The organism is Streptomyces sp. MNU76, assembly GCF_020982545.1.
Taxonomy (GTDB): domain Bacteria; phylum Actinomycetota; class Actinomycetes; order Streptomycetales; family Streptomycetaceae; genus Streptomyces.
Genome location: NZ_JAJKLK010000030.1, coordinates 171,470 through 226,729, shown reverse-complemented (window position 1 = coordinate 226,729; position 55,260 = coordinate 171,470). Strand labels below are relative to the sequence as shown.

General features: G+C 69.2%; 60 protein-coding genes and 4 pseudogenes (1 of these 64 running past the window's edge). 27 read left to right on the top strand and 37 right to left on the bottom strand.

Annotated features, from left to right (window positions below; all coding sequences use genetic code 11):
* The first annotated feature begins 81 nt into the window (after positions 1–81).
* Positions 82–714 carry a hypothetical protein gene (locus E4N62_RS44735; RefSeq protein WP_230224022.1) on the top strand — a complete coding sequence of 211 codons (633 nt, stop codon included), beginning with the start codon at positions 82–84 and terminating at the stop codon, positions 712–714.
* 353 nt (positions 715–1,067) lie between these two features.
* On the top strand, positions 1,068–1,313 hold the full coding sequence (locus E4N62_RS44730; protein WP_230224020.1) for a hypothetical protein: 246 nt from the start codon (positions 1,068–1,070) through the stop codon (positions 1,311–1,313).
* On the opposite strand, the gene E4N62_RS44725 is transcribed toward E4N62_RS44730, so the two are convergent.
* From E4N62_RS44725 to E4N62_RS44705, 5 genes are all read right to left on the bottom strand, one after another.
* Positions 1,314–2,135 (bottom strand): Ku protein, encoded by an 822-nt coding sequence (locus tag E4N62_RS44725; protein ID WP_230224019.1) that lies wholly within the window; start codon positions 2,133–2,135, stop codon positions 1,314–1,316.
* Between the two features lie 80 nt (positions 2,136–2,215).
* On the bottom strand, positions 2,216–3,049 hold the full coding sequence (locus E4N62_RS44720; protein ID WP_230224017.1) for a hypothetical protein: 834 nt from the start codon (positions 3,047–3,049) through the stop codon (positions 2,216–2,218).
* Positions 3,030–3,944, bottom strand: a complete 915-nt coding sequence (locus tag E4N62_RS44715) for an aldo/keto reductase (protein WP_230224015.1) — start codon at positions 3,942–3,944, stop codon at positions 3,030–3,032. The genes E4N62_RS44720 and E4N62_RS44715 overlap by 20 nt, the downstream gene beginning before the upstream one ends.
* A complete protein-coding gene (locus E4N62_RS44710) occupies positions 3,941–5,113 on the bottom strand; it encodes a cupin domain-containing protein (RefSeq protein WP_230224014.1) in 1,173 nt (390 codons plus the stop codon). Before E4N62_RS44710 ends, E4N62_RS44715 begins: the two co-directional genes overlap by 4 nt.
* Positions 5,114–5,134: 21 nt before the next feature.
* A complete protein-coding gene (locus tag E4N62_RS44705) occupies positions 5,135–5,284 on the bottom strand; it encodes a hypothetical protein (protein ID WP_167358666.1) in 150 nt (49 codons plus the stop codon).
* A 194-nt stretch (positions 5,285–5,478) separates the two neighbouring features.
* On the opposite strand from E4N62_RS44705, the gene E4N62_RS44700 reads away from it, so the two are divergent.
* Complete coding sequence (locus E4N62_RS44700; protein ID WP_230224013.1) at positions 5,479–6,777, top strand: hypothetical protein; 1,299 nt, start codon at positions 5,479–5,481, stop codon at positions 6,775–6,777.
* Here E4N62_RS44700 and E4N62_RS44695 read toward each other — a convergent pair.
* The 4 genes from E4N62_RS44695 to E4N62_RS44680 all read right to left on the bottom strand — a co-directional run bounded on the left by E4N62_RS44695 (position 6,754) and on the right by E4N62_RS44680 (position 9,014).
* Positions 6,754–7,146: a hypothetical protein gene (locus E4N62_RS44695; RefSeq protein WP_230224012.1), complete on the bottom strand. Its 393-nt coding sequence runs from the start codon at positions 7,144–7,146 to the stop codon at positions 6,754–6,756. The genes E4N62_RS44700 and E4N62_RS44695 overlap by 24 nt on opposite strands.
* 58 nt (positions 7,147–7,204) lie before the next feature.
* Positions 7,205–7,633, bottom strand: a complete 429-nt coding sequence (locus E4N62_RS44690; protein ID WP_230224011.1) for a hypothetical protein — start codon at positions 7,631–7,633, stop codon at positions 7,205–7,207.
* 239 nt (positions 7,634–7,872) lie between these two features.
* A complete protein-coding gene (locus tag E4N62_RS44685; protein ID WP_230213530.1) occupies positions 7,873–8,655 on the bottom strand; it encodes an IS630 family transposase in 783 nt (260 codons plus the stop codon).
* Positions 8,544–9,014, bottom strand: a complete 471-nt coding sequence (locus tag E4N62_RS44680; protein WP_230211441.1) for a helix-turn-helix domain-containing protein — start codon at positions 9,012–9,014, stop codon at positions 8,544–8,546. The genes E4N62_RS44685 and E4N62_RS44680 overlap by 112 nt, the downstream gene beginning before the upstream one ends.
* Positions 9,015–9,455: 441 nt before the next feature.
* On the opposite strand from E4N62_RS44680, the gene E4N62_RS44675 reads away from it, so the two are divergent.
* Both E4N62_RS44675 and E4N62_RS44670 read left to right on the top strand, forming a co-directional pair.
* Complete coding sequence (locus E4N62_RS44675; RefSeq protein ID WP_230224010.1) at positions 9,456–9,911, top strand: hypothetical protein; 456 nt, start codon at positions 9,456–9,458, stop codon at positions 9,909–9,911.
* A 55-nt stretch (positions 9,912–9,966) separates the two neighbouring features.
* Positions 9,967–10,341 carry a hypothetical protein gene (locus E4N62_RS44670; protein WP_230224009.1) on the top strand — a complete coding sequence of 125 codons (375 nt, stop codon included), beginning with the start codon at positions 9,967–9,969 and terminating at the stop codon, positions 10,339–10,341.
* Between the two features lie 402 nt (positions 10,342–10,743).
* Here the strand turns inward: E4N62_RS44670 and E4N62_RS44665 are convergent, their stop codons facing one another.
* Positions 10,744–11,535, bottom strand: coding sequence for a replication-relaxation family protein (locus E4N62_RS44665; RefSeq protein ID WP_268270541.1), 792 nt, complete (start codon positions 11,533–11,535; stop codon positions 10,744–10,746).
* Between the two features lie 127 nt (positions 11,536–11,662).
* Here E4N62_RS44665 and E4N62_RS44660 point away from each other — a divergent pair, with 127 nt between their 5' ends.
* From E4N62_RS44660 to E4N62_RS44645, 4 genes are all read left to right on the top strand, one after another.
* A complete protein-coding gene (locus E4N62_RS44660; protein ID WP_230224005.1) occupies positions 11,663–11,884 on the top strand; it encodes a hypothetical protein in 222 nt (73 codons plus the stop codon).
* 227 nt (positions 11,885–12,111) lie between these two features.
* On the top strand, positions 12,112–12,261 hold the full coding sequence (locus E4N62_RS44655; RefSeq protein ID WP_230224003.1) for a hypothetical protein: 150 nt from the start codon (positions 12,112–12,114) through the stop codon (positions 12,259–12,261).
* Positions 12,262–12,270: 9 nt separating this feature from the next.
* Positions 12,271–12,720 (top strand): hypothetical protein, encoded by a 450-nt coding sequence (locus tag E4N62_RS44650; RefSeq protein ID WP_230224001.1) that lies wholly within the window; start codon positions 12,271–12,273, stop codon positions 12,718–12,720.
* Between the two features lie 472 nt (positions 12,721–13,192).
* Positions 13,193–14,155 carry a CehA/McbA family metallohydrolase gene (locus tag E4N62_RS44645; RefSeq protein ID WP_230223999.1) on the top strand — a complete coding sequence of 321 codons (963 nt, stop codon included), beginning with the start codon at positions 13,193–13,195 and terminating at the stop codon, positions 14,153–14,155.
* Position 14,156: 1 nt separating this feature from the next.
* On the opposite strand, the pseudogene E4N62_RS44640 reads toward E4N62_RS44645, so the two are convergent.
* A pseudogene (locus E4N62_RS44640) lies at positions 14,157–15,400 on the bottom strand (IS110 family transposase).
* Between the two features lie 904 nt (positions 15,401–16,304).
* Here E4N62_RS44640 and E4N62_RS44635 point away from each other — a divergent pair.
* The gene (locus E4N62_RS44635) at positions 16,305–16,529 is read left to right on the top strand and encodes a BON domain-containing protein (protein ID WP_230224227.1); all 225 of its coding nucleotides are present in this window, start codon (positions 16,305–16,307) and stop codon (positions 16,527–16,529) included.
* Between the two features lie 71 nt (positions 16,530–16,600).
* Here E4N62_RS44635 and E4N62_RS44630 read toward each other — a convergent pair whose 3' ends face one another.
* The 5 genes and pseudogenes from E4N62_RS44630 to E4N62_RS49990 form a co-directional block, all read right to left on the bottom strand.
* Entirely contained in the window at positions 16,601–16,936 is a 336-nt protein-coding gene (locus E4N62_RS44630) for a hypothetical protein (protein ID WP_230223998.1), read from the bottom strand.
* Positions 16,937–17,087: 151 nt separating this feature from the next.
* Entirely contained in the window at positions 17,088–17,807 is a 720-nt protein-coding gene (locus E4N62_RS44625) for an IS6 family transposase (RefSeq protein WP_230223996.1), read from the bottom strand.
* A gap of 143 nt (positions 17,808–17,950) precedes the next feature.
* Positions 17,951–19,804 carry a glycoside hydrolase family 15 protein gene (locus E4N62_RS44620; protein ID WP_230223994.1) on the bottom strand — a complete coding sequence of 618 codons (1,854 nt, stop codon included), beginning with the start codon at positions 19,802–19,804 and terminating at the stop codon, positions 17,951–17,953.
* A 124-nt stretch (positions 19,805–19,928) separates the two neighbouring features.
* Positions 19,929–20,138, bottom strand: a pseudogene (locus tag E4N62_RS49995) (universal stress protein); the annotation flags it as partial.
* A 478-nt stretch (positions 20,139–20,616) separates the two neighbouring features.
* A pseudogene (locus E4N62_RS49990) lies at positions 20,617–20,748 on the bottom strand (universal stress protein); the annotation flags it as partial.
* A 296-nt stretch (positions 20,749–21,044) separates the two neighbouring features.
* Here E4N62_RS49990 and E4N62_RS49130 point away from each other — a divergent pair.
* The 3 genes from E4N62_RS49130 to E4N62_RS49120 all read left to right on the top strand — a co-directional run bounded on the left by E4N62_RS49130 (position 21,045) and on the right by E4N62_RS49120 (position 23,220).
* Complete coding sequence (locus E4N62_RS49130) at positions 21,045–21,365, top strand: hypothetical protein (protein WP_308186333.1); 321 nt, start codon at positions 21,045–21,047, stop codon at positions 21,363–21,365.
* Complete coding sequence (locus tag E4N62_RS49125) at positions 21,338–22,537, top strand: hypothetical protein (RefSeq protein WP_308186331.1); 1,200 nt, start codon at positions 21,338–21,340, stop codon at positions 22,535–22,537. Before E4N62_RS49130 ends, E4N62_RS49125 begins: the two co-directional genes overlap by 28 nt.
* 122 nt (positions 22,538–22,659) lie before the next feature.
* A complete protein-coding gene (locus E4N62_RS49120) occupies positions 22,660–23,220 on the top strand; it encodes a hypothetical protein (protein WP_308186329.1) in 561 nt (186 codons plus the stop codon).
* Positions 23,221–23,308: 88 nt separating this feature from the next.
* Here E4N62_RS49120 and E4N62_RS44600 read toward each other — a convergent pair whose 3' ends face one another.
* From E4N62_RS44600 to E4N62_RS44585, 4 genes are all read right to left on the bottom strand, one after another.
* Complete coding sequence (locus E4N62_RS44600; protein WP_230223992.1) at positions 23,309–24,331, bottom strand: TerC family protein; 1,023 nt, start codon at positions 24,329–24,331, stop codon at positions 23,309–23,311.
* A gap of 11 nt (positions 24,332–24,342) precedes the next feature.
* Positions 24,343–25,560, bottom strand: a complete 1,218-nt coding sequence (gene nhaA, locus E4N62_RS44595) for a Na+/H+ antiporter NhaA (protein ID WP_230223990.1) — start codon at positions 25,558–25,560, stop codon at positions 24,343–24,345.
* 372 nt (positions 25,561–25,932) lie between these two features.
* Complete coding sequence (locus E4N62_RS44590) at positions 25,933–26,229, bottom strand: hypothetical protein (protein WP_230223989.1); 297 nt, start codon at positions 26,227–26,229, stop codon at positions 25,933–25,935.
* A 12-nt stretch (positions 26,230–26,241) separates the two neighbouring features.
* Complete coding sequence (locus tag E4N62_RS44585; protein ID WP_230223988.1) at positions 26,242–26,565, bottom strand: TraR/DksA C4-type zinc finger protein; 324 nt, start codon at positions 26,563–26,565, stop codon at positions 26,242–26,244.
* 466 nt (positions 26,566–27,031) lie between these two features.
* Here E4N62_RS44585 and E4N62_RS49115 point away from each other — a divergent pair, with 466 nt between their 5' ends.
* Positions 27,032–27,307 (top strand): hypothetical protein, encoded by a 276-nt coding sequence (locus E4N62_RS49115; protein WP_308186327.1) that lies wholly within the window; start codon positions 27,032–27,034, stop codon positions 27,305–27,307.
* Positions 27,308–27,323: 16 nt separating this feature from the next.
* On the opposite strand, the gene E4N62_RS44570 is transcribed toward E4N62_RS49115, so the two are convergent.
* The 6 genes and pseudogenes from E4N62_RS44570 to E4N62_RS44545 form a co-directional block, all read right to left on the bottom strand.
* A complete protein-coding gene (locus tag E4N62_RS44570) occupies positions 27,324–28,451 on the bottom strand; it encodes a site-2 protease family protein (RefSeq protein ID WP_230223986.1) in 1,128 nt (375 codons plus the stop codon).
* A complete protein-coding gene (gene nhaA / locus E4N62_RS44565) occupies positions 28,448–29,839 on the bottom strand; it encodes a Na+/H+ antiporter NhaA (protein WP_230223985.1) in 1,392 nt (463 codons plus the stop codon). Before nhaA (E4N62_RS44565) ends, E4N62_RS44570 begins: the two co-directional genes overlap by 4 nt.
* 59 nt (positions 29,840–29,898) lie before the next feature.
* Complete coding sequence (locus E4N62_RS44560) at positions 29,899–30,357, bottom strand: CBS domain-containing protein (protein ID WP_230223984.1); 459 nt, start codon at positions 30,355–30,357, stop codon at positions 29,899–29,901.
* A complete protein-coding gene (locus E4N62_RS44555) occupies positions 30,344–30,757 on the bottom strand; it encodes a DUF3040 domain-containing protein (RefSeq protein ID WP_230223983.1) in 414 nt (137 codons plus the stop codon). Before E4N62_RS44555 ends, E4N62_RS44560 begins: the two co-directional genes overlap by 14 nt.
* Positions 30,758–30,883: 126 nt before the next feature.
* Positions 30,884–31,543, bottom strand: a complete 660-nt coding sequence (locus E4N62_RS44550; RefSeq protein ID WP_230223981.1) for a response regulator transcription factor — start codon at positions 31,541–31,543, stop codon at positions 30,884–30,886.
* Positions 31,464–32,495 (bottom strand): annotated as a pseudogene (locus E4N62_RS44545) (histidine kinase); the annotation flags it as partial. The pseudogene E4N62_RS44545 and the gene E4N62_RS44550, both read right to left, overlap by 80 nt.
* Before the next feature lie 388 nt (positions 32,496–32,883).
* On the opposite strand from E4N62_RS44545, the gene E4N62_RS44540 reads away from it, so the two are divergent.
* The 6 genes from E4N62_RS44540 to E4N62_RS44515 all read left to right on the top strand — a co-directional run bounded on the left by E4N62_RS44540 (position 32,884) and on the right by E4N62_RS44515 (position 38,180).
* Positions 32,884–33,045, top strand: coding sequence for a hypothetical protein (locus tag E4N62_RS44540; RefSeq protein ID WP_230223979.1), 162 nt, complete (start codon positions 32,884–32,886; stop codon positions 33,043–33,045).
* Between the two features lie 413 nt (positions 33,046–33,458).
* Positions 33,459–33,749 carry a DUF3040 domain-containing protein gene (locus tag E4N62_RS44535; protein WP_230223977.1) on the top strand — a complete coding sequence of 97 codons (291 nt, stop codon included), beginning with the start codon at positions 33,459–33,461 and terminating at the stop codon, positions 33,747–33,749.
* 45 nt (positions 33,750–33,794) lie between these two features.
* Positions 33,795–35,324, top strand: a complete 1,530-nt coding sequence (locus tag E4N62_RS44530) for a potassium/proton antiporter (protein ID WP_230223976.1) — start codon at positions 33,795–33,797, stop codon at positions 35,322–35,324.
* Positions 35,325–35,710: 386 nt separating this feature from the next.
* On the top strand, positions 35,711–36,148 hold the full coding sequence (locus tag E4N62_RS44525; RefSeq protein ID WP_230223975.1) for an NfeD family protein: 438 nt from the start codon (positions 35,711–35,713) through the stop codon (positions 36,146–36,148).
* Positions 36,149–36,175: 27 nt separating this feature from the next.
* Positions 36,176–37,273: an SPFH domain-containing protein gene (locus E4N62_RS44520; protein WP_230223974.1), complete on the top strand. Its 1,098-nt coding sequence runs from the start codon at positions 36,176–36,178 to the stop codon at positions 37,271–37,273.
* 187 nt (positions 37,274–37,460) lie between these two features.
* Entirely contained in the window at positions 37,461–38,180 is a 720-nt protein-coding gene (locus tag E4N62_RS44515; protein ID WP_230223973.1) for an IS6 family transposase, read from the top strand.
* A 41-nt stretch (positions 38,181–38,221) separates the two neighbouring features.
* Here E4N62_RS44515 and E4N62_RS44510 read toward each other — a convergent pair whose 3' ends face one another.
* From E4N62_RS44510 to E4N62_RS44465, 11 genes are all read right to left on the bottom strand, one after another.
* Entirely contained in the window at positions 38,222–38,467 is a 246-nt protein-coding gene (locus E4N62_RS44510) for a hypothetical protein (protein ID WP_230223972.1), read from the bottom strand.
* Between the two features lie 206 nt (positions 38,468–38,673).
* Positions 38,674–39,174: a transposase family protein gene (locus E4N62_RS44505; protein WP_230223970.1), complete on the bottom strand. Its 501-nt coding sequence runs from the start codon at positions 39,172–39,174 to the stop codon at positions 38,674–38,676.
* On the bottom strand, positions 39,150–39,506 hold the full coding sequence (locus E4N62_RS44500; protein WP_230223968.1) for a transposase family protein: 357 nt from the start codon (positions 39,504–39,506) through the stop codon (positions 39,150–39,152). Before E4N62_RS44500 ends, E4N62_RS44505 begins: the two co-directional genes overlap by 25 nt.
* Positions 39,507–39,579: 73 nt before the next feature.
* Entirely contained in the window at positions 39,580–40,068 is a 489-nt protein-coding gene (locus E4N62_RS44495) for a hypothetical protein (protein ID WP_230223966.1), read from the bottom strand.
* Between the two features lie 130 nt (positions 40,069–40,198).
* On the bottom strand, positions 40,199–40,864 hold the full coding sequence (locus E4N62_RS44490) for a restriction endonuclease (protein WP_230223965.1): 666 nt from the start codon (positions 40,862–40,864) through the stop codon (positions 40,199–40,201).
* Positions 40,864–41,073, bottom strand: a complete 210-nt coding sequence (locus tag E4N62_RS44485; protein WP_230223964.1) for a hypothetical protein — start codon at positions 41,071–41,073, stop codon at positions 40,864–40,866. Before E4N62_RS44485 ends, E4N62_RS44490 begins: the two co-directional genes overlap by 1 nt.
* A gap of 356 nt (positions 41,074–41,429) precedes the next feature.
* Positions 41,430–41,855, bottom strand: coding sequence for a phosphopantetheine-binding protein (locus E4N62_RS49985; protein ID WP_374117250.1), 426 nt, complete (start codon positions 41,853–41,855; stop codon positions 41,430–41,432).
* Entirely contained in the window at positions 41,856–42,569 is a 714-nt protein-coding gene (locus E4N62_RS44480) for a helix-turn-helix domain containing protein (RefSeq protein WP_230223963.1), read from the bottom strand. It lies immediately after the preceding gene.
* On the bottom strand, positions 42,569–44,644 hold the full coding sequence (locus E4N62_RS44475) for a hypothetical protein (protein ID WP_230223962.1): 2,076 nt from the start codon (positions 44,642–44,644) through the stop codon (positions 42,569–42,571). Before E4N62_RS44475 ends, E4N62_RS44480 begins: the two co-directional genes overlap by 1 nt.
* A 25-nt stretch (positions 44,645–44,669) precedes the next feature.
* Entirely contained in the window at positions 44,670–45,269 is a 600-nt protein-coding gene (locus tag E4N62_RS44470) for a helix-turn-helix domain-containing protein (protein ID WP_230223961.1), read from the bottom strand.
* Between the two features lie 71 nt (positions 45,270–45,340).
* Positions 45,341–46,162 carry a RodZ family helix-turn-helix domain-containing protein gene (locus E4N62_RS44465; protein ID WP_230223960.1) on the bottom strand — a complete coding sequence of 274 codons (822 nt, stop codon included), beginning with the start codon at positions 46,160–46,162 and terminating at the stop codon, positions 45,341–45,343.
* A 1,040-nt stretch (positions 46,163–47,202) separates the two neighbouring features.
* Here E4N62_RS44465 and E4N62_RS44460 point away from each other — a divergent pair.
* The 7 genes from E4N62_RS44460 to E4N62_RS44430 form a co-directional block, all read left to right on the top strand.
* A complete protein-coding gene (locus tag E4N62_RS44460; RefSeq protein ID WP_230223958.1) occupies positions 47,203–47,709 on the top strand; it encodes a hypothetical protein in 507 nt (168 codons plus the stop codon).
* 142 nt (positions 47,710–47,851) lie between these two features.
* Positions 47,852–48,658, top strand: a complete 807-nt coding sequence (locus E4N62_RS44455) for a hypothetical protein (protein WP_230223956.1) — start codon at positions 47,852–47,854, stop codon at positions 48,656–48,658.
* A 410-nt stretch (positions 48,659–49,068) separates the two neighbouring features.
* Positions 49,069–49,782, top strand: coding sequence for a TnsA-like heteromeric transposase endonuclease subunit (locus E4N62_RS44450; RefSeq protein WP_230223953.1), 714 nt, complete (start codon positions 49,069–49,071; stop codon positions 49,780–49,782).
* A complete protein-coding gene (locus E4N62_RS44445; protein WP_230223952.1) occupies positions 49,779–51,917 on the top strand; it encodes a Mu transposase C-terminal domain-containing protein in 2,139 nt (712 codons plus the stop codon). Before E4N62_RS44450 ends, E4N62_RS44445 begins: the two co-directional genes overlap by 4 nt.
* On the top strand, positions 51,905–52,936 hold the full coding sequence (locus E4N62_RS44440; protein WP_230223951.1) for an ATP-binding protein: 1,032 nt from the start codon (positions 51,905–51,907) through the stop codon (positions 52,934–52,936). The genes E4N62_RS44445 and E4N62_RS44440 overlap by 13 nt, the downstream gene beginning before the upstream one ends.
* 168 nt (positions 52,937–53,104) lie before the next feature.
* Positions 53,105–54,223 carry a TniQ family protein gene (locus E4N62_RS44435; protein WP_230223950.1) on the top strand — a complete coding sequence of 373 codons (1,119 nt, stop codon included), beginning with the start codon at positions 53,105–53,107 and terminating at the stop codon, positions 54,221–54,223.
* A gap of 228 nt (positions 54,224–54,451) precedes the next feature.
* Positions 54,452–55,260, top strand: the 5' portion of a protein-coding gene (locus E4N62_RS44430) for an endonuclease domain-containing protein (RefSeq protein ID WP_230223949.1). Its footprint extends 286 nt past the window's final position; the window shows 809 of its 1,095 coding nt (coding positions 1–809); the start codon lies at positions 54,452–54,454; the stop codon falls past the right edge of the window.

Sequence of the window (55,260 nt, the reverse complement as noted above, 5' to 3'; positions counted from 1 at the left end):
GCCCAGCGCCTTCACTCCGATCATCCCGGCGGGCCGTAAGCGCTCGTATCCCAGACCCGGGCGCAGCGGGACACTGGAGGCGTGTCAAGAGGACTCGGGCGAGTGCAGCGGGCCGTGCTGGCGTACGTGCGCAGCGAGCCCGGCGGCCTCAGTGCCGTCGACGGGACCCCGCTGGCCGCCTCGGTCACCGGCCTCGCCCGCGTCGTCTACGGAGTCGAGCAGCCGACCGACGCCCAGCGTGCCGCCGTACGGCGAGCGGTGCGCCGCCTTGAGGCCAGCGGCCACGTCGAAGTCCATCGTCGGCCCGTCGGCAGCACCTACACGCAGCAGCGTGCCCATCCCCGCTTCCGGCCGCCGCGCTATGACCGGCGCCTGGTGGTGTGCACGGGCAAGGACGACTGCCTGGGATGCACGGCGGGCGACAGGCCGTCGATGTACTTCACCGCGGACGTCGTGGCGATGTTCATCGAGCACTACGGCAGCCTCGCCGAAGGCGACCGGCAGCTGTGGCGGGCGACCTTGTACGGCTGGCACCTGTACCCCGTCCCGCTGTCCCGGCCCGAGGACGACTACCGCACGTACGAAGTCGAGATCACTGAACTGTGCGTACGGCGGGCCCTGACCGACGAAGAGCATGCCCAGGCCGAACAGCGGGCTCAGGCATTCCTCCAGCCCCACGTCGACGCCGTCCTGGCCGCGCTCCGGGGCCGTTGATCACGACGGTGACCACGTGCGGGCACCAGCCCTGCGCGGGACCATGAACAGAGAGGTGGTCACCATGGGCAAGGCGAGGGAAGGCGGTCGGGCGCCGACGCCGATGACGTCGAAGGCAGCTTCGCGGATACAGTCCTCAGCTGCAAAGAAGCCGTCTGGCAAGTCAGCGACCTCCGGGTTCCCTCCCCGCGCGCAGTCGGCTGCCGCGAAGTCTCCCCGCCCCGGAAAGCGTCGCAGCGCGCAGTAGGCCCCGCCGCGCTCCCGACTCTGATCCGGGTTATCCACAGGCCCAAACGCGATCAGCGGTTCCCTCCTACGCTGCTGCCCGAGTCGATCACACGGGGGTGTGCGGGATGCGGTACGGCGTGGTGGTGGAGGAGCTCGCGGTGGAGGTCATGGCGCAGCTGCCGGACGACCGGGCCCGGCGGGAGGTGATGGCGCTGGTGGAGGTCGCGCGGATGGATCCGCGGGCCTGGCCCGATGTGCGCGACGTCGGCTCGGTGGAGGAGATCCGGGAGGCGTTCGGACGGCGGTGCTGGATCCAGTACCTGCCGCACGCCGGAGCGATCGAGGTCCGTGACATCGGGTGGGCGGGCTGATCACTTCCCCTGCCGGTCGGCCTTGGAGGGTCGCTTCGTGGGGTGCCGGGCGGCTCGTGCCTCATCGACGCTCTGCTGCAGCGCGGTCATGAGATCGACGGCAGGCTCGGGCTGAGGAGGCGGTTCGGCCGGCTCGTCTCCCGAGGCGACGGCGTCGACCAGCTGCTCCAGGGCGTGGGCGTACCCGTCGTGGTCCACGCTGTCGTCGACGCCGATCATCTCCTGCACCAGCACTTCGGCGAGCCGTCGCTCACGGTCGCTGAGCGGGACGGCGGGGACCAGGTGGGCGAGGTCGCCGGGGTCGCGGATCTCATCGCTCCAGCGCAGGGTCTGCAACAGCAGCAGTCCGCGGTACGGCCGGAGTACCGCCTTGCGTTCGCGGCTGCGGATCGCGACCTTGGCCATCGCCACGAGCCCGGTCCGGGAGAGGACCTCCACAAGGAGCGCGTACGGGCGCTCTGCGAGCGGCGCTGCGGGAGCGACGTAGTACGGCCGGTCGTAGCTGATCGGGATCACGCCCTTCGGGTCGATGAACCCCACGACCGTGATCGTGCACTTGGTCGGCAGCGGCAGGCGGGCGAGGTCGTCCTCGGAGAGCGGCAGCATGCGGCCGTCCGGAAGGGCGACGCCCCTCCCGACCTCGGAATAGCTGATCTCCCGCCCCTCCGCCGTACAGAAGCGGCGGTGCTGGACACGGCTGCCGTCGGCGGTGTGGATCTCATGGAGCCGCACGGTGTGCTCTTCGGTAGCCGCGTAGAGCTGGACAGGAATCGCGACTATCCCGAAGGAGATGGTGCCCGACCAGGTAGCGGTGGCCCTCATGGTTCCAGCGTCGGCGGCCGTGGCACCCCTCGCATCCGGGAGGGGAAGCCACGGCCGCGTGAGGGCACCGGGGAGCTCGGTCAGCGGTGGCGGAGTTCCTCAGCCCAGTTACGGAGCCGATCCTCGAGGACCAGGTTGTCGCCGCGGGCCACGGTCTGGAGCAGCTGGGCGCACACGGTCGCTTCGGCGGCGAGGCCGGCCGGGCTGCCGAGCACGGGGAAGGCATCGCGGACGCGGGCGGCGGCGTCGGGCTGGAGCAGCGTGTAGGCGTAGAGCGTGGCGCCGTCGAACCCCTCTGGGGCTTGCCCCCAGCCCTCCCAGTCCAACACCTTCAGCGGCGCGGTGACGTTCGCCCAGTGCAGGTCAGCGTGGGCGGAGGTCCAGCGGGTCACGGCCGGGGCCGGGATCCCGAGGAACTGGGGGATGGCGCGGTCCATGTACTGCTGCCGTACGGCGACGCGCTCGGTGGCGACCGCCGACACCTTCTCCAGCGCCCCGGTGAGGTCCTGCCACCAGGAGTCCGGCAGCTGGAGGCCGTGGCGGAGGATCGGGTCGTCGGACAGGACCGGCTGGCCGACGCGGGCCGACAGCTCCGCCCGGTAGGCGGTGGTGTCGTCGAAGGCGTCGTGCACGCCCAGGAGTGCGGGCCGGTGCCCGTCCAGGTCTCCGAAGGCGTGCTGTGCGTCGAGGGCGCCGTCCCACAACTTCCCCGACGCCTTGTCCTCCGGCGCGGACACCAGGCGCAGCCACGCCGGGGCGCCGGCGGCAGTGCGGGCCGGGGCTCCCAGGGTGCGCCCGGCCCAACCCCAGAACTCCGAGCCCGGCTCGGTCTGCACGTCCAGGGCCTTCGCGGCGCGGGCGTGGTGGGCGCGCATGCGCTGTTCGGTGTCCGGGTCAGGGGGAGGCGAGTACACCAGTGATCTCCCGCAACTTGGCGGCGGTCAGGGAGGGTTGAGCAACGGCGTCGGCCGCCTGGCTCCAGTGTGGCGCACCGGAGGCGGCCAGAAGGACGTCTGTCACTCCTGGGCATGACGCGACGCTGAGGACGCACGCCTGTGCGGGGGTCAGGCCCGGCCGGATGAGGTCGGCTAGCTCCTGGTCGACCATGCCGGGCAGTTCGCCGCCGTGCAGCGGAGCGGAGGCCATCACCCGCAGGCCCGCGCCGGCGGCGGCCGGGAGCGGGCCCCGGCCGTGCAGGGCCTGGACGATCGGCGTCATCATCACCAGGCTGACCGGCATCTGGACCGCGACCAGGTGGTGGTACTGCTGTCCCCCGGCGACTTCACCGGCCAGGGCGAGGAGTTCCTCCACCGTGAACGCTTCCTCTTCCAGGCCCGCCCACGTGGCGATGCCGTACCCGGCCACGTGCCCGGCCGCCGCGGCTTCCTCCAGGACGGCGAAGGCGTCCCGGATCGCGCGGTGCAGAGCGGGGCGGTCGCCGGGGTGGGCGCGCTCGGGGTTGTGCAGCAGGACCAGGTCCAGCCGCTCCCGCCCGAGCTGGGCGCGGTTGCGGCCCATCTGCCAGCGCACGTACTGCGGGGCGAGGCTGTGCCCGGCAACGGCCTGGTCCTCGGTCAGGACACCGTCGTTCACGGCGTCGGCACCGGTGGCCGCGGTGAAGTAGCCGGCCTTCGTCGCGATCCGCAGGGACGGACGGGCGGCCAGGGCCGGAGCCAACAACTCCTGGGCGCGGCCGGTGGCGTAGTTGGGGGCGGTGTCGATCCACTGCGCGCCGGAGGCGGCCGCACGGACGGCCGCCTCCGGGATCGCCCGGCACCGGTAGGTGCCCAGAGCGAGCTCCGCTGTCACAGAAGGCTCCCCACCGTCGCGGCCTGCCCGGCAACGAGCTCCTGGACCAGCCCGACGACGTCCTCCAGGGCGAGGCCGGCCTCGTCGGCGAGCGCCGCCAGGTCCACGGTGCGGCCGTCGACCAGCGGGCGCAGCACCGCCTCCGCCGCAGGCGCGAACTCGAACGTGCTCCCGGCGGCGGACAGCGTCACCGCGCCCTCGCCGACCTCCAGCACCGCGCGGGCGGTCGTCAGCCGCACCCGCAGACCACCGTCGACGGGAACGCCGTCGATGTACGGCAGGCTCGGCACCATCCGGCCGACGGCCTGCCCGTCCATCGCGGCCCGGTAGCGGGCGAGCAGCGTCGGGTCGTCCAGCAGTTCGGCGAGCCGCTTGCGCATCCCGTCCACGGCGTCGGCCTGGACGTCCGGCGCGGCGAGCAGCGGCAGATCGCGCCGCCAGTCCTCGTGTCCGAGCAGCTGCTCGGACACCCACGCCATCAGGTCCGTCGCCGTATGGGTCTGCAGGCCGCAGGTGACGTGCAGGGAACGGGTGCCCTGGTCGGCGGAGACCGCATGCCACACGCCACGCGGCACGTACAGCACGTCGCCCGGCCACAGGACCAGGTCGGCGACCGGCTCGGTGGGTGCCTCGCCCGGGTCCTCGATGTCGCGGTACAGCGGGTACGGGCGGGTGGCGCCGTAGATCCGCCACCGCTTCGCGCCGTCCAGCTGGACGATGACGGTGTCGTGGTCGTCCCAGTGGACCCCGAAGCCCTCGGTGGCGCTCCAGGAGGCGTAGAGGTTCGCCTGCACGCGGGTGCGCAGACGACGCTCGATCGCTTCGGCGAGCCGGGCGATCGGCGGGTGGAGTTCGTCGACGCTGTCGAGGGCGAGCGAGGCGCCCTCCTGGAGGCGGGCGTGCAGTTCGGCCGGGTGGAGGCGGTGCCACACGGTGTGGCGGCGCGTGGCAACCGGCGTGGTGTACCCGCCGACCAGCAGCGTCTCGCCGTCGCGGGACAGCCGCATGCGCGGCGGTTCCAGGCGGTGTGCGGCCAGGATCTGGTTGAGGTCGTCCCAGGTCATAATCCCGGCGACATCGAGGGCGCCGGGTACGTGGCGGTGTTCGCGGTGCAGTGCCTGGGCGAGGAAGTCCTCGCCCAGGCACGCCGCGATGGACGTGTGCGTCATCGCGTCAGGGCTCCCGGTCCGTCAGTCGTTGCCGTCGCTCTTGCCGGTGCCGCCGCCGTCCGAGGGGATGGCGTTGCGGCCCCGGGCGGCGACGATCGCCCGGCGGGAGCGGACCAGGCCGCCGGTCGACGGCCCGGACGTGGCGGGCGGGGGCGTGGCGGGACTCTGCATGGAATCCTCCTGCGGGGCTGGTGGCCGGGCCTGGATAGCCGCGGCCTCGAACACCGTCAGTACAGCCGCGAACCACGCGGGCGATAACCCCGTGATGGGGCCCCCACGGTGGGTATGGTCGTTGGGCTGACGCACTGTCATTCCACGAGAGTTCTGGGGGACTTGTGGACGACTTACCGCCGTCACCCGCCCAAGTGCCGCACCGTCTTCTGGCCGACCCCGCGTTCGTCCGGGCGCTGCGTGAGCGGGACTTCACCACGGTGTTCGCCATGGCCCACGACGTGGGGATCTCCTTCAACCGGATCGCCGAAGCGTGCGCGCTCAAAGCCGAGCGGGTCAGCCAGATCGCCCGGGGCACCACAGCTGTCACCGCCCTCACGACTGTCGAGCGAATCGCCGGCGGACTGCGCATTCCCGGTGCCCTACTGGGGCTCGCTGCGCAACCCTGGGAGGACACCGCCGTTCTCAGCACGGAGCCCGACCATGGAGACGATCCGATGAAGCGCCGCAACCTGCTGCGTGGCGCGCTGGCCGCCGGCCTCACCGCTCCGGCCCTCGCCGCACTCACCGCCGCCCGGACCGACGTCGACCAGACCCTCTCCCCCGACACTCCCCAGGACCTGGCCGACCTCGAGGCCGCAGCCGAGAGCTACGGGTACGGCTACCACGGCCAGGCACCCACCCGCGTCCTGGCCGACCTGGTCACCGACTTCACGGCCCTGCGCCCTCTGCTCGCCGTCCCGCAGCCCGCACCGGTCCGGGCGCGGCTGTGCCGGACGGCCGGGCAGATGGCCGGGATGACGGCGATCGTCTTACACGACCTGGGCAGCCGCCGCGAAAGCCGCTCATGGTTCGCCACCGCCGCCCGGGCCGCCGCCGAATCCGGCGACGACCAGCTACACGCGTGGGTGCTGGCCCGGGAGGCGATGGTGCCGCTCAACTACGGCGCCCCGAAAGCCGCCGCCGGGCTCGCCGACCAGGCCCGGCACGCTGCCGGAACCCGGCCGACCGCCGCCGCGGTGCTCGCGGCCGCCGTCGCCGCCCGCGCCTACGCCCTCAACCACCAGAGCGAGCAGGCCCGCGCCGCGCTCGAGGCCGCCGACGCCCTCATGGGCCGACTCCCCGAGTCCGAGCGGTCGGACACCTGGCTGACGTACGGCGAGCAGAAGCACCACGTCCACCTCAGCCACGCCTTCACCACCCTCGGGGACACCCGCCGCGCGAACGAGAGCCAGCAGCGCGCCCTGGAGCTGTCCGCACCGACCAGCACCATGACGCGCACCCTGCTGAACATCGACGCGGCGGCGTGCTCCCATCACGACGGCGACACCGAGCAGGCGTGCCGTCGTACGGTCGACGCGCTCACCGGGCTGCCGGACGGCTACCGCACCGGCCTGGTCCGCCGCCGCGCCCTGGACCTGTACGAAGCGATCCCCGCGCAGCACCATCGCGAGCGTGCCGTACGGGAACTACGCGACGTCGTGGCCAGCTGACAGCGACCGCTCCGACAGGTGATCGCGGATCTCCAGGTCGACCACCCGGAGGGCGGGCAGGATCTGCCGGTTGAGCACGTGACGCGCCTGGCGTTCCGGCACCTCGAAGTGGGCGGCCACCCTGGCGAGGTGTTCGTCGACCTCACCAGGAACGTGCGCGGCAATGTACGGGGTGGCACGGCCGGTCGCGGCCAGCGTGGTGACGCTGTTGCGCCGGCCGTTGTTCTTGGCCAGCGCGCAGGCTTCGACCAGGAGGGCGTTGGCGTCGAGGATGGGCAGCAGCATCGGCCGGTCCAGCGCCATCGGGTTGATCGCGGATCCGGAGGGGATCAGCAGCGGTGGTGCCGCGTCGGCACGATCGAGCGTCATGGATCAAGTGTGGCCGCCGCCACTGACATTGAGGCAGATTTTTCGGGCCGGGTGAGGGCTACGAGGCCCAGCCGGGCAGTGCCCCACGGGCGCGTGCGTCCTCTTTGGCGACGCGGACGCGGGCGGTGGCCCACTGATCGGCGCCGCGCTCAACGTCCTGCCGGTAGGTGGCGCGGGCCCCGACAGAAGCGGCTCCGGGTTCGTTGATGCCGCACCCCCAGCAGATGACCCGATCGGCGTCTGCCGGGCAGGCGGTGCGGGTTCCGCAGCGGGAGCAGGCATGCTCGGTGTCGCGGTCCAGGATGTCGCTGTCGGTGATCTGGGTGTGTGTACGGCAGAAGCCGCAGCCCACGGTCACCGGCCGGGTCCAGTCGACGTGTCCTCGGTCGCCGGTGAGGGCGTAGTCCGCGGAATCCGGCTCCCCGATCAGCCCGCACGCGGTGCACGCGAAGTACGGGCAGCGTTCCTCTTGGGGGACCTCGGTCACCAGAATCTCCTTCAGAACAGCCGAGTCACAGGTCGCCTGGTGGTGCAGCTGCGCGGCCTCGCGAATCGCCCACGGGGTCTGTGGTTCTGTAGGTGGGAGCGAGCAACGTTTGTCGACCGTTTTGGGCAGCACTTAGCGATCACAGGGCTCGGAAATGTCGATGAGAACTAGCAACGCTTTCGGCGCGCACGACGGCTGGAAGTAGGCTGCCCCGGGCTCGGCCTAGTAGACTGTCGCGGCTAGTTTTTGGGATAGAGGTGGCGCAGTTTGATGCGTGCGTCGTGGGTGGTGAACTGCCAGTTCACCTGACGCTGGTCGGTGTTGGTGGCGTTCTGCCAGGCTGAGAGTTCGGTGTTGAGGGTGTCGAGGTCGCTGATCCGGCGGTCGAGGCATTGCCGGGTCAGTGCGGAGAGTTCGATCTCGGCGATGTTGAGCCATGACCCGTGCTTGGGCGTGTGGTGGATCTCGAGGCGTTGGGCCAGGGCGAATGCCTCTTCGGGTTCGAACGCCTCGTACAACGAGGCGATGTTGTGGGTGTTGAGGTTGTCCATCACCAGCACCACGGTCTCGGCGTCGGGGTAGTCCACGCTCAGTAACTGTTTGACCTGGCCGGCCCAGTCGATCCGGGTCCGCCGGGACAGTGCCTGAACGCGACGCCACCCGCGCAGGGGTTCGACCCACACGAAGATCGAGGACGTGCCGCAGCGGATGTACTCGCTGTCCTGGCGGGCGTCGTGACCAGGGCGGGCCGGGAGTGGGTCGCGGGCATCGCCGAGGAGCTGGTAGGGCTTCTCGTCCATGCACACCACCGGACGTGCCGGGTCGTAGGGCCGGGCATAGACGGCCAGCACGTCTTCCATCCGGGCCGCGAACTCCGCGTTCGCCCGGGGTGGGATGGTCCAGCACTTTCTCAGGTGAGGGCGCAGTTCCGTTTTTTTAAGACCCGCCCGATGGTGGAGTGGTCCAGATCGGGGATGTCCTCGGCCAGCGCGACATGTTTCTCCAGCAGCCGCAGCGACCACCGGGTATGGCCCTGGGGTGGCTGTGAGCACGCCATCGCGATCAGCCGGGCTTCGACCTCGCCGGTCACCGGCGAGGGCACCGGTGGGAGGTCGCGCTTCTTCCGCGCGATCGTGGCGTGCACATCGCCACCGGTCTCGGCGAAACGCTTGGCGACCAGCCGTAACGTCTCACCGGAGACGCCGAGCCGGGCCGCGATCACCGCCTTGGGATCCACGTCTCCCACCGAGGTGTCCAGTGCTAGCAGTACACGCGCACGCATGATCATCGAGGCCCCACGAACACCCGTGGTGGTCACCCGGACCAACTCCTCACGATCCTGCGGTGTCAACCTGACCGGCCGCTTCTTCTGTGAACCCATGACGACAGTCCTGTCCGGCAAAAGGGAAGGAGGAACCCACCAGACACCAGCCTCCCAACCAGACACGCCACAACTAAGCAGCGACGCACTACTAGTCACAGGGACAGGTCCGCCTGGGGGTGGCGGGGCTGCAGCGGGTGGGTGAAGGGCTCGCCAGGCGCGGCGAGGTGATGCCGATGTGCCCGATCCGTCCGCTACTCGTATCCCATGACGGCCGCGCTCTCTTGCGGTTCCGGGCACTGAGCATCGCGCTGGCCGCGACCATTCTCACGCCCGCACCCATGGCCGCATCTATGTCGTCTGCGCCGTCACCAGCCAGTAATAGGGCATTTCTGATGGCTCTTGGATGAGCGGTTGCCGGTAGCCATCTGCGGTGGTCGGGGTCGGAGCCGGTCCGAAAACCCGGTCGTGCCCGTCTTCTTCGTCGGGCACGATCAAGTCATGGAGAAAGCGCACCTGCCGACCACCGAGGCCGCTGTCGTCGCGATACGCGAGATCGCGAAGGAATTCGCATTGTCAATGTCGGTCACCGACGGCATCGGCGCGGACCAGACGTCGCGCCGTACGTCAGCCGAACTCTTCACGGTGCTCGACTCCGACGGCTCGCTGCCGCACGAGGCGTTCGTGGAGCTGGGGGGATCGCCGTCGGTGAGTGTCCAGTTCTTCCCCGAGGATGACGCGAAGATCACCGTCGACGGTGTGGAGTTCCATGACGTCCCCCGCGACTCCGTTCCTGCGTTCCTCGGGTCCGTCTACGGCGGACTCGCCTCTACGAAGGGCCGGCTGTTCCCCCCCGGCCAGTGGCTCATCGTGCCGCTGCCCGGCGATGAGACATACAAGGAGCTGATCCTGGACTTCAACCTGACGCCCTGGCTGGCCCGCAGTGCACGCGGCTAACGGTGTAATGCAAGGTCAGTCTGCCGGATCAGAACAGGTTGGGGAGGAGCACGAGATGAGCGCGGATGGTCTGGAGTCGGCCTCGAACCGAACCGTTTGCGGCCAGTTTCCGGAGCTCCCCGAGGATCGTCGCATCGCGGTCGAGCGGTTCCTCGCCAAGCGGCCCGAGCTCGTGCCGTATGCCAGCAACCTCCTGCAACGGCCCGACGTCGCGCCGCTCGCGGTCGATATGTTGCTGAAGTTCGAGGAGTTTGAGTCGGAGGAGCGGACACGGCACGAAACCGCTCCCAAGGCCCCAGGGGCTGCCGGCACTGACAGGCGTAATGCATGGCTGGACCATGTCGCTGCGTTGTCAAGCGGCGGTCTGCGACGCCTCGCTGTCGAACTGGACAGTGGGGTCGGCCAGCACCGTGACGTCGCAGATCAGTGACCGTTGGCTGTTGGAAGGCGAGCTGGCCAGAGCGACGGTTGCCGCCGCGTACAAGTCGACCTTGGACTTCGGTGGCGCCATCGCAGCCTCATCCCGCAGAGCACGTCCCAGCTCCCACCGCAACCTCCCACGCGTTGCCAGAACTCACAGACATCGCCCTCCGGCGAAACAAGGCGTTCTCGCCCCTGAGCGACAGGTGGTGTCGGATCCCGTCGACAAAACCAGGGTCTGCGGCGTTGGAAACCCTATCGGCCCCCGGGCCGGCTGTGGTGGGGACTCCGGGCCAACCGGGCCGGGCCCGCGCCGCCGTCAGGCTTCGGCTGAAAAGGCCGCAGGACGACGCTCCCCCACGGCTGCTGGGTGAGGGAGCGTCGTCGTCTCTGGCGGGCCTGCTCCGCCCCCTCAGCGGCCTACCGGCTCCGGGTAGCGCTCGCGGCGCCGGTCCGGGTCGTCGACGCCGATCTCGTACCAGGGCTCGCCGCGCTGCAGCCGGGGCAAGGTGTTCACCCACACCGCGATGGCGATGCCCTTCACGTCGGCGGTGAGCGCCTGGCGGCGGTTGTCGAGCAGATGCTCCTCCTTACCCGCCAGGACGACATGCAGCCGCGGGAAGCGTTCGGAGCGGGTGTAGCGGTGGCGCTGCCAGAACGGGAACGTGCGGCCGATGGTGCCGCGGGCTCCCTCCCAGACGCGGTGCCCGGCGTAGCGCTCGTAGTCCCAGACCTCACGTGCGAGGCGGGCCTGGGACATGGTGCCGTTGTCGAGCTCGAAGAGGCGGACCTCGCTGGTCGCGGTGGGCTGGGCGAGGACTGCGTCGGTGTTGAAGCTCAGGCCGATCTCCTTGATGGCGTGGTTCACCTCCACTTGCCAATCGGTCAGGGAGCGCCGGCTGCCGCAGGCGAGGATCGTGTCGGTCACCGCGACGCCGTGCGGGCCGAACCCGGCGCGAACGGCCTTCGCTCCGGTGCCGGCCTTCGGGCGGGACGGCAGCTCGTTGCCGTCGGCCAGAGCCTTCTGCCCCGCCGGAGTCAGGTTCCAGATCGGGTGCTTGCCGTCCTTGCCGTTCGTCTCCGCCAATCCGAGCTCCGCCAGTTTCGACATCGCCCTGCGCACGTACGACCGGCCCTCCTTGTCCTCTGCCGTGATCACCTGAGCCATCTGCTGCACCGTGGCTATCCGCACGCACCCCAGCATCCGCAGCGCGTCAGCCCGAACCTTCACGGCCGTGGGAGTGGACTTCCCCTTCGCTGACTCTCCAGGGGAAGGGAGAGAGGTGTCAGCGTGCCGGTGGAGACCCTGGCGGGCGGTGTGAGCTGCAGTGATGGGAACGACGTTGGAATCGTTCGCGGCACTGGACGCGGCACTGCTTCCCGCGCCGCCCAACGGGTGCTCAGCACCCCTTGTCGAGGTGGGGCGCGGCTCCGGTTCGGGCTGCCGGGCGCTGCTGGTGTACGTCACGGTGGAGCTCCTCATCAGGTGCGCGGCTCTCCCGACAGAGATCCGCTGTCACCTCATAAAGGTCCGGATGATCATGCTCGTGTGACATTCCATCGGACGCCTTTACCCAGCCGTGATCATCAGGCGGGCGCGGTACAGAGCTCGGTGACGATCGTGAACGAGGTGGTCACCATCGGCACCGCCATGGCCGGGGGCATCACCGCGTGCGTGGTCTGGCCGTGTGCCATGCCGTTGCGGATCTGGGAGCGGCTTTTCCCCGGCCCTCGCGCAGCGTGCCGGGACGGAGATTTCTCCCCCATCAAAATGGGCGGTATGTCGCACGTAGCGGACCAGGTCAAGGAGAAGCGCGGCGCGACAGCCACAAGGTGGCGCTCACCGACGGTGCGCGGACTCTGTCCACAGGGCCGCGATCAGAGCATCGGTTCCAAGGTCGCCGCGATCAGCGGGGCGGCCCGTACCTGAGGAGCTGTCATGCCCGAGAACACCGTCACCACGCCGCTCGCTCCGATGGCACCGGACGACATCGCCAGCGCCTTCGCCTACATCCGGGCGATGCAGGCCGGGGACATCGACACCGCCTGCGCAGTCATCGAGGACACGGGCATAGAGATGCGCCGGCTGCTCCTGGACGTAGCCGCGCGCATCTTCATCCCGATCACCGCCGTGGACGACCGTGATGAGGAGCCGTGTGCGCACTCCTTCCTGGCAGCGGCGCTCGGGCGACTGCTCCTGGAGGTCCTGTGCCACGGCGACGGCGCCTGCCTGGCTTTCCCGCCGGGCATCGCCCAGACCATCGTCCGCTTCACCGAGAACATCCTCACCGAGGAGCACGGCGACGTCGCCGACGTGCTCCGCCAGTTGGAGGCCGTCGGGATGGAGCAGGCGATGGAAGCGCACCCGGTGCGCCGGACCACCGCGTAGAGCGCATCCGGGACGGCGGTGGTGCGCGCATGATGTGCCCCACCGCCGGGCGGCGCGGCACACCATGCGCACCGTGCGCCGCGCCGCGCGCATCGGGTGCGCGCCACTCCCAGGTGGTGCGCCGCACCGTGCGCACCGGGTGCATCCTTTGCGCGCATCACGGGCTGGTGGTGCGCACCGGTGCGGCTCATGGTGCGCATCGTCCGCACCGCACTCGCGCACCAGCCTCACCGTGCACCGCACCTGGTGCGCACCGGAACCCGGCCGGGTGCCTATATCACACACCCCCTTGTCCGTGACCCTTTCGGCGGCTGTGGCGGGAGCTGCCAAGACATCTCAGGGGGCCAAGAAGTCAAGCTGCCCTCTCGGCAGTCGTCGCCAGGGTGTCCACCGGGAGAACTAGGCTGCTGGAATGGCTATGGGTGACGCTGTGGGAAGAGATCTCCCTGTGTCTCGGTTCCCGCCCACGCAGGTGGCCGGTCAGGGGCGTGGCTGGTACCGGGGCGACTGCCATGTGCATTCGGTGTGCTCGAACGGCGGTGAGCTGACGCCGGCGCAGCTGGTGGCAGGTGCTCGTGCGGCGGGGCTCGATTTTCTCGCGACCACCGAGCACAACACTGCCGAGACGCACGGTGCCTGGAGTCGGCATGTCGGCAACGATCTGCTGGTGATCCTGGGCCAGGAGGTCGCCACGCGGACCGGGCACTGGCTCGCGCTGGGAATTCGCCCAGGTCAGGTGCTCGACTGGCGCTATGGCGTCAGGGATGACGCGGTCGACCAGTACCTGGACGACGTCCACCGAGTCGGCGGGCTTTGTGCGGCGGCTCATCCGCATGCTCCGTATGCCTCGGGCACGTTCATGTACCCGTATCAGGGCTTCGACGTGGTCGAAGTGTGGAACGGGCAGTGGAGTTCGGATGTGCCATGGCAGGCGGACAACGAGGCCGCCCTGGCCGAATGGGGACGCAGTCTGGCTGCGGACATCCACCAGGGCCGGTGGCGGCCCGCGGTAGGGAACAGTGACACCCACCTGGCTGGCCAGATCGGCCGCCCGCACACCGTCGTGCTGGCTGACGAGCTGAGTGTCGACGCAGTCCTCGCCGGTATCCGCGCTGGCCAGAGCTGGATCGCCGCATCGGACACCATCGAGCTGTCCTTCACTGTCTCTGCCGGTGATCACAGTGCTGGGATCGGTGAGTGGTTGAAGATCGGCGATGAGCCTGCCGAGGTGCGGGTTGACGTACAGGGCGTCCCCCGCGGCACCGTCAGCTTCCACACCGAGCAGGGAAAGGTGTACGGCCAGTCATTGCCCGGCGCAGGATCGGGCACTGTGACGTGGCGCACCAGCACTCAGGAGTCGGTTTTCATTCGCACTGAAGTCCGCGATGTGGAAGGCCGCATGGCAGCACTCAGTAACCCGATCATCTTGGGCTGAATCATGCTGGTGCTGAAGGGAGTGGCGCGAAGGCACGTTGTTCGTCGAACGGCTGCTGGGTCTGGAGGCAGTGGTGGAGCTGGCCGAGGAAGCGGTTGAGCAGGTGGCGCTGGGCGGCGTTGTGCCAGTCTCCGTGCTCGCGTCGGCGCCGGTAGTGGGTGTTGGCGCCGGGTGAGGCCTGGAGGGCTGAGAAGGCCCAGAGGAAGCTGGCGTGCATGAGCCGGTTGTTCTTGACGAAGCGGCGGCCGACGAAGCGTTTCTTGCCGGAGGCGCGGGTGATGGGGGCGGAGCCGGCGTAGGACTTAAGTGCTCTGGCGTCGGCGAAGCGGGTCCGATCGTCGCCGATCTCGGCGAGGACGCGGGCTGCGAGCTGGGGACCGAGGCCGGGGAAACTGAGCAGGATCTCGCTGTCGGCGTGCTGATGGAAGGCAGCTTCGGTGGCCGTGGCGAGGTCGTCTGCGGCCTGGCAGGTGGCGTCCAGCTGCTTGAGCAGGGCCAGCAGTTGCTGGCCGAAGGCGTTCTCGACGGCTGGGAGGTGGTGGGCGTACTCGGCACGGAAGACGCTGCGCAGGCGTTCGGCCTCGGTGTCGAAGGACCGGGTGCGTCCGCTGCGTTTGAGGGCGGCCCGGAGCTGGGCGAGGGTCAGCCGGGCAGCCTTCGCCGGGGTCGGGGCCAGAGTGAGGATCACTCGGGCGTCTGCCCTGGTCAGGCCGCCTTCCTTGCCCTGGAAGGCGTGCAGGGCGGCGGGGATTACTCGCGCAGGAGGGAGCGGACCTGGTTGGCGACCTGCTGGCGGCTCCAGACCGCGTCCTGCTGAGCGCGCGCCAGTACCGCGATGGCCTGGGCGAGTTCGCTGTCGGCGGGCAGCGGCCGGTGCGCGTGCCGGTCGGTGCGCAGGATGTTCGCCAGGACGAGGGCGTCGCCGGGGTCGGACTTCTTGCGGCTGACGCCGTGGCGGTCCCGGTAGCGGGAGGCGGCCAGCGGGTTGATCGCGAAGACCTCGCGGCTGCCGGTGCGCAGGACGGCGACGAGCAGGCCGTGGCTGGTCTCGATGGCGATGGGTATCGGGTTCTCTGGGCTGTCGCCGTGTTCGGCCAGGAGGTCCAGGAGCTTGTGGTAGCCGGCTGCGTCGTCGCTGATACGGGCTTTGGCGAGCTGGGTGCCGGTGTCGTCGACGAAGGCGACGTCATGGTGGCGCTCCGCCCAGTCGATGCCGCAGAACACGTTCAAGCTGTCCTCCTGGATCCGATCGTTTGTGCAGGTCACGAGCACATGCGGGTCACGCGGCGCCCTAATCCCAGGACTCACAGGTCCGCCATCTCAGTAGCCGTTCACGACACCAGCGCACCCCAGGGGCTCGGTCTTTCGCAGAGCTCACGGGCTCGTGGATGGAAGCAAGAGGTCGACCCTGGAGCGGGCTCGCGCCGTGACAGTCAACGTCCGGCCGGTCGCCGTGAGTTTCGCGGTGGTCACGGAGACACCGGGCTGTGCCGCTCTTGACAGAGGCCTCGAAGGGCCCGGGGAAACGGAGGCATCAGCCCGGTGCCCGCGTCATCACCGCGAGGCACGGACGGTGGCGGGTTCCGTGGCGATGGCGAAGGCGCCGGGTCTCGCCGCTCTATGCGAAGGCCTCTGGGGCCAGGCTGGCAACAGGCGTTGCCCGACGCCCACGTCACCGCCACGGAACCACCGGGGCGGACAGCGGCACCAGTCTCGGAGCGGGTCTCCAGGACCAAGAGGGCCGAAGGCGTTCCGCCGTCCGTTGAAAGGCCGCCTGTCGGCCCCTTGTGGGGACCAGACCGAACCGCCTACACCCTGGATTAGGAGAAACGTCGCGGTAGCAGAGCCGGACAAGGGGGTGTAGCGGAGCCGGACAAGGGGGTCGCGCGCCCGGCCGCACCCGGATAAAGGGTCGGCCGACGGCGGGCGCACCGGTGCGGTGCGGAGCATGGGTTATCGCTGCAGAGGGCGTGGTCGCCCTGCGTTGTGTCGCACAGGCAGACGCTGCGCGTGCCGAAGGAGAGGCGGGGGACTGTTCACTGCGCCTCTGAGAGGATCATGGATTCAGACGGCCTAGTGACTGAATGCTGTGACATGATCACTTGCCGTAAAGGTTCGTCTGTGCGACGAGGAGTAAGCCGTGACAGAGATGACAGACGTCAGCGACACCTGGATCACGACCAAGGTGAAGGCCGACTTGGTGACCGAACAAGGCATCCCCGGTTCGGACATCAAGGTCGAGACGCACCAGGGTGTGGTCAGCCTCTCCAGCACCACGGTGTTCACGGACGCCCAGAAGGCCACGGCCGTAGCCATCACCCGGAAGATCAAGGGCGTTAGGGCCGTCAGTGCCGATGGACTGCGGTCTGAGTGACGACGTAGGCCGTGGCAGGAGTGTCTCGGTTGGGTGGCCAGTTGAGGTCCGCTCCGGCGGGTGAACGAAGCTCACGGCCGACGCAGGGGAACGACATCGAAGACGTCGTTCCCCTGATGCTGTTCGGGGAGAAGGGCCGGGTTCAGCTGGCGCCGGAGCCGCTGGAACTCGTCGTCCTGGGCTGCCAGCGCGGAGAGGGCGAGCTGGTGCTGCATTCTGCGGACGCGTCCTCCAGCCCATCCGGGGCTCAGTCCGGCCAGACCGTAGCGGAACAGATCGGCGAAGTCGGACTCCAGGTACTGCACCTTCACGTGCGGCTTCGGCCGCCGCAGCCGGGCCCGGTTGTGCCGGGTCTCCACCAGACGGCCCTGCACCATCCGCTTGCCGATGGCCACCGTGAACGGCACCGCCGCGGCCAGGCCCTCGCTCTCGGCCCAGCCAGCCCTCGGCAGAAGAGAAGTGCACCAACACGCGGCGGGACGGCGCTGTCACGTTGTTGGGTGTGTAAGCGTCTGACGGTGCGTCGGGGCGCGGTGGGCTTGCGGTCCAGGCCTATGTTCAGGCCGGAGTGGGCCGGCCGGCAGCACCAGTGATCTGGCTCCAGATCACGAAGCGGACGGCCATCTCTGCTCGATATTCGTAGGCGGTCATCAGATGGCGGCGGGGCAGGAAATGGGGCGAGATACCGCTGAACGCGGAGAGAAACTGCTGGGCTCCACCGGTACTGCGGAAGCCCTTCATCGCGCGTTCACGCTGCCGGGTGGGCTGATGGCTGTTCTCGGCCCGGTTGTTCAGGCCCTTATGGGAACGGTGCTCGACCGAGGGCATGACCTCGCGGTGGGCGGCGTCGTAGGAGCGGAGCTTGTCCGTGACGATCACCCTCGGCACTGCGCTCGTCTTCTTCATCAGACGGCGCAGGAAGCGCCGGGCCGCGGCCTTGTCCCGGCGGTTCTGCACGAGAATGTCGAGCACGTTGCCGTCCTGGTCGACGGCCCGCCACAGGTACTTCCGCTCCCCGTTGACCTTGATGAACACCTCGTCCAGATGCCATTTGTCCCCGGGCTGGGGTCGGCGGCGACGCAGTCCGTCGGCGTAGGCTTGCCCGAACTTCCGGCACCACCGCCGGACCGTCTCATAGGAGACGATCACGCCGCGCTGGAGCATCAGCTCCTCCACCTCACGGAATGACAGCGGGAAACGGAAGTACAGCCACACACAGTGGGAGATCACCTCGACCGGGTAGCGGTGCCCCTTGTACGACGGCGACGTGCTCGCCAAGGACCATCCCCCTCCACCACGATCACGAAGAAGATCATCTCACCCCGTCAGCCAACGTGACAGCGCCCGAGCGCGCCACCCCTGATTCCCTCCCCGCCCCAGCCACATCGCCAATCTCGTCCCTCTCATGAGGCGGGGGCGTGTCAGGAGAACCATGCTTGGGTGGACAGTTCCGGCTGGATCCCACGCTGAACCCTGCCGAGCACGACGGCGCTGGATATGAGCCCGACGTGGCTGAGAGCCTGGGGAAAGTTGCCCAGGAACGCTCCTGTCCCGGGATCCATCTGCTCGGGGAGGAGACCCAAAGGGCTGGTGTATGAGCAGAGCCGTTCGAAGAGGTCTGCGGCTTCGTCGATGCGGCCCTGTCCTGCCAGGTTGTCCACGAGCCAGAAGCTGCACAGGACGAAAGCGCCCTCGGGCTGATCCAGTCCGTCCGGTGACTGCTGGGGAAGGTAACGGTAAAGAAGGCCCCCGCCGGCGTCGAGCCGACTTGCTATCGCGTCCGTGGTGGCGACCATGCGGGGGTGATCCGCGGGTACGACGCGTCGTAGCGGCAGAGCCAGTAGTGAGGCGTCCAGACCGCCGCCGGTGCCCAGGTGCTCGGTGAGTGCGCCGGTGTCCTCGTCCCATGCTTCTCGCAGGATGTGGTCGGTCAGCCGCTGTGCTTCCTTGGCCCAGGCAACAGGGTCACCGGGCAGGTTCAGCCGGTGGGCGAGCCGGGCGGCCCGGTCCAGGGCGACCTGGCACATCGCGGCCGAATAGGTGTACGGGCGGCCTGGGGTGCGTACCTCCCAGATGCCGCGATCGGGGGTGCTCCAGGCTCGACGGGCTTGTTCCACCAGCACCGTAAGGCGCTTCCACAGGCTGTCGTCGAGCCGACCGCCTGTTGCCGCCCACTGGAAGGCGCAGTCAAGTATCTCCCCGTACACGTCATGCTGGATCTGGTCGGCGGCGGCGTTTCCCCAGCGCACTGGAGCCGACTTGCGGTAGCCCTCCAATTCCTTGTCGGCTGTCTCCGGCTGAGGCGGGCGGCCGTCGACGTCGTAAAGAACCCGTGGCCGGTCGCTCCATGGGGCGGTGGCGAGTGCCCAGTGCAGGAAGCCGCCGGCTTCCATGGGCAGTCCGATACGCCGCAGGGCGAAGACGGCGTAGGCGGCGTCTCGTATCCAGGTATAGCGGTAGTCCCAGTTCCTTGAGCCCCCGACGAGCTCGGGCAGGGACGAGGTGGGGGCCGCGACCATGGCGCCGTTTTCGATGTGGTCCAGCAATTTCAGCGTGATCGCTGAGCGTCGCACGAGGTCGGCCTGGGGGACGTCGCGTATCACCTGGGCCGACCAGCGCCGCCATGCACGGGCGGTGTCCTCCAGCGCTCTGCTGACAGCCTCGTCCGAGGACCGAAGAGGTTCGTCCCAGCTCAGGGTCAGTGCCAGCTCCTCCCCCGCGTGCATGGGCGCAGTGCAGTCGAGGGCGGGCAGGGGGCGCGATGATGCAAGGTGGAGAGAGAGCCCCTGCCCGGGGCACATGAGGTGCCAGCCGTCGTCACGCTGCTCGGTGCGGGCATCACCGCGCGGTCGAAGGAGTACGCGCAGGTCGACGCTGCCTGCAACCACACGCACGTGTCGCGCCAAGGCTCCCGCCCCGGCAGGTGTGTCTTCTTCCAGAAGGGAATCCGGCCGAAGCAGGAACGCGTCGGTGACCTCAATCGTCCCTGTGGTGCTCGCCATCTGCGTGACGAGCAGAGCGGTGTCGTCGATGTACCACTGGCGGCTGGCGCGCAGGTCCTGCGGGGCAATCAGGAATCGCCCGCCGCGGTCGGTGTCCAGCAGTCCACAAAAAAGGGGCGGGGAGTCGAAGCGAGGCACGCACATGAACCCGACAGCGCCATCCCGCCCCACCAGGGCTGACCCACGACCGTCCCCGAGCAACCCATGCTCCGCTATCGGAAGGTAGCGATCGCGTTCTTGCACATGCCTCACCCCACTGTTGCCCTGACCCATGCAGCTTCGCCTTCCGGCCGAACGTGATGAGTGGCTTACGGAGTGTCCAGTCGCCATCTCGCCCGGGGACGACGGCCACAGGGCACTCGGCTGTGTGCGGTACCTCGGCGCTGACCGACCCGAGAAGCAGCCTCTTCAGCCCCGATCGGCCACGAGATCCCACCACCAGCAGGGCAGCGTTGCGGGCGGCTTCCGCGAGAATCGCCGCCGGCCTCATGCGTTCCATACGCAGATCCGCCCGCACCGACGGGTACTGCGCACGCCGCTCGGCCAACTCCTTTTCGAGGAAGAACCGCGGCCCTTGCTCCAACACCTCGAAATCCGAAGGCACCATTCCCATCGGGCCGGTAGGGCCCCACCGCCATAGGCTCGGCACTGTAGACCACCGCCAGGTGCGCGCCCAGCAGGTCAGCTTCCCGATACGCGAAATCCAGGGGCTTCAGCACACCATCGGCAGGGTCCACTCCGACCACTACACGGTTGCCCGGGGGGCCACTGGTGTCTCCTGGGCGGATCACATTCACTGGGCAGTCCGCATGCGTGGCGACCTCCCAGCTGACCGAGCCGAGCGGCAGCCGCGGGAACCCACCGCTGCCCCGGTGGCCGATCACGAGCACGTCGGCATCCGCAGAACGCTCGATCAGTACGGCTGCGGCGTGCCCCACAGGAAGCTCGCCCGCCACGGTCAGGCCGGGGAACTCGGAACGCGCGAGGTCTTCATATCGCTCCACGAGCCGTGCCCCCACCTGGACCGCCGCGTCCTTCTCCCGGCTGTCCGTCGCAGAGCCGCCCGGCAGCGGGAAACGGATGGCATGGGCGACGTGGAGTCGACCTGTCCGGAAGGCCGCCTGCCATGCCGCGAAGCGTACGAGCTCCTCTTGGTCCGGGCCGTCGTCGACGCCGACGATGACGGGCCGGTCCTGTACCGGGACGGCATCAGACATGCACCCTCCTGCTTTCCTTTTCGCTCCCACGAAGCACTGCAGCAGCGGGACTCAGCGAGTACCCGGGGCCGGGCGCGCTAAAGACGGCGGCATCCGCTGCTGCTGGCCATACCGTGTCGGACCGGCGAGTCAACCGTGAACGGGCCCGCGACCTGCCTGTTCGACGACTGATCAAGGCCCTTTCGACCCGGACGATCAGAAGACGTCACACCGAAGCCGCCTGGACAAATGGGGCCGGGGCGACGCCTGCGGGCTGCCGGTTGCCGACCTCGCGGAGCGTGATCCACGATGGGGGGATGCGAGGGCCGTTGCGCGGCGCGCGGTGGCTGCATCCGGCGGCCTGGACGGTGGCGGTTCTCTGCTTGGCCGTCCTGGCTTTTGCCGCCATCATGCGGAGCACCGTGCTCAATGCCGGCTTCTACGGCAAGGTCCTCGAGGAGGAACGGGCCTACGAACGTCTGTACGACGAAGTGCTGGTCGCTCCGCAGAGCTCGGCCCTCACCCGTGACCTGCTGGCCCGCTTGCCCGTGCCGGAGTCGGCGGTGACATCCAACCTGAAGACGGTGCTCCCCCGGAGACGCTGCGGGCCATGGCGAACCAGCAGATCACCGAGGTGATCGCCTACCTCGAAGGCGATCGGGACACCTTGCGTCTGACAGTGGACGTCCAGCCGCTCGCGGAGAACGTCGGCAGGCTCGCCCAGACCTATCTCGGTGACGCCGTCGCCTCGATACAGCAGCGGTCCGAGCCCGACTTCCAGGCATTCACCGACCGCCTGGCGGAGACGGCGGCTCAGTTGGTAGAAGGCGAGCGACCGGACGGGCTGCCCACTTTGGCGCTCTCGCCCGACCAGGCGGAGCGTGCCACCTCGGTGCTCCTGGGCTTGGTGCCCAAGGCCGACAGGCGGGCGCTCGAACCCGAGGTCCAGTCCGCTTTGGCAAGCGGAGATGTGGCCTCGGCCCTGGCCGCCGTCGCCCCGGCCGCCGTCTCCGAGCGCACGCGCGCCGCAGCCGCGGCCGTGCTGCGGAACGCCGACGGGAACACGTGGATCATCACCACCGATCTCGGGATGCCGGAAGACGCCCTGGCACCGCTTGACCGCATACAACTCGGTACCCGGCTCATGCAGGGAGTGGTGGTGCCACTCGCCGCCGCAGTCGGCCTCGCCGCTCTGGCGATCGTGTGGTCTTCCGGCCCTCCAGGCACCGCCCGCCGATTGATGCCACTGGGCTGGGCACTCGCCACGACCGGCCTGTTGACCGCGTTGGCGGCGCCCCTCGCCGGCGTCATGATGAGCGGCTCGCTGGACACGCCATCGTCCTGGCCACCGGCAGCGGCCCACCTCGTCAACGCCATTCAGACCACGGCTTTCGAGCGGCTGCTCGGTACTGGCGCCTCGGTCGCCACGCTTCTGGTGGCCGCGGGAGCCGTGCTCGTCACTGTGAGCTGGGCCCGACAGACTCGACCTGCCTTCCCCTCCTTCACGGCGCCCCGCCGCCAGGCATTGCCGGCCGCAGTGGCGGCCGCGGTGACGGTCAGCGTTGCGCTGGCCGCGCAGACGATCCCTCAGTCGGCCCCGCGCATCTGCCAAGGCAGCTCCCATCTCTGCGACATGCGATACGACGAGGTAGCCCACCTCACGTCGCACAACGCGATGGCCACGATGGCGGATCACTTCATCGGCCCTGCCCAGGACCCGGACATCGTCGGACAGTTGAATGCCGGAGTACGCGCCCTACAGATCGACAGCCAATACTGGGAGAGCCGCACGAGGTCGCCGACCGTCTGAGCACCTCGGACTTCTCACCGCGCCTGCGTCACCAACTCACCCAGGCTCTGGAATACGTCAACCCGCCTCGGCAGGGCCTGTGGCTGTGCCACTCGGTCTGCGGAGCCGGCGCGCTGGAACTGGTGCCCACTCTGCGAGAGATCGGTGACTGGCTCCGGACGCATTCCACGGAGATCGTCACGCTGATCATGCAGGACGGGACCAGCCCGGAGGAGACCGAAGCGGCCTTCGAGGAGGCAGGGCTGACAGACCTGCTGTACGAACCCGGCCAGGACCCCACCCACCCGTGGCCGCGGCTGGCTGACATGATCGACACTGATCGGTGTCTGGTCGTCTTCGCCGAGAAGGCAGACGGTCCGGCACCGTGGTACCGCAACTTCTACCGCTACGGCGTGGAGACGCCGTTCGCCTTCCGCAGCCCCGAGGAGATGACCTGCCGACCGAACCGGGGAGGTACTGAGGGGCAGCTCTTCCTGCTCAACCACTTCGTCGCCGCCGGCGGCTCCAGTCGGCTCGACGCCGGCCAGGTCAACTCGCGGGAGCACATCCTTGCGCGGGTGAAGGAATGCGAACGGCAACGCGGACGACCAGTCACCTTCATCGCGGTCGACTATGCGACAGTCGGGGGCGCACGCGAAGCAGTCGACGCTCTGAACACGAAGCGGAACGAACGACGACCGTGACGGCCCACACAGTCCCTCCCAACCGGCACCGGAAGACAGAGATCGCTTGGCAGTCCAGGGCCGAGCTGACTTGCGTCCCTGGCCCAGTTCAGAATGGGCCGGCTTCCTGGCTGGACTCCTTCGCCTTGGGGGGATGCGCACGCAGTGAGCCCGGGTGGGCCTTGGTGGTCGGGTCGCGCCTGGTCTTGACCAGGCTGGCCACGGTGACGACTGCGAGCACGAAGGCGATCACAGCGAGGCTGATCGGGGTGGAGATCTCGGGGACCCCCTCGTTCAGGTCGACATGTGCCCAGTGCAGGATGAGCTTGACGCCGATGAACGCAAGGATCAGCGCGAGCCCGGCGGACAGATACACCAGCCGGTCCAGCAGCCCCTTGACGAGGAAGAACAGGGCGCGCAGGCCGAGCAGGGCGAACGCGTTGGCGGTGAAGACGATGTAGGCCTCCTGGGTGATGCCGAACACCGCGGGGATGGAGTCGAGCGCGAAGAGCAGGTCGATGCTGCCGATGGCGAGCAGGACGATGAACAGCGGGGTGACCATCCGGCGCCCGTCGATGCGGGTGGTGAGTTTGCCGCCGACGTAGTCGGCGGTGATCGGCAGGATGCGGCGGGCCGCTTTGACCATGACGTTGTCCTCGATGTCGGGGTCCTCGTCGCGGTGCCGGAACAGCTGTACGGCCGTGTAGATCAGCAGCAGCCCGAACAGCAGGAACATGAACGAGAACAGCGCCAGCAGGGTGGCTCCGAGCGCGATGAAGATTCCGCGCATGATCAGGGCGAGCATGATGCCGAAGGTGAGGACCTTGTGCTGGTGTTCCGCCGGCACGGCGAAGGTGGTCATGATGATGACGAAGACGAACAGGTTGTCGACCGACAGGCTCTTCTCGACGATGTAGCCGGCGAAGTACTCGGTGCCGAACTCGCCGCCGTATCGCGCGGCGAACCAGAGGCCGAAGGCGACGGCTACAAGGATGTAGAACACCGACCACGCGGTGGCCTCACCGAAGCCGACCCGGTGCGGGCGCACGGCGGCCAAAATCAGGTCGACGGCGAGCAGGATCAGGATCAGGCCGATAGTGACAGTCCAGACGAGTGCGCTGATCTGGAGCACCGGTCCTCCTTTCAGTTTTCGGATCGGTCCTCGTTCGACGCGGATGGCGTGGTGGTGACGCCGGTTCCCGCCGGGGCGGTGAGGAGCAGCACCGCTCCAGCCAGGGCGGCGGCTGCGGAGGCGGTGAGGATGCCGACCTTGGCCTGGCCGATCAGGGCGGCGTCGGTGAAGGCCAGGTCGGTGATGAACAACGAGACGGTGAACCCGATACCCCCCAGCGCGGCAGCGCCGAGGACCTCGCGGTGATGCATGCCCGCGGGCAGAGCACCCCAGTTCAGCCGGCGCACGAGGTAGGTCACCCCGCCGATGCCGATGATCTTGCCGACGACGAGACCGATGATGATCGCCCAGGTCACCGGCTGGCCGAATGCGTCTGCGAGTACGCCGCCGCGCAGGTCAACCCCGGCGTTGGCCAGGGCAAAAACCGGAATCACCAGGAAGGCGCTGACCGGGTGCAAAGAGCGTTCCAGGTCATCCAGAACGTTACGCTCGGCCACGGGCCGGGCCGGGGTGAGCAGACCGAGCGCGACCCCGGCGAGGGTGGCGTGCACGCCGGATTCCAGGGTGGCGAACCAGACGAGCACCCCGACGGGCGCGTACGCCCAGGGCGAGTTCACTCCGAGCCTGCGCATGCCGACGACGACCAGCAGTCCGGCCACCGCGCCGGCCAGCCATCCGAGGCTGAGGCGGTCGGTGTAGAAGACCGCGATGACGCCGATGGCGAGGATGTCGTCGACGATGGCGACGCTGAGCAGGAACAGCTTCGCCCCGGCTGAAGCGCGGCGGCCCAGCAGAGCCAGGACACCTACGGCGAAGGCGATGTCGGTGGCCATCGGAATGCCCCACCCGCGCCCCGCCTCCCCTTCGCCGACGACGGCCAGGTACAGCAGCGCCGGAAGTACGACACCGCCGACGGCTGCCAGCGCGGGCAGCATCGCTGCGCGGCGGTCACGCAGCTCACCGACGACCAGTTCACGTTTGATCTCCAGGCCGATGACGAAGAAGAACAGGACCATCAGCCCGTCGTTGACCCAGTGCCGCAGGTCGTGGGTGACCCTCGCTTGCCCACCGCCGAGGGTGACCTTCTGCTGCCAGAACTGGACGTAGCCGTCTGCCGCCGGGCTGTTCGCCCACACCAGCGCGCTCGCCGCCGCGATGACGAGGACGATCCCGCCCGCGCTCTCCGCGTGCAGGAACGCCCGCAGCGGGGAGGTGACCGCAGCCGCCATGCGTCTGATCGGACCAGCCACGACTTCTGTCACCCTCCCTCGTCCACGAATAGCCATGCATGCGCGGTGGCTATCACTCCTCCGCGTCGACTCTCACAGAGTTCGCCCTGCGGCGCAGCCGCACCCCACTGGACGGCGCGACCTCGCGCCGGTGCCACCAGGCACACACAGACCAGGTGCCATGGCAGCGATGCGCGCGGACATCATGATGCAGCGCTGGCCGACGCCGCCCTCGCACCCGAGAGCGTCACGTAGGCGAGGACCGGAGGTCCTCCACGACCTCCCGAGGTGGACACCAACAAACCGCCCGGCATTTCGATCTCCACCAGTACGCTGCCCAACCGTCCCGTTCTGCGGTGCGCGGCCCCTCCCTCAGGTGGTCCGCTTGACCGGCGCGACCGCAAAGGGCCCTGGCGGGAGGCGGAACCCCTGGCCCCGCCCGTCCGTCTGCTGCCGAACCTCGGCAGCGGACCATGCCGCCCTTTCGTTGCGGCTGGCATGGTCGGTGCCGTCCAGGTCGGGAGTGCGCAAGGCGTGCGTCGCTCGCTCGATGAGACCGGCCAGCCAGTGCAAATGCTGGTAGTCGAAGGTTCCTCCGGTGGTGGCCCACTGGAAGGCGCAGTCCTGGACTTCCCCGTAACGGCTGGCATCTCCCTTGGCAGCAAGCAAACGCAAAGCGCGTCAGCCGGTGCGCTGTTGACAGGTGACGCAGTATCGCGTCAAAGGCCGGATCTCCAGCTGTGCTGCGTGGAAGGGCTGGGCGCAGTTCCGGCACGTGCCGTAGACGCCGTCGTTCAGCCGGGCCAAGGCATTGTCGATGCCGATAAGCGCGCGCCGAACAGTGTTCTTCTGGCTGGCCAACACACCATCGACCGTGGGCTCGGCCTCGTTGAGCGCATCCAACTGGGCTAGGCGAACCTCGCGCTCAAGCTCCAGGCGCCGCCGTGCCTGGTGCACGCCGGTACGTTCCTCAGGCGACCCCACACCGGCGGTGTTCAGTGCCATCGGCGTGATCCTTTCCACACGCACGTTCGGAAGCGGGCCGGGCAGCCGACGCTTCCCGCTGGCTTTCACCCTGACCGATCAGGGGTGGGGGTGGACATCGGTGGCAAACCCCATTTCTGCCCTGGTGTGGCATGTAGGTGTACGCGAAGCGTGGCGCCCTGCCCCGCTGGGGACCGTCCCAGCAGCAGCCCTGATGCGCAGGGCGCGAACTCGTGAGTGCCGCCGCCGAACTCGGTGCGGATCAGGGTTCGGCGTCCGCCCCCAGTGAGCTTGGGCCGTTGGGCCAGTTGCCAGTAGGAGGGCGTCGATATGGTCAGCAGTGTTGATGCCCGCGTTCACGGGCCGCAGCAGACCGGCCACCCGCTCGCCAGGTCCGGTTATACCCGTGGTCGACGAACCCCATCAGCGGATGGTGGCCAATGCTCTTCTTCCAGGTCGCTGCCACGTCGTCCTGCTTTCTCGGGATGTGCGATCACCCACACGCGTCCAGGTCCACGGTTACCAAACTGCGGCGTCCAACGCCGCTGCGCCGGTCAACTGCCAGACGTGTTCACGCACGCTGGCGCGGGCGGTGGGGATCGCCGCCAAGGCCGTGGCCCGCCCGCGGCGAGGGCTGCGCCGGCCCAACGCCGACCGCCTCGCCGACCCGGACGGCCCGCATCCGGGTGAGCAGCGGGAGCGGCACGGCTCCTACCGCTGGGTCGCCGTGATCGCTGCGGGACGCCGCGTCCGCTGCCGGTGAAAGCCGTGTGAGATGGTCACTGGTTCTCCCCGCGGAATGTGCGGCGCTGGACGAGCCGGGAGATGTCGCGTTCGGTGATGACGCCCACCAGTTGTTGCCCGTCGGTGACGACAATGGGCATGCCACTGGCCAGTGAGAGCTTTTCGAGCACGTTCTCCAGCAGGTCGTCCGGTGCGCAGGTGGTGCACCGCGCCCAGGGAATCGCTACATCCCGTATACGCAGGGTCTCCCGCTGCGGCGCGGGGACTTTCGCAAGCCGCGGGAGGTGGAGCAGGCCGCTGGGATGTCCTTGGAAGTCGATCAGGATCACCTTGGAGTGAGGGGTCCGCACGACCACGTCGTCGATGCACCGCTGCACGGTCAGCCAGTCGTGGCACGTCTCGACGGGACTCGACATGGCGTCGGCCGCCCGGACTCCGCGCAGGGCGGGAGCGAGTGTCGCATGCTGGCGCTCCGCGGTCGCAACGATCATGACGAAGAAGCCGATGAGCGCCAGCCATAGCCCACTGAGAGTGCCGCGCAGGACGGCGATCCATCCGACGCCGATCAGAACGATGCCCAGAATCTGCCCGCTGCGTCCGGCCGCGCGCTCGGCGCGGTCCCGGTCTCCGGTACGCCACCACATCAGCGCCTGCACCACCCGTCCTCCGTCGAGCGGTGCGGCCGGCAGCAGATTGAACACGCCGACGACGAGGTTGACCCATCCGAGCCAGAGCAGGACGGCCGCGGGCATTTCCCAGCCGGGCAACGTGTTCAGCCCGATGCCTGCCCCCACTGCGGCGGCACCGATGACAAGGCTGGTGAGCGGCCCCATCACGGCTACCAGAAAGGCCGCGCCGGCCGCCCGCGGCCTGCCCATTTCAGTCATCCCGCCCAGGGCCCACAGGGTGATGCTCTGGACTTGGATGCCCTTGTTTCGGGCTGTGACCGCGTGGGCGGCCTCATGGGCCAGCAGACTCGCAAGGAGCAGCAGGGCGCCAGCCAGGCCGGCGACCGTGTAGATAGAGCTGGGCTGGTCCGGAATGGCGGCCGGGAGTGTCTGACTGGCCAGGCTGTATCCGAAGAGCAGCAGAAGTAGGGGCACGGTCCAGTGGAGGCGCAGCGGCACCCCGAGGACACGTCCCATCCGTACTGAGTTGTTCATCGTCCTCTCCTGGTGATCGGGGCAGGCGGTCCTCCGCTGTCGTCGTGACCAGGGTGGTCTGGCTGCTGAGTGTTCCGGGGGGCGTTCTGCGGCGGGCTTGAGTCGGCGTGTTGGTAGATGTCGGGGATGCCGTCGGCGTTATCGTCGCGGTTCTCTTCCTCGTACAGTCGCCGGTATTTGGTGTTGCGCAGCCGCAGCAGCAGGCAGGCCAGGAGTGCGGAGGCAAGGGAGCCGAGGAGGACGGCGGCTTTGATGTGCTCGAGGTCGGTGGGGTTGGGGTAAGCGAGTTCGCCGATGAGCAGTGAGACGGTGAAGCCGATGCCGGCCAGCATGGCCACGGCGATCACGTCCGCCCAGGCGAGGTCCCGGCTGAGCCGGGCACGGGTGAAGCGGACGGCGAGGTAGGAGCCGCCGAAGATGCCCAGTACCTTGCCGGCGGCCAGGCCCAGGGCCACGCCGAGCGGCTCCGGTTCGCTGACGACATCATTCAGCGTGTCGCCGGTGACGCTGACGCCAGCCGCGAACAGCGCGAACAGGGGTACGGCCACCCCGGCGGAGACCGGGCGGACCAGGTGCGCGATCTGTTCGGCAGGACGTCGACCTCGCTCGCCGTCCTTGGCCACGCGCAGGAGCAGGCCCATGGCGACTCCTGCCACGGTGGCATGGACGCCACTGTTGTACATCAGGCCCCAGATGGCCAGGGCGAGCGGCAGGTACCAGTACCAGCCGTGCACACGCCGTCGGTCGTGCAGGTGGAAGAACAGCACTAGCCCCAGGACGGCGCCGATGAGAGCCGCGAGGTTGATTGTCGAGGTGTAGAAGAGGGCGATCACGATGATGGCGCCGAGGTCGTCGACCACCGCGAGGGTTAGCAGGAAGGCGCGCAGTGCGGACGGCAGGTGGGTATCGATCACCGCGAGCACGCCCAGTGCGAAGGCGATGTCGGTGGCCATGGGGACGGCCCAGCCGTTCCACGTTCCGCCCAGGCTGGTGGCGACAAGACCGTAGAGCAGGGCCGGTACCGCCATGCCGCAGGCAGCCGCGATCACCGGCAGTGCCGCCGTTCCCGGGTGGCGCAGTTCGCCGACCACCAGCTCGCGCTTGAGTTCCGCGCCGGCGACGAAGAAGAAGATCGCCAGCAGTCCGTCCGCCGTCCAGTGGGCCACGGAGAGGTCCAGCCCCAGGGCCTCGATACCGAAGTGGAAGTCCCGTACAGAATCGTATGCATCGCGCAACGGGGTGTTGGCCCACACCAGCGCCACGGCAGCCGCGGCGAGCAACAGCATCCCTCCGACCGTCTCGGTACGCAGCGCGTCCGCCACGAACCTGCGCTCGGGCAGCGGGAGACGGCCGAGGAAAGTCCGGTTGCTACGGCTGCGTCGGCGCATGCGGCTGACCTTTCGATGACGGGGCGCGCCTCCTGGGTCGCTTCGAGGCGAACGGCCGCTCACGCCTGGAGGAGCTGATCCACCAGGCGCGCGGCGGTGATGACGCCGAGAAGGTGGCTTTGGCCTCCTTGTCCCTGATCGACGACCGCGATGAGCGGACTTCGGGTGCGGCCCATCACTTCCGCGATCTTCAGGGCAGGGCAGTCCGGAGTGACTGTGGGCAGGAGCGGTCTGCCCGCAGGCAGGCAGTCGGCGAGCTTGCGGCCCTGGAGCGCGCGGCACAGTTGAATGGCGTGAGGTTCGTCGATCACTTGGGCGGGAAGGGGATCCTCTTGGACATAGCCGGGCAGCAGTGCCCTGCCCACCTCGCAGGCGGGCAGCGCCGCGTACGGCTGCCCGCCGGAGTCGACCACGAGTAGCCCGGGCAGACCGTGTTCGACGAGGGCTCTCAGCGCCTCGACGGCCGAGGTGTCCTGGCTGACGGTGACATAAGACTGCGCGAGATCACGGGCGCGCATCGGGGCCTCCCCCTGGAAGCTCGGTGCTTGGTCGCGGGAGACGAGTCGGCCTTGTTCTGCGGCTCCCCCCGTAACCGGCAGCCCGGCGCTGCGAATGAACGGAGGTTGCTGGGAGCCGGCTGTTCGGCGGTCCCTGCTTGTCATCCGCGGACGGCGGCGTCGCAGTGAGGATGGCCGTGAGGAGGAGACCCAGCACCGCGATGACCGCACAGGCGATACCCGTCTTCCAGCGCCAGTCGAACCGCCTGCCGCTGTCATCGACCCATCCCTCGGAATCCTCGTCCTCGTCCTCGTCCTCGTGGAGGAACTGCTGGTTCAACGCATCGATCAGTGCGGCCAGTTCGGGATCCTCCTGCGAGAGACGCCGCTCCATCTCCGCGAGGATGTGCCGGTCGTCCATCGAGGGGTTCATATCGATCACCTGCGGTGCGTCTGTGGGACGGGGACTCATCCGCGAACGCCACGATCGCTCGCGGGGCTGCTCTCCGCGGTGCCGGCGCCGTTTGGTGCCCCCTTGGTCGTGTGGTCAGGGTTCGATCAGTCCGACGCGGATGGCGTAGCGAGTGAGTTCCAAGCGGTCCTTCAGGCCGAGCTTCTGCAGCAGGTTGGCGCGGTGGCGTTCGACGGTCTTGGGGCTGATGACGAGGATGTCGGCGATCTCCTGTGAGGTGTGGCCTTCCGCGACGAGTTTGAGGATCTCCTCCTCGCGGTCGGTGATGGCCCTGGCAGGCAGGGACTGGCCTTCGCGGACGCGGTCGAGGTAGTTGCGGATGAGGGCGTTGACCGCGCCGGGGTAGAGGAAGGGTTCGTCACGCATAGTGGCGCGGCAGGCTTCGACGAGGTCGCGGTCGGCGACGGACTTGAGGACGTAGCCGGAGGCGCCGGCGGCCAGGGCTTCGAAGAAGTACTGCTCGTTGTCGTACATCGTCAGGATGAGGATGCGCAGCTCCGGCTGGATGCGTGAGAGTTCGCGGGCGGCCTGCAGGCCGGTCAGGCGGGGCATGGCGATGTCGAGGACGGCCAGGTCGGGATGGTGGGCATGGGCGGCCTCGATGGCCTCGGCTCCGTCGCCAGCTTCGGCCACCACAGTGAGGTCGGGTTCGCTGTCGAGGATGAGGCGCACTCCGCGTCGGACCAGGTGGTGGTCGTCGGCCAGCAGGATGCGGGTGGGCGTCGCCTCGGTCATGGTCACTGACTCCGGTGGGGGTGGGGACGGTCAGGCGTACCTCGGTGCCTCCGTCGGGGGCGGGGCCGAGGGTGAGGCCGGCACCGATGAGCAGGGCGCGTTCGCGCATGCCGCGGATGCCCGCCCCTTCGGTGGCCCCCTCGATGCCTCGGCCGTTGTCGCGCACGCGTAGTTCTACGCCGTCCGGGGTCCGCTCCAAGGTGAGGCCGACGCGCGTGGCGTCGGCGTGGCGGGCCGTGTTGGTGAGGCTTTCCTGGGCGACGCGGTAGAGGACGAGTTCGGCGTTCTCGCCCAGCGGCGGCAGGTCGGGCGCGATGTGGTGCCGTACGGACAGGGCGGGGCTGGTGAACTCGGCCGCGAGGGATTTCAGCGAGCTGGTCAGGCCGAGTTCCTCAAGGACGCCGGGGCGCAGGCGGCGGGCGATGCGGCGAATCTCGTCCAGGCTGGCGCGGGTGGTCTCCTGGACCTGGTGCAGTTGCTCACGTACCGGGTCGGGTGCTTGGTCGGCGACGCGTTTGAGGTCGAGCAGGACGGCCGTGAGCGTCTGGCCGATCTCGTCGTGGAGTTCCTGGGCGATGCGGTGGCGTTCGGCTTCCTGCGCGGTCAGGGCGCGGGCGGCGCTGGTGGCGCGTTCGGCTTCCAGCCGGTCGAGCATCGTGTTGAACGTGGTGATCAGTTCGGCAACCTCGCCGTGACCGCCGACAGCCGGGCGGGCACCGGGGCGCAGCAGGTCGGTGCTGGTCATGGCGCGGGCGAGGCGTTGCAGCGGAGCCAGGCCAATGCGCAGCAGGAGCGCATTGGCGATCAGCATCGCGGCCAGCCCGCCGCTGAGGACAGCGGCCTCAGCGAGCAGGACGGGGGCCGACACGGTGACCGGGCCCAGCAGCAGCAGCGCAGTGGCTGCGACCAGCACCACGGCGTTGAGCAGGAAGATCCTCCAGAACAACGGCACCGGATACCGTCTCCTCAAGCTGGTCCTTGCTTCCACTATCGCCTCCCCGGCAGTGGACAGCGGGCCGGCCGGTCACTGAAGGCTGCCTGCCCCCAGGGCGCTCTGCTCCAGAGTCTGCGCCGGGCAAGGCGAACGTCCATCGGGTCTGGCACCCATTTCCGCGTCCCCTCTACAGCTCTGGCCCGCGCGCAATTGGGTGTCGGACCCGATGGCGGCCGCCGCCTGTGGCGAGTGAGGGTGGAGCCAATCCCGCTGTCGGCCCACTGACCGTCGTGCGGAGGCGACCGCTTGCGGCGTCGGCAGACGCGAGCCCAGCTTTCGACAGCCCCCTCTTGACTGGGCGGGAAAAGCCGCAGGTCTTTCGGATCACGAGAGGAGCCCGGCACCGATGTACGCAGCACCACAGCCCACAGGTCACACCGAGTCGGTGTCCGGCCCGGCCCTGCTGGTACTGCGGTTGCGTCGCACGGCGGCTGGATGGGTGCGCCGTATGGCGGGCGTCAGCACGGCCGGAACAGGCAGGCCGGGCATGGGGGAGGAATGGCCGTGAGCGTTACGGCATGGTCGACCGCAACCGTCACAGTGTGCCCTTCGGCGCCACCGACTGCCCGATCTGCGGTGGTCGGCCCACCCGGAAGGGAAGACCAGAGCCCGCGTGCGTCCCGCCGCGGGCGCTCGCACTCGGCGCGGTTCCGGCTGGCAACCCCACAAGGGCCGGCGCCTCCGCCGACCGGAATCGTCGCCCTCCGTGTCGCCGATCGCTCCACCGCCAGATCTCGTTCCGGCACCTCACCCTCTGGCCTGATCGTCACCGCCCTCACCATCGCCGTGTCGGCCGCGTATGTACGGCTGCACTCCCTCCTCCTGGTGTGATCGTGATGCCCCGACCTCCCAAGGAGAGCAGATGGCTCGCACCGTCGACCGCGACGCCTGCCCGCAGTCCCGTGCCCGGAGGTGGGCATCATGCCCAAACCCGATGACAGGCGACTCACTGAGATCGAGGCCCTCCTCAACCGCGAGGATCCCCGGTTCGCCCGCGCTCTTGGGGCCTGCCGCCCCTGCCCGCCGCGTGAGTACCGGCACGCAAGGGCCTGGCTGCTCCTCGCCGTCGCCATGGCCGCGCTGGCCACTGGCCTCGCCCTGGCCCACGGGCTGCTCATCGCCACCGGCCTGGTCCTGGCCGGTATGGCCGCAGAGCTGTTCGACCCCGAGCGTGACGCGCGCAGACACCACACCTCTCCGCCCCGGTCCTGACCTCGGCGACCGTCCAGCGGCTGCGGCTGGCACGAGGGCCCGTCGATGACCCTGTCCGAGCTGTACCTGACGCTGCTGATCGGCGGCGCCGTACTGCTGACCAGCATCGCCGCCGCCCGCGCGGCTCACCGCATCGGCCTGCCCAGCCTGCTGCTGTTCCTCGCGGTCGGCGTCATCGCCGGCGAAGACGGGCTCGGCCTGGAGTTCGACGACGCCCAGCTCGCCCAGGCCATGGGCACCGCAGCCCTGGCCGTCATCCTCGTCGAAGGCGGCCTGACCACCCAGTGGAGCGACGTCCGACGCCTCCTGGCCCCGGCCGGGGTGCTCGCCACGGCAGGCGTGGCCGTCTCCGTCGTGGTGACCGCCGCCGGCGCACACTGGCTCCTGGGCATCGAGTGGCACCTGGCCCTGCTGCTCGGTGCGATCGTCTCCTCCACCGACGCCGCCGCCGTCTTCGCCGTCCTGCGCGCGCTGCCGCTGCCGCAGAAGGTCACCGGGCTGCTGGAGGCCGAGTCCGGCTTCAACGACGCCCCGACCATCATCCTGGTCCTGGTCTTCTCCACCGCCACCACCGACCTGCCCGGGCCCGCTCCCCTCCTGGGCAACCTGCTCTACCAACTCGCGGTCGGCGGCACGCTCGGAGTGCTGATCGGCCGCCTGGGCGCCGCAGCGCTGCGGCACATCGCGCTGCCCGCCACCGGCCTGTACCCGCTGGCCACGGTCGGTTTCGGCATCGTCGCCTTCGCCGCCGCCGGAGCGGTGAACGCCAGCGGCATCATCGCCGCCTACCTGTCGGGACTGGTGCTGGGCAACGCCAAACTGCCCCACCGCGCCGCCACCCGTTCATTCGCCGAGGGCGCCGGCTGGCTGGCGCAGATCGGCCTGTTCGTCATGCTCGGCCTGCTCGTCAATCCCAGCGAACTGCCCGCCGCGATCTTGCCTGCCCTCATCGTCGGACTGGTCCTGCTGCTGGCCGCCCGCCCCGTCTCCGTTCTGGCCTGCCTGCTGCCGTTCCGTATCCCCTGGCGTGAGCAGGCGTTCATCTCCTGGGCCGGCCTGCGCGGCGCGGTCCCCATCGTGCTCGCCACCTTCCCCATCGTCGCCGGGGTCGCCGGCGCCCGCGACGTACTCAACATCGTGTTCGTCCTCGTGGTCCTGTTCACCCTCATCCAGGGCCCCACCCTGCCCGCCGTCGCCGGACGCCTGCGCTTGACCCGCCCCGGGGCGCTACGCGATGTCCAGGTCGAGACCGCCCCCCTCGACGTACTGGACGCCGACCTGCTCACCGTCACCATCCCACCGGGCTCACGGCTGCACGGCGTGGCCGTCTTCGAACTGCGGCTGCCGCCCCCGACCGTCGTCACCCTGATCGTCCGCGACGGCACCACCCTCGTCCCCGACCGCGACACCGTCCTGCGTGCAAGCGACGAGCTTCTACTCATCACCACCCCCCACACCCGGGAAGCCACGGAGCGTCGGCTGCGGGCCGTCGGCCGGCGCGGCAAACTAGCCCGCTGGCTCGGCGAACACGGCGCCCCCGAGTCCGAGCCCGCCACATCGGCGCGGACCGAGTAACTCCTTGCACGCACAGCACTAAACGGACGCTCGAACAGCTACCACGATCAACGCGCCTTTGCTGCCGATATGTACCTGCAGCGGCTGCGTGAGCTGGAGGGACTCATCGTCAGCGCCCAGGTGCCAGCCGGCAGTGGGTGTCGGGTACCAGCGGAATGGGTGTTGGTCCCGATGGCGATGCCGCAAGGCCGCGTGTGACGGTGGAGGGGCATGGACCCTATCCGTCGGTCCCGCAGGAGGAGGAGCCATGACGCAGCCTGGCCCGCATGTAACCCCGCCGGTCAGGGCAAACGATTCAACGATCAAGACCGCGGCTCCCGGGTCGGTTCTGCCGGCGTTACCGAAGGTAGCTTCGTGGAGGAGGCCTCTGTAAGGAGGGCGATCTGATGCCGTGGTTCGTATGGCTGCTCACCGCCGGGGTGCTCGGTGCCGCGGAGTTCTTCACCCTGACACTGGTCTTCGGGTTGCTGGCGGGCGCCGCGCTGGTGGCCGCCGTGGTCGCCGGTGTGGGCATCGGCGTTCTCGGCCAGCTCGTCGCCTTCGGGGTAGCAGCGGCAGCGGGTCTCTTCCTCGTCCGTCCTGTCGCACTGCGGCAGATGGCACAGCAACCCCTCACCCGCGAGGGCAGTGACGCGCTGATCGGCAAGCGGGCCGAGGTCATGCAGGAGGTCACCGCAACCCGCGGCCTGATCAAGCTCTCCGGCGAGGAGTGGTCCGCCCGCGCCCTCGACGAAAGCCTGGTGATCCCGGTGGGAGCGCTGGTGGATGTCATGGAGATCGAAGGCGCCACGGCCATCGTCTACCCCCGCGAACTCCTTCCCTGAGCGGCTGAACACAGCAACGGAGGCACTGTGGACCCCGTCGTCATCCCCATTCTTGTGGCGGCCATCGTCGTCGTCTTCCTCGTGGCCTCCACCGTGCGGATCGTCCCGCAGGCGCGCCGCTACAACATCGAGCGGTTCGGCCGGTATCGCCGGACGCTGCAACCCGGTCTGAACCTGGTGCTGCCGGTGGCGGACCGCGTCAACACGAAACTCGACGTGCGCGAGCAGGTCTATTCCTCCGATCCCCGGCCGGTGATCACCGAGGACAACCTCGTGGTGAACATCGACACTGTGCTCTACTACCAGATCACCGACCCGCGGGCGGCGGCCTACGAGGTCGCCGACTACCTCCAGGCGATCGACCAGCTCACCGTGACCACGCTGCGCAACGTCATCGGCAGCATGGACCTGGAGGAGACACTCACCTCGCGCGAGGAGATCAACTCCCGGCTCCGCGCCGTCCTCGACGACGCCACCGGCAAGTGGGGCATCCGGGTGAACCGCGTCGAGATCAAGGCCATCGATCCACCGCACACCATCAAGGAAGCGATGGAGAAGCAGATGCGGGCCGAGCGGGACAAGCGCGCGGCCATCCTGCACGCCGAAGGGGAGCGGCAAGCCAAGATCCTTACCGCGGAGGGCACGAAGCAGAAGGACATCCTGGAGGCCCAGGGCACGCAACAGGCCATGATCCTGCGGGCGGACGGCGAGGCCAAGGCGGTGGAGCGTGTCTTCCAGGCCGTCCATCGCAACAATGCCGATCCGAAGGTACTTGCCTACAAGTACCTGGAGACGCTTCCGCACCTGGCGAGCAGCGACAGCAACACGTTCTGGGTGATCCCGGGAGAGCTGACCGAGGCAGTTCGGACCGTCACCAGTGCCTTCGGTGACCAGTCGACGGCGGGTCCCCCCGCACCCGAGCAACCCGAGAAAGCAGCCGACGACACGTCCCACGCAAACCGGGTTCCAGAGCTCGATGCAGGCTCGGCGGTTTCGCTCGACGCCGGGGCGGCTGCTGACGAGGCCGCGAAGCAGGCCGCCGCCGCGGTGAGCGACGCCAAGGCGGAGGCTGCGGCCGCGATGTCACCCCAGGTGCCTCGCCGGGGGCAGACATCCGGCGACTGAGCCCACCCTCGGGCTCTCGCCAGGGACCGCTGTGACGCCACTGAGTGGCGGCGACGCCCCGGCCGGCACCGGCCCCATCGACCCGAGCCACCCCTATACCCTGCAGACCGCGGTCATCGGGGCGCTGTCACGTTGGCTGAGCGGGTGGGATGATCTTCTGGTTGATCGTGTTGGAGGGGGCTGTTCCGTGGGGGCCGTGGCTCCGTCGTACAAGGGGCACCGATACCCGGTCGAGGTCATCTCCCGCTGCGTGTGGCTGTACCACCGCTTCCCCCTCAGCTTCCGCGAGGTCGAGGAGCTGATGCTCGAGCGCGGGATCGTCCTCTCCTACGAGACGGTGCGCCGCTGGTGCGCCAAGTTCGGGCAGCGGTACGCCGATTCGCTGCGCCGCCGCCGGCCCCGACCTGGTGACAAGTGGCACTTGGACGAGGTCTTCATCAAGATCAATGGGGAACAGAAGTATCTGTGGCGGGCGGTCGACCAGGACGGCAACGTCCTGGACATCCTGGTACAGAGCCGCCGGGACAAAGCCGCGGCCAGGCACTTCTTGCGCAGGCTGATGAAGAAGACCCGCACGGTGCCGCGGGTGATCGTCACCGACAAGCTCCGCTCCTACGGCGCGGCCCACCGCGAGGTCATGCCCTCCGTCGAGCACCGCTCCCACAAGGGGCTGAACAACCGGGCGGAGAACAGCCACCAGCCAACAAGGCAGCGCGAACGAGCGATGAAAGGCTTCCGCAGCACCGGCGCAGCCCAGCGGTTCCTGGCCGCGTTCAGCGGCATCTCACCCCACTTCCGACCCCGACGCCACCGGCTGTCCGCACACCACTACCGAGCCGAGATGACCGTCCGCTTCGCAATCTGGGAGCAGATCACCAGCGCCGCCTACCCCTCCACCACGGCCTGAGCACAGCCCGGAACCGGGCTCCACCACGCCACGACGCACCATCAGACACCTACCCACCCAACAACGTGACAGCGCCGCCGGAGCAGTAGCGTCAAGAGCAGCACCGCGCCGACGGTGAGTCCCGTCCACCAAGGGTATTGGGTGATCCAGTTCCACAGTTCGGCGCTGAACCAGCGCGCCACATCGCCGGTCAGCCACTCCCACAGTGTCTTGGCCACTCCCAGGATCACGACCGTGTACAGCAGGAACTTCAAGAACGGGTCGAGCGAGCCGTCTTCGTCGAACACCGAATCCCCCTCATCCGATGGGCGTTTCAGGCGGCCGTGCGCCAGCGTGCCGTGCGGCGGGGCCTGGCCGGCAGGCGCAGGAGTTCGTGCAGTGAGCCTCCGCCAAGCTCGTTTCCGCAGTTCAGTGGGGCTGGTGTGATGCGTTGGTGAGGTCCTCACGCTGACAGGTGGCATGATCGTCGGGGCGAGATCATCCGCCCGCTCCGTCAGCGCTGTACTTCGCTGTTCGCCAGGACGAGCAGGGCCCGCAGGAGCGTGGTGGCCTGCCGGGTGTCGGTGCGGAGCTTGGTCAGGATCCGCCAGTTCTTGAGGTTCGCGAAGCCGTGTTCGTTGGCGGCGCGTTCGCGGCTGACCAGGCGGTTCGCTTCCTTCTCGGCGGCGGTCAGCTTGTGGTTGCGGGTGGCCTTGCGGCCGGTGATGATCACCGGGTCGTCGTCGGGTTTGTCGTCGAGGCCGACGAAGCCGAGGTCGGCCAGGGCGCCGAGGCCGGCTTCCCGCAGGTGTTCGGTGATCTTGTTGTGGCGGGCGGTGGTGATCTCGCTGGACCGGCCGGGCTTGGCTGCGGAGATCCAGATCAGGTTGCCCTTCTCGTCGGTCAGTGCGAGAAACAGCAGGCCATGGGCCTTGTGCTTGCCCGAGTAGTTCTTCCGGTCGTCCTTCCCAGTGCGGCGGTGGGTGCGGATCAGGGTGCCGTCGAGGAGGACCACGACCCGCCGCTGCGGGCGATCTTCTTCAGCGCGCGGTCCAGGCGTGGGGCGCGGGCGGCCAGCAGCTTGACGACTTCCTTCACCCAGCGGCGGACGGTGGACTCCCCGACACCGTTGCCGCCGGCCATGTCGGCCAGGCGCTGGTCGTGACGCAGGACGGCGAGCACGATGACGGCCTGCTTACCGGGTTCGGCCTTGCGCCAGACAGAGCGCATCCGGTTGCGGCGCCGGCGTATCAGGCCGGCGACGAGATCGATGGTCCGCTTCGACAGCGGGAGGCGGACCTGGTAGACAACATCCTGAGCGCCCTCGGCGGGCTGGTTTTTCGTCACACATCAACCAACTCCCGCCGGGGGCCCTCGCGTTACGGCCGGAATCGGCCCGTCCGGCCGCCAACACCGCTGGTCAGCATGGCCGGTAGCGGCCCGATGCGGTGCGGACGAGCCAGCCCCGGTCGGAGAGTTTGCGCAGCTGACCCCGGACCGGCTCGATCTTCCCCGGCGTCGTCTCCCGGCCCAGTCCGACGGCAACGTCCTTGGCCATCACCGGACCGTCCGACCCGGCCACGATCTCCATGATCCGACGGTATTCCGAGGTCAGGGCCTGAAGCCCCATCCCCTCGACACGATCGGGGACCACCCGCATCCCGCCCGCACCCGGGCCCACCGTCACAGCGACCGGCTCCGGCTCCGGCTCCGGCTCCGGCTCCGGCGACACGATGCCCGACGGCCGCCGTCCACCGTCGGTGGCCTCGGCCCACTGCCCGAACACCACCTCGGCGGCCTCCAACCGGGCCACCTCCAGCTCGAGTTCGCCCAGCTCCTTACGCAGGAGCTCAGCACGTTTCGCCAGCTCAAGCCGCCGCCCGATCGTCCACGTCAGCACGTCTGTCATGAACATCCCTCCCGACGCGGAACCTACGCGGCAGCCCCGAACCTCACGCCAGAACCCGCGAGAACGCCCGCGCCGGACGATCTCGTGCTAACGATCACGCCACCTGTCAGCGTGAGGACCTCACCGCGCATCACACCAGCCCCACTGAACTGCGGAAACGAACTTGGCGGAGTCTCAGTGCGATGCCGTTCTCGGCCCAGCGGCGCAGCTGGTCCCGGTCGGTCCAGCGGACGTGGTGGCGGTCTCCCCATTGCTTGGCGTTGTGGGTGAAGGCTCCGTTGGTGACGACGACTGCGTGATCGGCGCCGTGGACGGGCCGGGCGGTGCCGTTGACCTGGTACATCACCGACGATCCCACCTTGCCGCCGGTACGGGTGTGTTTGGCCTGCAGGACGATGCGTCCGTGGTGGGGGTGCTGGCCGATGACGTCTGCGGCCTGGTCGCCGGCCTGCCCCACTTTGCGGGCCTGCCAGCCGTCACGGATCAGTAGATCCCTGAGCGCGTACTCGAACTGCTCGTCGTCCATGGCATCGAACTGCGCCAGTGTGATCCTCAGCGTGGCCAGCCGTTCCTGGGCCCGGCGGCGCTGGGCCGCTGTGCGGAGAGCCCGCCACGTCACGGCGCCGGCGGCCGTCGCGGCCAGAACCACCAGGAGCGGCCAAGTGCGTAGCAGCGTCTCCCCCGCCGCCACTGTCATCCGGACGGCCAGGACCAGTACGGCTACGGCGACGAGGGCGGCGGCCAGCCACTCGGCCGTGCCGCGGGGGCGCCGGATCTCTGAGCGCCGCTGGGCCATCAGCGGCCGGCCGTCGCGGAGACAGACGGCTGAGGGGCGACCGGCGGTGCTGAAGCGGCCTCGTCGAACCCGAACACCTGCCCCCACAGCCAGACTCCGGCGATCAGTCCGGCAATCATCCAGGCGCTCATGCGTTTGGAACCCTTGCCCGCCGGATTGCGGCGGATGTGCGCTCGTACCCGGTGATAGCCGTCCGGCACCTGTCCCATAGCGTCCCCTCACGCTCATGCGGGCCGCAGCGCGGCCCGTCACTCAGATGGGTGTATCAGCCGCCACTGACAGAAACTGATGGATCATCACCCGCCGTCGCCTTGAACCGGCCAGGGCAGCGCACGACATGCTGCCGGGGCTGACGCAGCGCCGTGACCTGGGCAGACATTGCTCTGCGGAGACGGAGTTCGGCATCGCCAGAGCATTGCGGGCCAGGAGCAGACGCTGCTGAACTGCAGGTATGCATGATTGAAAGGATTTAGCAGTGTATCGACAATTGACTCAATGAAGTCGCCCCCGGTCAGGGGCTGAGGACTGTGCTCATCCCGTCACCGCTCCGCGTCTTCCAGAACGCTCAGCAGCACGGCTGCAATCTGGGACTGCGGAGGGGATCCGTCAGTTCCTCGTGGCGGAACGCGAGCCTGGCGCCCCGGACGGAGCCGGCGAAGCAGGCACGGGGCCGAAAACGGGGCACTCTGCGGGCGCGGGGAAGGGGGCGCGCTCCGTTCGGGGCCCGGGGAGGGCGATGAGCTAGGGCCGGTCGGTGAGGGGCGTTCGACGTGGCGGGCGAGTTCCCGTAGTGGGGGGGCCGGTAGACGGCGCGGGTGGAGAAAACCACGCCCAGGCTTCTCCTGAGGTCGGCGATCACTTCGAGGGTCATGAGGGAGTGCCCACCGAGCACGAAGAAGTCATAGTCGGCGCAGAACTGGTCCCGGCCCAGCACCTCGGCCCAGGTCTGTGCGATCAGCGGTTCGACCGGGCCGCTCGGTTCGAGACGCACTCAGCGGGGCCGCCATGTGCGGATCTCGAGGTGGAGAATGTGGGCGTCCGGTTGGATGCGGCCGGTCTCCACGAGCCATTGGTGGACGGCGGCGGTGACGTCACCGCCGGTGGCGTTGACGCGGCGGGCGAAGTCGGCGGCGTCGAATCCGCCGGTCTGGGCCGAGCCGTAGGAGCGTTCTTCGGTGTGGTCGGCGCGCTGGATGACGTCGCGGCGGATGCCGGGTGAGTCGGTGCGGCTGCCGGAGGGGTGGAGGTATGCGGTCTTGGCGAGGCGGACGGTGAAGGCCAGGCGCAGGCCGCGGCGGGCGGCTTCGGCGATCAGGGGGCGCAGGCGGGCGGAGCCGGAAGCGATGGCCTGGGCGGCGACGCGGCCGGTGCCGGAGCCGGTCGGGGTGATGAGGACGGCTTTGCCGCGCACCCGGGCACGGCTGCCGGAGGCGGTGGTGCGCCGCTGGGTGTGGCGGGCGGCGATGGCGGCGAGTTCGGGCAGGTCGGTGATGCCGCCTGTCTCGACGGCGGCCAGGACTTGGCGGAGGGCGGGGACGAAGGCTGCGCCTTTGTTCTTGGTGTAGAACTGCGAGACCAGGGAGGGGTCGCGGTCGATGATGCGGGCGATGTCGCGTTTGGTGTAGCCGGCTTGCTGGAGTCGGTCGGCAAGGTGGGCGGCTTCGTTGAGTGCGGGCTGGGGGCTGATTGGCGGCGTCGGGGGCATCAGGTGTTGTCCGGTGCGGTGGTGAGGGCGTGGCGGCCGGTGTCGCGCAGGGCGAGGAGTTCTTCTTCGCTGGTGGGGGCGTTCACGGGTCCGGTGAGGTGGCCTTTGAGGAGGTAGTCGCCGGGGTGGTGGCGGTAGGGCCAGTTCTGGGGCTGGGTGAGGTAGAGGGCGTCGGTGCGGAAGGCGACGACGGTGCCGGGGGGTGTGTGCAGGGCTCCGGCGTGGGTGTCGTCGTCGCGGTGGTACTGGGTGAGCAGGGCGGCGCGGGCGGCGGACCAGATCGCGGCGGCCCATTCGGGGTGGGCGTTGGGGTCGCGGGAGAAGCCGGTGGGCTTCTGCCAGGTGATCTGCTGGTCGTCGAAGCCGATGATTTCGGCGTCCGGGGGTACGTCGCGCTCCATGCTGCGGGGGGTGGTGCCGGTGACCATGCGGGGGCGTTGGGCGAAGGCGCCGATGCCGTACAGGAGGATGGAGCGTACTGCGCGGGAGGCGAGGTGGGCGGCGCGGGCCTGCTGGGCGTTGCCCTGGTAGTGGGCTTGGGCGGAGAGGTTGGTCCAGGTGTCCTTGAGTTTCTTGGCCCAGTCGTCGAGGGGTTTGCCGTCGTCCCACAGGATGCCGTCGAGGATTTCGACCTTCCACGGCGTGAGGGGGTTGGTCAGGGCGGTGTGGACTTCCGGGCCGCCGGCCCAGGTGGTGAAGGTGGTGCGGCCTTCGGCTGGGTAGTGCCAGGCGCGTTCGCCGGGCGCAGGCGCGGGGAGGAGGCCGACGTGGTTCCAGGTGTCGGGGACGGTGACGCGGATCTGCCAGTGTCCGCACCCGTACAGGGCGCGGGTCTGTTCCTTCTCCGACCAGGCGGCGAAGGTGGCGGCGGTGATGCGGCGGGGGGTGCCGACGGGGGATTTCCAGGTGTGTTTGGCGTAGGCGAAGGTGCGGTCGTACTCGACGAGTTGGGGCAGTTGCTCAGGGATCCGGGGCGGGGTGAGGAGTTCGTTGCGGCCTTGTCCGGCGGTGGCGTGCAGCAGGCCGCGCAGTTCCTCGGACAGGACGGGGAAGCCGTCGGCGTACTGGCCGCGGGCGGGGATGGTGCGGGTCCACAGGTCGCGGCCGGTCTGGGAGGGCGAGCCCATGATCACAGCGTCGTCCCAGTGGCGGCGCAGGGCCTGCCACAGCAGCACGAAGGCGTCGCGGACGGTTGCCGGGTCGTGGCCGTCGGCGTCGAACCACTCCCCCACCGAGCGGATCTCCACGTGGCTGTCGCCGTTCTCGCGCTGGTAGCGGCCGACGGGGCTGCGGGCGTGGACGAAGTGGCCGGCCATCCGGTCGCGGCCGCGGCCGGTGTCGGTGCGCCAGCCCGGGATGGGGGCGTTCAGCCAGGCGGCGACGGCGTCGCGGAGGTAGGGGTAGCGGTCGGCGTCCTGGTGCCAGGGGGCGCCTGCGGTGATGTAGATCCGCTCGGTGCCTTCGGGGATGGTGTGGAAGACGGCGGTGAGGATGGCGTCGGCCGAGCGGTTGCCGAGGTCGAGGCGGTGGGTCTGGTTGCGGTGGACCAGGATGCCGGTGGTGGTGTCGAGGAAGACGGTGGAGCGGGCCTGCTGGGTGAAGTTGGGCCGGGTGGAGGCCAGGTTCGCGGTGTGGGAGAAGTAGGCGTCGCCCGCTTCTCCTTCGGGGATGGAGGGCAGGGCCCGCGGTGCGTCCGGTGCGGCAGGCGTCATCGGGGTTGTCGGGGCGGCTGAGGGCGCGGGCTGCTGGTTGGCGGCGGCCGTCGCGGGCGCCGTCGCGCCGGGCTGCGGCTGGGTGCTGTCGGGTGCTGCCCCGGGCGCTGGAGGCTGGGCCGGGGCGGTGGCGCCGGCCAGGGTTTCGGGTGCCAGGGCGGGGGCGAGGGCGACGATGTCGGCCAGGCTGACTCCGGCGGCCGGGGCGATCCTCTCGGCCTTCGCCTTGTCGTGGGCGGCGAGTTGGGTGATCCGCTGGTCCCGGTCTGCTTCCAGCTTCGCGAGGTCCGTCCGCACCTTCTTGATCTTGTCGCGCACGGTGCGCAGTTCGGTGAGCGCGGCGTTGTAGCTCTGTGCGTCCATCGGATTCCTTGTCCGGGCCCGGAGTTCAGCCGGTGGTGGTGCGGGTGGGGACGTAGGCGATCGCTCCGCCCGAGTTGGAGGCGAGGCGGGTGCCCAGCAGCAGCTCAGCCAGCCTTCGGTCGTCGTTGACGCGGGAGGTGATGGCCGTTGCCGGGGTGGTCAGGTCGGTGACGTGGCCGGCCAGGCGGGCATCGGGGAAAGCGTGGCGGCCCTCGGTGTTTTTCTCCCACCGTTCCAGGCCGGTCAGCACGGCCACGACGTAGCCGGACAGGGTCACCGGCAGCACTCCCCCGGCCGCGACGCTCGCCGCGTTGCATCGCCACCATCCTCGCAGTGCTTTGAGGAGGTCGTCGGGGGTGAGGGAGGCGGCGAAGCCGATCCAGTCCCGGTCCGGCTCGTCGGTCCGCTGGGCCGCGTCAACTCGCAGAACGGCGATTTCTGCGGCTTCGATCTGGTCCAGGGCTGCGTGGCGGCGTGCGCTGAGGGACTGCACCGCTGCGAGGGGAATCATGACGCGCACACCGCGGCGGGTCATGCCGGGCAGCAGCCCGGCGTGCACGAGGCGACGGAAGGTCGTGACGGCGCATCCCAGCTCCTCGGCCGCTTGTCCGGTTGTCAAGAGCACCGGCCCACACCCTCCACATGCGCACTTCGATATCAGATTAGGCACTAAGGTAAGGGGGTGGGGAGGTGATGTCAAAGATCGGCACCCGGGCCCTCGCCTCCGTACGCCCAGGCCTCGTCAGCAGCCGGCCCGTCTGCTTTGATCTTGATGAGGCGGGAGGCGATGCCTCCCTCATTGCGGCCGAATTCCCGGGACAGTTCGGCCAGTGAGGCACCTTGCGCGCAGCGTTCGGCAAGGCGCTGTTCGTCTTCGGCACTCCAGGGCTGATAGGCGTTGGGATGGATCCTGCGTTTGTCCGCGACCGTGTAGGCCTTGGGCTTTTCCGGCCCGGTACGCGGGGCGGGTACGTCGTCGGCCGGGAAGGAGATGAGTCCGAGGCGGTGCAGCACCCAGCGCACGGCCTTTTCGCTGCGCCCCAGGGATTCGGCCAGCTGTGGGACCTGGGCGCCGGCGAGGAACTCGGCGCGCAGGCGGTCCTTCTCCTCCTGGGTCCAACTGGCGCCGCGTCGGGACGGTTTGGCCTGTCCACGGGCCGTGTCCGCCTGAGTGGGGACGCCGGAAACAGCGGAGGCCGGAGCCGGGGATGCCGGGGGTTTGCGCAGCGCAGCCCAGTCCGGTTCGTAGGCGGCGGGCAGTTGCTCACGGAAGGCGTTGAGCAGGCGCAGGTAGGCGTAGGCGTCGGCTGGGTCGGCGGTGTGGCGGCCGGCCTCCCAGGCGGCCATGACCTCGGGTTCCACGTTGAGGGCGTCGGCGACCTCTTCGAGGGTCGCTCCCCACAGTTCGCGCAGGCGCCGCCGTTCGCCGGGCGTGGGGAGCCGCGGGGGACGGGGGCCCTGATTGAGCAGGTTGTCCTGGGCGGTGAAGCGGGAGTCCATGGGGTGTCTGCCAGTCAAGTCGGTGCGCGAGGCATGGCCGGTGGCAGCCCACAGCGCAGAGGGTGAGGGGAGACAGGAATTCGGTCGGCCGAGACGCAGTTGGCCGACGCGGACAGTTGAGACGCCGGGCCGGTCAGGCCTGCTGTCAGACGGAGTTGTCGGGTGATGCGACGGGGAGAGGCTTCCGCCGGCCTCGCCTTCGGCGTCACGCGGTGGCAGCGAGCAGGGTGTGGTCACCCGCTTGGCTGCGCTTCCAGCATGCCGTACCAGGCGGCTTCTCACGTCTGCGCCTGGGAAGGGTTCTTCTGCCGGGTGTGGTGCGTGACCTGCGTCGATACCGACAGGAGCCCGTGGTGAACGGCACCCCAAAGGAGCATTGAGGGAACGAGTGTTCAGCGCTTTGAGGCGGTTTACTTGGCGCCGCAGGTCGCATCGTCGATCCGGCCGAAGAGCCCTGGCAGCGGCCGCCGGATGCGTGGGCGGTGGCTGGGGGTGCGGGTGGCACGTCGATGAAGACCTTGGATCGGCGACCGCAGGCACAAAGGCCGAGGCGGCAGGTGTGCTTGGAGATGCCCGGTGTCTCAACGCGAGCCGGTGTCCGAGGGTTTTCCTTCACGCTTCCTCGGGCTCGGCCGGACTGCTTTGCGGGGCCGCGGTCGTGACGGCAGGCGCTGTCGGCGAAGGCACCGGGGAGATCGTGCACACGCCGCTGGCCGACGGTCCCCTGTGTGGCCTGGCGGCCCATGTCCTCGGCTGCGGCAGCGGATTGCGGCACAGCCCTGTTTCCGTTGAGACCGTCGGACCGGGTCCGATTCCTGCGGCGTCAAGCTGTGTCCTGGGAAGCGGACGGCTTGCCTCACCCTTACGGCTTACTTCCTGGTCAGACTGCGAGTGTTGAGCGTCTGTTCGTTTCCGCAGGTGGAAGCCGTGCCGAGTGACAACTGTGCGGGACCGGGGGTATGTGGTCCCGCTCTCGGCGTGGACGCGGACGCAGCGGCTGTGCCCCTAGACTCGCGCCCTGTAAGGGCCTCTTCACGGTCCGAAGGGAGGGACTGGCTGTGCAGTTGCGCGCTCTGCGCCGTATGCGGCTCCAAGTCGCCGAGTTGGCAACGCAGGACAGCGCGCTACTGGAAGCGGTGCGTCGGCGCAGGCGAGAGCTTGAAGACGAACTGTCAGCAGTGCGGAGCCGGGAGGATGTCCTGGCCGGTATGGCGAACAGTTCCGAGGGGCTGCTCGCTGCCGTTGATCGGCAGATCGAACGGCGCCGGGCCGGTACGGGCACGGGGCCGGACGTGAGTGTCGGCACCGCCGAAGAAGCGAGCGACGGCGGGGCATCCGGTGCACATATGACGGTGCCCGAAGCGATCCGGCTGTTTCTCCGGGAGCGGGAAGAGGCTACGACGAAAGAGATCGCGGACCACATCAAGAAGGTGCGGCCCGATGTGAACATCGAAAACCTGAGTTCGACACTGTCGCGTCTGAAGAACGAGCGAGGGCTGCTCGTGCAGCCGCGCGCCGGTGTCTACCGGCTCGGAGGAGAGTGGGCCGTGCCCGACAGCCTCTGAGTCGTTCGGCTGAACATGCGTGAGCACCGCCGGTCTTTTGCCGGGCCCGGCGGTGTCACGGTGCGCATGTTTGGCCTCACGCCTTACACGCGCCGCCACTATACCCAGCGTGCTGGTAGCGGGCGTTGCGTGTCATCCCTACGTGCAGCAGGATAAGAAAGCCCTCACGCCCATGGAAAATATGTTCTCCCAGGCCGACTCCTCGGCCCCTGCCGGTACTGCCTTCCCGGATGCTTCCGCGAACGTGACCGCCCCTCCCGCCTTTTGCAGCGAGCGGACGACCCCGACTGATCGTGCGAGCCAGCCGCGTCAGTGGTCTGTCTATCTGACTGCTGCTCGCAGAAGCGGCGTCCAGCGCCGCACCGTCGCCAGCGCAGATGTGGCACGCATTGAAGAAGTGACCACCGAAACCGCCACCCAGACGCTCCGCTTCTGCACCCACGTGGGCCTGTTCACGGGTGGCCGCGGCAAGTTCGTCGTCACCGACGCCGGGTGGTCCATCGCGCAGCTGTGGCCGGAGGAAGAGACGCACGCGCGCCTGCAACTACAGGCCCTGTTTCTTCCGCACTGGTCGGCGGAGAAGACGTGGAAAGCGCTGCGAGGCGGCCCGATGCCGGTGGATGAGCTGGCGAAATACCTCCAGCACGGTCTGCCAGGGAAGCCGCGGCGTGGGGTGTATCTGGTCGAGTGGCTGGCGCTGGCTCTGCTGGTGCATCGCGACCGGCAGAACCTGGTGTGGCCTGCTCCGGCCCTGAGCGGGGTGCCCGGCTCGGAGAATGCGGAGTGTCCTGCTCCTGCGCCGGAGTCCGAACAGCCCGAGCCCGAACCGGAGCTGGAGCTGGACACCTTGATGGGCATGACCAACAGCACGCTGAGGGAGCTTCCTCCCGAGCGCTACCGTGCCGTGCTCGACAGTCTGGCCCAGGTGCTCGAGCTCACCCCCGCCTGATCCCGTCGGCGTCCCGCGGCCGGTGTGGTGCCGCGGGTGTCCGTGCCACCGTCACAGAGCCGCCTTGAGCGCCCCAGTCCATGGCGCGAAGGGCTTGGCTGCCATCCGCCGGCAGCGCTTCCCGCCACTCGAACTGGCCTGTTCCAGGGTCGCGTTGGGCTCTCTGCCGCCCGGCCATACCCGTATGCCTCGCCGCCGTGGGGTCCACGGGTGCGGCCCTCTGGCCAGGGACGGCTCATTTCGCCACCACGTCGGTGTCGAAGGCCATCCCGGCGCGCCATCCTGAATTCCCCCTGCCTGAATTCCCCCTGCCTCAAAGAGAGTTGTCTGTGTCTTCTGTGTCTTCCGCAAAGCCCCCTGACGCTGGCTTGTCTTCCGGTGGCCGAAGTCGCCTGGCGGATCCGGTTCGTATGGGCGCGCGGTTCGTGGACCTCTGCGGTATCGAGCATGAGCTGCCGTGGCTGGAGGCTGCTGGTGAGCGGCGGCTGGAGGAGTGTCAGCCGGTGCGGCAGTTCCCGGTGCTGAAGGGCCGCCGGGTGGCCCCGGGTTGGTGGTGGTCTGCGACCAACGGCCGTCTGGTGCACTACGGCTTCAAGGCCATGCGCACGCAGGTCATGATGCTGGACCACGATCCGGGGGTGGCGGCGCTGGCCTGCCGTCCGGTGGAACTGCTGTGGCGGGGCCGCGGCGGAAGGACCGTGGCGCATGCGCCGCATCTGATGGCGCGGCTGACGGACGGCAGCGGGCTGCTGGTGGACTGCGCCGGCCGGTTCGGGGCGGGGCGGCGGCTGGTCCGGCGGGCCGCGCACGTCGAGGCCGCAGCGGTTGCGGCGGGGTGGCATTACCGGCTGGTCGGACCGCCGCCGTCGGTGGTGGAGGCCAATGTGCGCTGGCTCGCCGGCTACCGGCATCCGCGGTGTGCGCAAGGCCGGTTGCCGGAGGTGGCCGAGTGTTTCAGGACGCCGCTGCCGCTGCTCGAGGGAGTGCGGCTGCTGGGTGATCCGATCGCGGTGTGGCCGGCGGTGTTCCACGCCGTGTGGACGGGTGTGCTGCGGATGCCGCTGGAGCGTCCGCTGCACGAGCGGGCCCTCGCGGTGGCTGCGGGCACGGGGGAGGCGCGGTGAGCCGGCCGGTAGGCAAAATCAACGCCGCCGTACGGTTCGGCGGCCGTGAGTGGACCGTCGCCGGCATCGAAGAGGACACGGCGTCCGGCGCGCGGGTCTGGCTGGCCGGCAAGGACGGGGACGGTTCCTTGGCAGTGTTCGGCCTGGCTGAACTGCTCGGTGATCCCGCCTTCAGCCTGGCGGCGGGCCCGCGGCTGCGGGTACCGCAGTTTGGCCTGCTGTCGACGGTGTCCGAGGACGAGCGGGCTCGTGCACTCGCTCTGGAGCGGCATGTCCGCGAGGTGGAGACCGGGCACCCGACGCCGGACGGCAGGGGCGCCGTGAGACCTCAGTACGACCCGGGTTCCACGACGCTGGCCCAGCGTGAGCAGGCGAAGGCCGATGAACTGGCCGCGCAAGGCTGGGCGGACGTGAGCCGGGCGACGGTGCGCAGATGGCGCACGCGTTACCGCACGGACGGGGTGTGGGGGCTGGTCAAGAAACGCGGCGGAGCGACGCCGTTGAAGCGGGCCGATCCCCGGGTGGTGGAGGCGCTGCGCGAGCTGCTGGCTGAGGAGGCTCTGCGTTCCCGTTCCCGCGGGTGGAAGAAACGGATGCGGCGGGAGACGCAGTGGCGGCTGAACACGCGTCATGACCTGCTGACGGTCAGGGTGCCTCCGCAATCCACGTTCAACAGACTCATCGACGTCGTGGAGAAATCCCTCGGGCTGCAGGGCACGGTGGCGCAGCGGCGTGCTCGCGCAGCGCGCCCCGCCCCGCCGTTCAAGCCGACGCTGGCGCTGCGTCCCGGCGAGATCACGATGATGGACAGCTCCCCGCTGGATGTGCTGCTGCACCTGGACGACGGGGTGGTGGGCCGGATGGAGCTGACCAGCGCTGTCGACGTGTCCACGCGCACCCTGTGGGGGGTGCTGCGGCCGGCCGGGAGCAAACTGACGGACGTGGCGGTGCTGCTGGCGCAGATGATGACCCCGATGGCGATGCGGCCTGGCTGGTCTGCGGCGCTGTCGATGGCCGCGTCGGTGGTGCCGCACGACCGGCTGACCGGTATCGACGAGCGGCTGAAGGACGCGGCGGCCCGTCCGGTCATCGTGCCCGAGACGGTCGTGGTCGACCAGGGCAAGGTGTTCGTCTCTCCCGCCACCCGGGCCGCGTGCGAGAGCCTGGGCATCTCGCTGCAGCCGGTGCCTCCGGCTAACGGGCCGGCCAAGGGGCACGTGGAGCGGCCGTTCGGCTCGATCAGTACCCAGTTCTGCCAGTGGCTGCCCGGTTTCACCGGCTCGAACGTGGGCGAGCGCGGCTCGCGCGTCGACCAGGAGCCGCTGTGGACCGTGGCGGAGATCCAGGCGCTGTGGGAGGAGTTCCTCGTCCACTGGCACCACCGTCCGCACGAGGGCCTGCGTCACCCGCTGATGCCGAGGAAGGCCCTCACGCCCAACCAGATGTGGGCGGCGCTGCTGCCGGTGGCAGGGTATGTGCCGGTGCCCTTGTCGGCGGACGACTTCGTGGAGTTGCTGCCGGTGCGCTGGCAGCCGATCACGGACGCCGGTATCCGCTTCGACTACCGCACCTACGACGACACGTGCCTCAACGGCCACCGCGGCCAGGACTCCGGAGTGCGGTCGGAAAAGGGCCGGTGGGAGGTGCATTACAACCCCTACGACCCGGCCCGGATCTGGGTCCGGCTGCCGGAGGGCTTCCGTGAGGTGGCGTGGATCCACACCACCTCGGTCGCCCTCCCGTTCACGCACCACGTCTGGGAGCACATCTGCGAGGTGGTCGAGCGCACCGGCTCACGTGAGGAGCACGAGGCCGAACTGGCCCTGGCTCTGGACGCCTTCCTCAGGAAGGCCGCGGGCAAGGAGAAGCTGTCCCCCGCAGAACGGCGGGTGATGGCGAAGTCCCGCGCCTCGCAGACGGTGCAGGTGCCCGCGGGCGAGATCAACGTGCTGGACGTCCCCGCGCCGTCGTTCGGGCTGGCCGGCGTGTACGCGGCGCCCGGCCCCGACGACGAAACCCTGCCGGACGAGGACGACGAGGACGTCTTCGATGACGGGCCGGAGACCGGCCAGGTCTTTGGCGGGTCTCTCATCCTCAGCGACCAGGACCTCGAGGAGGACCAGTGGCTGCCGTAATCACCGCCGTGGGCGGCGACTTCTCCGACGGCGACAGCACTCCCGGCGCTGTCACGGACTATGTCCGGTGGCAGGAGTACGTCCGCCGTCTGCGGGTGACCGCCCCACCGGTGGACGACCCGTCGTGGAACCAGGCGGGACTGCTGAACTACCACTCCGAGTTCGTCACCTTCAAGACGCCCTCCATGGAACGGGCGATGGCGGAGCTGAGGGTCACTCTGCTGGTGAACAACAAACAGCAGGGCACCGCTCGGCGCGGGCTGATCGTGTCCGGACCGCCGGGGGCGGGAAAATCGACCACGCTCATGGAACTCGGCCGGTCCTTCGAACTGAGCGAACGGCGCCGCCGGCCGGGCCTGGAGGACTCCATGCCCGTGCTGTTCGCTTCCGTCCCGCCCACCTACACGCCCAGGAACCTGGCCAAGGTCCTCGCCCGGTTCGCCGGCATCCCCGTCCATGACCGGATGACGGAACACACCATCACCAACGCCGTGTGCCACGTCATGCTGGAGCGGGGCACCCGGCTGGTGTTCATCGACGACGTGCACCTGCTCAACACCCGTACCCAGCCCGGCGCCGACACCTCCGACCAGGTCAAAACCCTGATGGAACGAGTACCCGCGACGTTCGTGCTGGCCGGCGTCAACGTGGAGGACTCACCGCTGCTGACCGGGCCCCGCGGTGCCCAGCTCGCCGCCCGCTGCAAACTCCTGCGCACTCCCCCGCTGCTCAACGGCACCGTGGAGCAGAAGAAGATGTGGCACACGCTCCTGGGCGACATGGAGGGGGCACTGCGGCTGGCCCGCCACCGGCCCGGCACCCTGGTACGCCACGCCGCCTACATCCACCTCCTCACCAGCGGCGTGATGGCGAGCCTCTCCCTCCTCATCAGGGAAGCCGCGATCCGCTCCATCCTGGACGGAAGCCTCGCGATCACGAAGAAACAGCTGTCACAGGTGGTCCTCGACGTCCAGGCCACGAACGCGGCGCGCGCCACCCGCCGGCGCCCCGGCAGCTGACCGTCGCGGTGGCAGGCCCGCCCGGGCCTCCCACCCTTCCCGCCACAGTCCCGCCACTCCCCTTCCCTCTGCGACGGGGCGCCGAGCCATGGCCGCGCCCCTGCCTTACCCTGCCCTGCCCTCAACACCCGCGTACAAAGGACGATGCCGGTGCAAGCCCCTGTCCCTGTGCCCACGCTTGTTCGCACCCCGCCCGTGGCAGGGGAGCTGACCGGCTCCTGGCTGCGGAGGATGGCCGCCCCTTACGGTCTGCCCGCGCAGGACCTGCTGCGGGGCATCCTCAGCGGCCCCCACCGTGTACAGGTGACGGGCAGCCCGGGCACCGGCCTGGAACTGTTCCTCAACACACACGCTCGTACGGCCCTGACCCACTCCACCGGGCTTCCCCTGTCCCGGCTCACCCGGCTGCTGCCTGCTCTCGCCGCCCCGCACGAGCGACTCCCGGACGACGAGAGCCTGCGGGCGGCCTGGTACATGCCGGACCAGGCATGGGCAGGGGCCTGCCCTTCCTGTACGGGGCGGGCCTGGCGGCCCGGACAGCCGGTACTGGTGTACCCGGGAACGGCCGGACACATCTGCCGGCGTCACCAGCGCTGGCTCCTCGCGCATCCCGGGAGGCCGGCGAGCATTCCGCTGGAGACCCTGCCCGAGATCCTCGCCGCTCACCGCCACCACGCCGCTCTCGCGCGGGCCCGCTGTGATGCGGCGGACGTGGTGGCCCTCGCCGCGGCGGTGGTGTGGTCGTGGCAGGTACAGGGGTGGAAATCCGAGACGGTCTGGCAGGACCGCGTACACCGGCTGGCCGCAGCCACGGGGTGCACGCAGGCGGCCGTGGTGGCGCATGCACTGGTGTCCTACCCGGAGACGATCACCGTGGCCAGACTGCTCGGCGCTCCGCACTGGCAGCAGCGACTGCGCGAGACCGCCATGGCCGAAGGGGCCGGCGCCGCCACGGAATTGCTGCTCCGGGAAATCAGCCGCCAGGCCGACAGGCCGTGGCTCACGGACTGGCTGATCGCCTACACCCGCACCAGGCCCAGGACAGCCGCAGCCACCGACCCCCTCGCTCGGTGGCTGCACCGCCTCACCTCTGCGGACGGCACCGACAGCGACGGCTTGTGGACGGTGCACCGGACGGCGGCACGGCCCACCGAGTACAGCGACCGCACCGGCTTCCTCACCGACCTGCGTCCCCGCACCGTCTGCGAAGAGGCCGGGGCAGCCTTCCTCACCGGTGGCTGGGAACCGGTGCCCTCACCACAGCTCGCCCCAGCACCGTGCCCGTGACATCTCCCGGTCCCGTCACCGGCTCCTGCGCCCGCGGTCCCCGGACCGCATCACGTCGATGTCCGCGGACCGCCATGTGCCGCACACCCCCGCCCCGCCCACTCACACCAAGGAGATCCTCGTCATGGCGCCGATCAGTCCGGAGTACGCCAACCAACTGCTGGCAGAACTCACCGAGGGCCGTCCGTCCCCACCGCCCCCGCCTCGCTGTCCCGCTACACCTTCCAGATGAGCAACCACGTCCTCATCGGAGACACCGCCGTTCGCGGCCACAAGTACAAGGGCCGGTGGCGGCTGGACGAACGGGACATCCGCAAGGCCGGCGAACGGCTGGCCGCTCTCCCGTTCGACCCGGACGACCTGGTCGACGCCCGTCTCACGTCCGCCGAGCGCGACCAGACGTGGCGCACACAGATCCGGCGCTGGCTCGAGCACTTCTCCTACCGGGACCAGAACACCGACAGCTGCCCCTGTGAAGGACAACAGCCGCGCAGCCAAGCCCTGCCCGCCCACCACGGACCGGGGTGCGGAGCGACCTTCGAGCAGGTCAAGGAACGCTACGGCCGGTGGCCCATCGCGTGCACCAGCCCCCTGCCGCAGATGACGTGGTCCGGCACCGCCTGGATGATGCCGCGCGCCTACGTCGCCCTCCTCGACCGGGCGGACAAGATCGCCGCCGAGTGCGTCGAACAGGCCGCCCAGTGCAGCCGCTGCGACGCAACCGGAGACGTCTGGAAGTGGCGCACGTCCAGCAACAGCGGCTACACCACCCTGTGCCCCGCGTGCACCGTCTCCGTCGCCCGCCCCTACAAGGACCACCTGCGCGGTCGGCTGTATGCGTCGCTGCTGAAGAACTCGCAGCCGGAGGCGTTCCTGTGCCGGTTGTGCTCCAGCCCGCGGCAGGCCGTGTACTGGGACCACTGCCACATGCACGGATTCGTGCGCGGGCCGGTGTGTGCCAGCTGCAACACCTACGAAGGCGGCGGCTACCGGTTCATCCACCGGCCGGGCGCGGTCCGCCATCTCCTGCGGTGCGA

Excerpts from the sequence above, each read along its gene's own strand:
- E4N62_RS44670 (WP_230224009.1), top strand. The coding sequence starts at position 9,967 with ATGAGCGCGGATGGTCTGGAGTCGGCCTCGAACCGAACCGTTTGCGGC.
- E4N62_RS44560 (WP_230223984.1), bottom strand. The coding sequence starts at position 30,357 with ATGCGCGCCCGTGATCTCGCGCAGTCTTATGTCACCGTCAGCCAGGAC.
- E4N62_RS44555 (WP_230223983.1), bottom strand. The coding sequence starts at position 30,757 with ATGGACGACCGGCACATCCTCGCGGAGATGGAGCGGCGTCTCTCGCAG.
- E4N62_RS44675 (WP_230224010.1), top strand. The coding sequence starts at position 9,456 with ATGGAGAAAGCGCACCTGCCGACCACCGAGGCCGCTGTCGTCGCGATA.
- E4N62_RS44530 (WP_230223976.1), top strand. The coding sequence starts at position 33,795 with ATGACCCTGTCCGAGCTGTACCTGACGCTGCTGATCGGCGGCGCCGTA.
- E4N62_RS44475 (WP_230223962.1), bottom strand. The coding sequence starts at position 44,644 with ATGGACGCACAGAGCTACAACGCCGCGCTCACCGAACTGCGCACCGTG.
- E4N62_RS44620 (WP_230223994.1), bottom strand. The coding sequence starts at position 19,804 with ATGGGTCAGGGCAACAGTGGGGTGAGGCATGTGCAAGAACGCGATCGC.
- E4N62_RS44665 (WP_268270541.1), bottom strand. The coding sequence starts at position 11,535 with ATGCTGGGGTGCGTGCGGATAGCCACGGTGCAGCAGATGGCTCAGGTG.
- E4N62_RS49130 (WP_308186333.1), top strand. The coding sequence starts at position 21,045 with ATGCGAGGGCCGTTGCGCGGCGCGCGGTGGCTGCATCCGGCGGCCTGG.
- E4N62_RS44635 (WP_230224227.1), top strand. The coding sequence starts at position 16,305 with ATGACAGACGTCAGCGACACCTGGATCACGACCAAGGTGAAGGCCGAC.
- E4N62_RS44535 (WP_230223977.1), top strand. The coding sequence starts at position 33,459 with ATGCCCAAACCCGATGACAGGCGACTCACTGAGATCGAGGCCCTCCTC.
- E4N62_RS44490 (WP_230223965.1), bottom strand. The coding sequence starts at position 40,864 with ATGGCCCAGCGGCGCTCAGAGATCCGGCGCCCCCGCGGCACGGCCGAG.
- nhaA (WP_230223990.1), bottom strand. The coding sequence starts at position 25,560 with ATGGCGGCTGCGGTCACCTCCCCGCTGCGGGCGTTCCTGCACGCGGAG.
- E4N62_RS44710 (WP_230224014.1), bottom strand. The coding sequence starts at position 5,113 with ATGACGCACACGTCCATCGCGGCGTGCCTGGGCGAGGACTTCCTCGCC.
- E4N62_RS44540 (WP_230223979.1), top strand. The coding sequence starts at position 32,884 with ATGTACGCAGCACCACAGCCCACAGGTCACACCGAGTCGGTGTCCGGC.
- E4N62_RS44695 (WP_230224012.1), bottom strand. The coding sequence starts at position 7,146 with ATGACGCTCGATCGTGCCGACGCGGCACCACCGCTGCTGATCCCCTCC.
- E4N62_RS44450 (WP_230223953.1), top strand. The coding sequence starts at position 49,069 with ATGGGCGCGCGGTTCGTGGACCTCTGCGGTATCGAGCATGAGCTGCCG.
- E4N62_RS44480 (WP_230223963.1), bottom strand. The coding sequence starts at position 42,569 with ATGCCCCCGACGCCGCCAATCAGCCCCCAGCCCGCACTCAACGAAGCC.
- E4N62_RS44570 (WP_230223986.1), bottom strand. The coding sequence starts at position 28,451 with ATGAACAACTCAGTACGGATGGGACGTGTCCTCGGGGTGCCGCTGCGC.
- E4N62_RS44485 (WP_230223964.1), bottom strand. The coding sequence starts at position 41,073 with ATGGGACAGGTGCCGGACGGCTATCACCGGGTACGAGCGCACATCCGC.
- E4N62_RS49125 (WP_308186331.1), top strand. The coding sequence starts at position 21,338 with ATGGCGAACCAGCAGATCACCGAGGTGATCGCCTACCTCGAAGGCGAT.
- E4N62_RS44495 (WP_230223966.1), bottom strand. The coding sequence starts at position 40,068 with ATGACAGACGTGCTGACGTGGACGATCGGGCGGCGGCTTGAGCTGGCG.
- E4N62_RS44525 (WP_230223975.1), top strand. The coding sequence starts at position 35,711 with ATGCCGTGGTTCGTATGGCTGCTCACCGCCGGGGTGCTCGGTGCCGCG.
- E4N62_RS44550 (WP_230223981.1), bottom strand. The coding sequence starts at position 31,543 with ATGACCGAGGCGACGCCCACCCGCATCCTGCTGGCCGACGACCACCAC.
- E4N62_RS44725 (WP_230224019.1), bottom strand. The coding sequence starts at position 2,135 with ATGAGGGCCACCGCTACCTGGTCGGGCACCATCTCCTTCGGGATAGTC.
- E4N62_RS44660 (WP_230224005.1), top strand. The coding sequence starts at position 11,663 with ATGGGAACGACGTTGGAATCGTTCGCGGCACTGGACGCGGCACTGCTT.
- E4N62_RS44680 (WP_230211441.1), bottom strand. The coding sequence starts at position 9,014 with ATGGGTTCACAGAAGAAGCGGCCGGTCAGGTTGACACCGCAGGATCGT.
- E4N62_RS44730 (WP_230224020.1), top strand. The coding sequence starts at position 1,068 with ATGCGGTACGGCGTGGTGGTGGAGGAGCTCGCGGTGGAGGTCATGGCG.
- E4N62_RS44705 (WP_167358666.1), bottom strand. The coding sequence starts at position 5,284 with ATGCAGAGTCCCGCCACGCCCCCGCCCGCCACGTCCGGGCCGTCGACC.
- E4N62_RS44650 (WP_230224001.1), top strand. The coding sequence starts at position 12,271 with ATGCCCGAGAACACCGTCACCACGCCGCTCGCTCCGATGGCACCGGAC.
- nhaA (WP_230223985.1), bottom strand. The coding sequence starts at position 29,839 with ATGCGCCGACGCAGCCGTAGCAACCGGACTTTCCTCGGCCGTCTCCCG.
- E4N62_RS44655 (WP_230224003.1), top strand. The coding sequence starts at position 12,112 with ATGTCGCACGTAGCGGACCAGGTCAAGGAGAAGCGCGGCGCGACAGCC.
- E4N62_RS44585 (WP_230223988.1), bottom strand. The coding sequence starts at position 26,565 with ATGGCACTGAACACCGCCGGTGTGGGGTCGCCTGAGGAACGTACCGGC.